This is a genomic window from Streptomyces sp. A1277 (assembly GCF_004795015.1).
Classification (GTDB): domain Bacteria; phylum Actinomycetota; class Actinomycetes; order Streptomycetales; family Streptomycetaceae; genus Streptomyces.
On record NZ_SSBI01000023.1, the window covers coordinates 55,588 to 110,752 of the forward strand.

A 55,165-nucleotide genomic window follows, 5' to 3' on the forward strand; every position below is an offset into this window, starting at 1 on the left:
CAGGCCGGCCGGCGCGGTCGGCGCCTGGGTGTCGTCGTTGCCGCCGTTGTTTCCGCCGTCGTCGCCGCCACCGTTGTTGCCGAGCGGCGGGTAGGCGTTGCGCACCAGCTCCTGGAACTGCGCGGAGAACCAGTGACCCGCGACCGGGGAGTTCGGCAGCGCGCCGGTCATGCTGTTGCCGTTGCGGCCGTTACCGGTGTACGTGGGGTCGCACATCCGGTCGAAGCCCTTGCCCTCGTCGTTGTCCTCGGCCTGGCTGCTGCCGTCCGACTCCCCCGGGGGCTTGGCCCACACGTAGGCGTCGATCCCGGCCTCGGGGGCGGTGGTGGGCCGCTCACCGATGCCGGCACCGCTCTGGTTGCACCAGTTGCCGGCGTGGATGCGCCGGTCGACCCGGCCGCCGTTCACATAGGCGTCCACGCTGGTCAGCGGGCCCGCGGAGGTCGGCCGTTCGGAGCCGCCCCAGCCGTTGCGGGCCGTGTCGATCAGCATGCCGATGTTGGAGTTGAAGCCCTCGCTCACCAGCATGGTGCGCAGCGCCTGGGCGAACGACAGCTCATCGGCGTAGTAGTTCCAGTCGACCCACTTGGACTGGCGCACTGTGGTGCCGTTCACCGAGTCGGTGATCTTGAAGTTCGGCTCCTTGAGGGCCGAGTAGTTGGCCGTGTTCACGATAAATCCGGTGACGTCGTTCACCGTGGCGCCCTCGGAGGTGGCCGCCTTCTTGAACTCGGTCGCGGCCGGGCCCATGTTGGTGTCCCAGCCCAGCCAGCCGTGGTGGGCGGCGTCGACGTAGTTGTAGACGTTGGGAATGGCACCGAGGGTGTGCAGGGCGTAGCCGACACCCTTCTCGTAGTTGCCGTTCGCCTTCATCGTCGCGCAGGCGTCGGTCGAACCGGCCGTGCCGCCCGCGTTGGTGACGATGTTGGGCAGCGAGTCGGGCTCGATGATGGTGACGATGCGCAGGCCGGCGTACGCCGGGTCGGCGAGGATCTCGGAGATCGGGTCGATGTACTCGTTCTTGTACCGGTCGAGCTCCGTGGGGCCGAGCTCACCGTTGGACGCCAGCGCGGCGCAGTCGCGCCCCGGCAGGTCGTAGATGACGACCTGGAAGAGGTTGGCGCCCTGGTCGAGGGCGGTGTCCAGGTGCTCGCGCAGGCTCATCGCCCCGGGCGTCCCGTCGATGGCCGCGATGCGGTCCATCCAGACGAAGGCCGGCGTGTCGGCGATGGCGGCGCCGCCCGGTTCGGCGGCCGCCTTGGCGGACCAGTCGGGGTTCACGTATGCCTTGGCGCCCACGTAGGGGTTGTCGACCCGGGCCGCCGCGTCGGCGGTGGTGGGAATGGCCACCGCCAGGGCCGCGCCCATGGCCAGGGCGGAGACTGCTGCCAGCCTCTTGCGTAGCCCGTGCATGATGGTGCCTCTGGTACTCATTGCGGCTCCGTGCTCCTCTCGTACGTCTGCGGAAACTCCCCGCAGACGGGTTCATGGGGGTGCTGCCCGATGGCGGGCACAGCGGGGTGAGTGATTGACCCGCCATCGGGAGTGGTGGGGTGGCCGGCGGTGGGTCAGCCGGTCAGGGCTCGACTCCCCAGGCCAGGGTTCCGGCGACGTAGGCGCCCACCTTGGTGGAGTCCGCGTACGCGGTGTTGCCGGCCCGGCTGTAGTCGTCGCTCTCGTCGAAGTTGGACCAGTCGCTCTTGTTCAGGCGCAGTTGGAGCTCGCCCGTGGACGCGCCGGCGGCCAGGGTGCCCGCCCCGCCGGTGAAGCCGACTTCCAGGTAGCGGTCGGCGCCGGTCTTCGGACTGGGGACGGCGACCACCGTGTGCGTGATGTTGGACGAGCCGAGCGCGGCGTAGTCGCAGTAAGTGCCGAACGTGCTCGGGCCGCCGTCGGCGGTGAACCAGTACCGCACCTTCACCGTCGTCAGGTCGATCGGCGCGCTGCCGGTGTTCACCACTTGCAGGCCCAGCCGGATCTGGTTGTCGCCGGTGGCGGAGTCGGCGTTCTTGTACTGGACCTTCACCGCGCCGGTCCCCGTCGAGCCGCCCGTCTTCGTGGTGGCGAGGACCGCGTCCGACAGCGCCGAGGTGTTGCCGCCGGCGTCCCGCGCCGCGACCGCGTAGGTGTACTCGGTGCCCGCGGCGAGCCCGGTGTCGGTGAACGTCCGCCCGGTCGCGTTGCCCGCCAGCACACCGTTGCGGTACACGTCGTACCCGGTCACCGCGACGTTGTCGGTGGAGGCCGACCAGGAGAGCGAGACGCTGTCCTTGGTGGTCGCGGTCACCGTGAGGCCCGCAGGGGAGGTCGGGGGCTCGGTGTCGCCGCCCGGCTCACCGCCGCCGCCCTCCACCAGCAGCTCCGCGTAGATCGCGAAGGCGAGCGCGAGCGCGGCCTGCGCCCAGAACCGGTGGTAGGTGAACGTGGGGGCGTCACCGCCGTCGAGGTACGCCTGCACCTTCGGCCAGTCCGGGTCGTCCTTGTACCAGCTGCGGATGCCGATGAAGGTCGAACCGGGCCGGATCGGGTCGCCGTTGGGCATGGTGCCCGACCAGCCGGACGGGATGTACACCTCGTCGTCGAACCGGTTGTAGTCCTTGCGGGTCTCGGGCACCGAGATGCCCTTGTCCGTGGTGTTCAGCGCCATCGCGTCCAGCAGCGCCTTCGCCAGCGCCGCCGCGTCCTCGTCACCCGACTTGGCGGCGTAGTAGGTGAGCGTCTTGACGTACGCGGCTCCCACACCGACGTCGTTGGCGTAGTCCACGACCGAGACGTGCAGACCGGCGTTGTCACCGGGCGAGGCCGCGTTCCAGGTGTCCGGCCGGCCCGTCCAGTTCAGGGTGGAGGGGAAGCGGAAGCTGCCGTCGGCGCCCACCGTCGTCTCGCTCGACGCCCAGGCGACCCACTTGGACAGCACCGCCTCGGCGGTCGCGTTGCCGGTGACGTAGTAGTACGCGGCGACCCGCTCCATGCCCCATGCCTGGAAGCCGAACCAGTTGTTGCTCGCCGGGTCGTGGTAGACCGGCTGCCAGTCGTACGCCATTCCGTAGAAGGTCGGCGTCCCGGCCGGCGGCTGACTGTAGCTGCCCTCCCAGCTGTTGGTGCAGCCGCCCGCGAGTGCGCCCTCGCTGGACTGGAGCCAGGTCAGGAACTCCAGCTGCCGGGTCAGGCTCTTGGACCAGTCCGACTTGGCGGTCGCGGACTTCGGGGTGAGCGAGGGCACGTTGGACAGCGCCCACGCGGCCAGTGGGTTCTGGTAGCCCTGGTGCGAGGCACCGTCACCGATGCGCCACGCCCAGCCGCCACCGCTGCCCGCCGCGGCCCCGCCCCAGGCGTAGTACCAGGACAGCAGGTAGTGCTGGGAGTCCCGGCCCGATGCGGCGGGGCAGGAGTTCGGGTCGGTGCAGCCGCCGATCCGCTTGAAGTACTTGTCGAACATGGCGTACCGCAGGTAGTCGCCCATCTTGGCGGCCTTCGCCACCGAGGCCGCGACCTGGCTCTCCTTGCCCTGCTCCGAGGCCCAGCGGTACGCCCAGTAGGCAGCCTGCACCGCGCGGGCGTCGGCGTCCGGCGCGTTGGTGTACTTCCACTGCTTGGCGTAGCTGGAGTCCCCGACGAACAGGTCGAGATACCCGTTGGGGCCGCCGTACTCGAAGAGGTCGGTGGTCGGCTGCGGGACGGTCTCCCACACCGACTCCTGCGCACCGCGCTGGTAGGTGTTGAGGAAGGAGGCGCCGGCGCCCGGCCCGGACTCGCCGCCGGTGCCCGGCTTGTTGCCGTAGCCGTAGACGTTGTCCAGGTCCATCAGCCAGTGCATGCCGTAGACGTCCATCGTCCCGTAGGACGAAGCGAGTTCGGACGAAAGGGGGTCGGTGCCCACCGGGACCGTGCCGTCCAGGGCGGAGGGGTAGCCATCGGGCAGCGGGTGCTCCGGCGCGTAGGTCGCGGGCGCCGAGGGGTTGTACGAATCGCTGGTGGACTGGTCGGCGTGCTGCGGGATGATGGTCTTCTCCGCCACCGCCCAGGCCGCGTTGAAGGGTGCCCAGTCACCCGTCACCCGGCCGTACGCCGCCTCCAGCCACATCCAGAAGCTGACGGCCTCGGACGTGGTCTGGTGGCCGTGGTCGGGTGCCTCGACCATCAGGGTCTCGACCGAGTGGTACGGGAGACCGTCGGGGCTGAAGTAGCCGTTGGCCGCCGCCTTGATCTTGCCGTACTGGGTGAGGAATGCCTGCGTGTACGGGTCGTCGGCCGCGGCGGTGGCCCGGGCGCCGTTGCCGGCCTTCGCCGAGGCGGGCTCGGCGACGGCGGTGCCCTGCGCCAGGCCCAGGGCCAGCACGCTGCCGCCCAGAGCGCTGCTGAACGTTCTCCGTGATATCGACACAAATCCTCCAGTGGCGGGTGTCGTCGGGGGGAGGGGAGAAGGTGATGCGGTGGGGACGGGGGCGCGGGGAGGGAAGACAGGGGGCCGGGGGCGCGGCCCCGGGTCAGGGCTCGATGCCCCAGATCAGGTCGCCGGCGGCGTACACGGTGATCTTCGAGGCGTCCGCGTACGAGGTGCCGGTGCCGTGGCTGTAGTCGTCCGACTCGTCGAAGTTCGACCAGTCCGTCTTGCTCAGGCGCAGCTGGATCTCGCCGGTCGACGCCCCCGGGGCCAGGGTGCCGCTCGCGAAGCCCACTTCGAGGTAGTGGTCGGCCCCGGCCTTGGGTGTGCTCGCCGTGACCACCCGGTGGGTGACCGTGGAGCAGCCGAGGGGCGACCAGTCGCACCAACTGCCGTATGCAGTGGCGCCGTTGTCGCCGGAGAACCAGTAGCGGACGGTCACCGAAGGCAGGCTCACCGCGCTGGTGCCGGTGTTCACGAGTTGGAGGCCGGGCTTGATCTGGTTGTCACCGGCCGAGGTGTCGTTGCTGCGGTACTGCACCTTCAGCGCGCCCGGGGTGGAGCCGTCGTCGCCCCCGTCCGCCTCGCCGCCCAGCGCGACGCGCACGGCGTCGTAGGCGGGCTTCGGGGTCAGGTTGTCGTCGTACAGGTTGGCGGCGCCCTCGCCCGGGAAGGTGCTCGACACCCAGGAGTACTTGTCGGTGTAGTCCCAGATGGTGATGCCGACGCAGCGCTCGACGGCGAGGCAGGCGTCGACCGCCTGTGCGTAGTACGAGGACTGGGTGGCGAGCTTGGCGGTATCGGCCGGAAGTTGCATGCGCACGTCAAGTTCAGTGACGGCCACATCGAGGCCGAGATCGGCGAACCGCTGCATGTTCGCCCGCATCTGGTACGGGAAGCCGTACTGGATCGCCAGGTGCGCCTGCATCCCGACCCCGTCGAGCGGTACGCCTTCGGCGAGCAGCTCGCTCACCAGGTTGTACATGGCGTCGCTCTTCGCGCCCTTGCCCTCGATGTTGTAGTCGTTGATGTAGAGCTTGGCGTCCGGGTCTGCGGCGTGGGCCGCGCGCAGGGCGGTGGCGATGTAGTCGCTGCCCATCGACGTGTAGAACGGGCTGGTGCGGAAGGTGCCGTCCTCGTTGAACGGCTCGTTCACCACGTCCCAGGCGGCGACCTCACCGCGGAAGTGGGTGGCCTCCGCAGTGATGTGGTCGGTCATGGCCGTCTCCACCTGCGCGGCCGGCAGCGAGTCGACCCAGCCGGGCAGCTGGCTGTGCCAGACCAGGGTGTGGCCGCGCACGGTCTGGCCGTGCTGCTGGGCGAAGTCGGTGATCACGTCGCCCTTGGCGAAGTTGAACCGGCCCCGTACGGGCTCGGTGGTGTCCCACTTCATGGAGTTGCCCGGGGTGATCTGCCCGAACTCGGAGCCGAGGATCGCCGCATAGGCGGCGTCGGACAGCTCGGGGTTGTCGGTGGCGGAACCGAAATACCTGCCCCGGGCGGCGGCGAGGTCGTGCAGTGTGCTCTGCGGGGCCGCTGACGCCGGCCCGCCCGCCAGGCCGCTGGCAAGGGCGAGGGCGCCGACCAGGAGGGCCGGGAGTCCCCCGGGGCGACGGGGCCTACAGCGCTTCACCAAGCTCATGACGAACGCCTTCCTCTGCCGGGCAGCGTGGCACGTCACGGGGAGCGCGGCTGCGCCCCGCAACGCCCTTGCCGCCGAACGGCGTTGGGGGAGAAGGGAGGGGGTGGAGTGTGCAAGTCTTGATTGTGGGAGCGCTCCCAAGGTGGCGTGGCGACAGGCACCTGTCAAGAGTCAAATCGCAACTGGCTTACGGGTGTGTGAACGCGGCCATGCGCCGAACGGGCCCGTCGCGCAGCATTGTTGACGCCCGGACGAGCAGCGGCCGGCTCCCGCCGAAGAGCGCGTCGCCGCCCCTTCGCGCCGGCGGTCGCGGACGCCTGCGGGAGGAGCACCCTGAGCCTGCCCGAAGCATTCGCGATCGCACGCGTGCGGGCCGTGCGTGGGTGCTCGGGTGGCCGCCGTCGTGGTGCGTCGGAGTACACGGGCGGTGACCGATGGTGAAATCGGCCCTTCGCTGTGAGGCCGCCGACGCAAGGCGGTCCGCTGTCCCGGGCCTGGAGTGAAGAGGCGGCGCAGCGACGTGATAAGCGTGGTCGAGCGCTGCACCCGGGGGCCGCGCGCACGTGGGAAGTGGGCGGTCGTCCGTGTGCGCATGCTGACGAAGAGTGACGGAAGGCGGCCGTGATATGCGAGGTGCGAGCGAGCCGTTCGCGGCGTCCGGAAGCCCTTGCCGCCGTGCGCGAAGGTGTACGCCCGGTGCTGCCGCGCAGGTCCTTGGAGGAGTCCGGCGAGGCGCTGCGCGAGCCTCGGCCGCCCGATCGCGAACGGGCGCTCCGGGGTTTGGGCGCGGAGCGGGGGCGGACGGATATGAGCCCGCCGGCCGGCCGCCGTATACGCCCGTTCACCCCGGCGTCACGTCGCACGGGGCGAGGCGAGGCCACCGCGGACGCCGTCGCGGGCAGTCGGCGCACCCGGCCACACCCGGCGGCCGGCGCGCCCGGCCACCGGCGCACCCGGCCACCGGCACACCCGCCCATCAACCTTGCCGGGGTGGTCGGCGCCCACACCGCCCGGACGCCATGCAGCGAAACGAGGTGTCGGAGCCGCTGCCCCGGCTCAGGTCTCCCGGGTCGCGGCCATCCCTATGGTGATCAGCCCCAGCAGCACCCAGCCGAACCAGAGCCAGCCGTTGCTCCCCAGGGCCACCGTGTAGGCGGTCACCGCCACCAGAGCGCCTGCGGTGAGCATTCCCATCGTCTTCGTGGATCCGGACATGCGCGCACCCTCCTCGTCGGCCGCGCGGCCGTAAAGGCCATCGTCACCCGGAAGGGGGGTCCGCCGCTACTGTCCGCGCGCCTGCAACGACGCGAGATACGCGTTGTACGCAAGCAGCTCCTGGTCCCCGTCCCGGTCCGCGGCCCGGTCCGAGCGCTTCGCCGTCCGCTGCTCCGAGCGGTACCACTGGAACACCAGGGCCACCAGTACCAGCACCGAGGGGATCTCGCTGAACGCCCAGGCGATGCCGCCCGCCGCGCTCTGGTCGGACAGGGCGTCGATGCCGAGCGAGACCGGAGGGTTCTCGTACACCTCCACCATCGGCTGGGACGCCATCATCAGCGCGATCCCGAAGAACGCGTGGAACGGCATCCCGGCGAACAGCTCCAGCATCCGCATCACATAACCGGGGCGGTGCGGCCCGGGGTCCACGCCCATGATCGGCCAGAAGAAGAACAGGCCGACCGCGAGGAAGTGGACCATCATCGCCAGGTGCCCGGTCGTCGAGCCCATCAGATAGTCGAAGAGCGGAGTGAAGTACAAGGCGTACAGGCTGGCGATGAACAGCGGGATCGTGAAGGCGGGATGCGTGACGACCTTCATGTACCGGCTGTGCAGCAGCATCAGGAGCAGCTCGCGCGGCCCCTTCGAACCACGCCGCGCGACCGGCAGCGCGCGCAGCGCGAGCGTCACGGGCGCCCCCAGCAGCAACAGGATCGGCGACAGCATGCTGATCACCATGTGCTGCACCATGTGCACGCTGAACATGACCATGCCGTAGTCGTTGAGCCGGGTGCACATCACCAGGGCGATGGTCAGCACACCGACGACGAACACGACCGTGCGGCCCACCGGCCACTCGTCCCCGCGCCTGCGCAGCCGCAGCACCCCGTACCCGTACAGCAGCACGGCGAGGACGCAGCCGGTCAGGAAGAACGGGTCCGCGGAGAACTGGAGCCCGCGTCCCAGCGTGAACGGCGGCAGGTCCATGTTCATGCCGTGCCCGCTGTGATCCATCTGTTCACTCCCGAGGGGAACGCCGGGACGTCCCTGTTTCGTGCTGGTTGTCCCGACCAGAGTAGAACCGCCCCCGGCCGCGGATGCGGCCGGGGGCAGTCTCGGGTCGTGGTGTCGCTCAGAGCACGCACTCCGCCTCGGAGTACCGCTCGGCCGGGACCGTCTTCAGCGTCTCCACGGCGTGCGCGAGCGGCACCATGGTGATGTCCGTGCCGCGCAGCGCCGTCATCATGCCGAACTCGCCGCGGTGCGCCGCCTCCACCGCGTGCCAGCCGAAGCGGGTCGCGAGGACCCTGTCGTACGCGGTCGGGGTGCCGCCGCGCTGCACATGGCCGAGGATCACCGGGCGGGCCTCCTTGCCGAGGCGCTGTTCCAGCTCGATGGAGAGCTGGGTCGCCACGCCCGTGAAGCGCTCGTGACCGTAGACGTCCTTGACGCCCGACTCGAAATCCATGGAGCCCTCGCGCGGCTTCGCGCCCTCGGCGACCACGACGATCGCGAACTTCTTGCCGGCCGAGAAGCGGCGGCCCACCAGCTCCGTCAGCTCGTCGATGTCGAAGGGGCGCTCGGGGACGACGATGGCGTGCGCACCGGCCGCCATGCCCGAGTGCAGGGCGATCCAGCCGGTGTGCCGGCCCATGACCTCGACGATCATGACGCGCTGGTGCGACTCGGCGGTGGTCTTCAGCCGGTCGAGCGCCTCGGTGGCGACGCCGACCGCGGTGTCGAAGCCGAAGGTGACGTCGGTGGAGGCGATGTCGTTGTCGATGGTCTTCGGCACGCCCACGATCGGCAGCCCCGCCTCGGACAGCAGGTTCGCCGCCTTGAGCGTGCCCTCGCCGCCGATCGGAATGATCGCGTCGAGACCCAGATCCCCGACATGGCCCCTGGCCTGCTCGATGCCGCCGCGCAGGTGTGCGGGCTGGACCCGGGAGGAACCGAGGATCGTGCCGCCGCGGGCGAGGATGCCGCCGACCGCGTCCAGGTCGAGCTTGCGGTAGTCGCACTCCAGGAGGCCCCGCCAGCCGTCGTGGAAGCCGATGACCTCGTCGCCGTGGTCGACCACAGCGCGGTGGACGACGGACCGGATGACCGCATTGAGGCCGGGGCAGTCGCCGCCGGAGGTGAGCACACCAATTCGCATTGCCCGGGAAACCTTTGCAACGTGGGCCGACGACCGGACCACGTCGTCCGGTTGGATCCCCGCCACCCTACCGGCGCAGGGTGGCGGGACCGAACCGGGCGTCCGCCTGCTGGACTCCGCTCAACTGAGCCGAATCGGCCTCATCGGACCGCGTCGAAACGGCCTGGTCAGGCGGGCTGTGTGGCGGCCGCGATGCGCTCCGCGCGCAGCGCCTCGTACCACCGGTCGTCGGTGGGCGGGAGCGCGTTCACATCGAGGGCCAGCTTCAGCAGCAGGTCCGCGATGAGGGGGTTCCGCGCCATCACGGGACCGTGCATGTACGTGCCGAAGACGGTGTCGTTGTACGCGCCCTCCGTGCCGTCGCCCGTGCCGTTGCCCCGGCCGAACCGCACCCGCGCGAACGGGCGCGCGGTGGGGCCGAGATGCGTGACGCCCTGGTGGTTCTCGAAGCCGGTCAGCGGCGGAAGACCGAGATGGGGGTCGATGTCCGCCAGCACGTCGCCGACGCACCGCGCGCCCTCGCCGCGGGTCGAGACCACGTCCAGGAGGCCGAGACCCTGCTCGCGCTCACCGAGGTCGTTGACGAACTCGTGGCCGAGGATCTGGTAGCCGGCGCAGACCGAGAAGATGATCGCGCCGTTGGACGCGGCCCGGCTCAGCCCGCCGTCACGGCGCAGCCGCTCCGCCGCGAGCCGCTGCGGCCGGTCCTCACCGCCGCCGATCAGATAGATGTCACCGGACGTGGGCACCGGCTGGTCGCTGCGTACGTCGACGCGCGCGACGTCGAGACCGCGCTGACGGGCCCGGCGCTCCACCACCAGGGCATTGCCCTGGTCGCCGTAGGTGCTCAGCAGGTCCGGGTAGACCCACACCAGCCGCAGGCTGTTGTTGCTCATGCTTCGTCCTCTCCGGAGGGGGCCGGGGCCGGGGTCAGTTGCCGACACGGCGGCGCAGATCCTGGAAGGCGGTGTAGTTGGCGATGACCTCGATGCGTCCCGGCGGTGCCTGCTGCACGGCCTCGTCGAGGTTCTCGCAGACCCGGAAGTCGAGTCCGGCCACTTCGAGCCGGACCGCGAGGTCCAGCTTGCGGTCGCCGAGCACGAAGATCGGGTGGCCCGCGAGCTGGGTGTAGTCCACGTCCCACAGCCACGAGGTGTCCGTGCCGTCCGCGCCGCGCGCGTTGACCGACAGGATCACCGGAGTGGGCGGCGGGTCGATCAGGGAGAACGTCTCCAGCCAGCCCGCCGGGTTCTTCGCCAGCAGGAGCCGCAGCTCACGGCCGAGGAAGCTCACCACGTCGTAGCGGCCGGCGACGGCCTGCACCTGGTACATGCGCTCCAGGGCCACCTGGGGCGGCACCCCGAAGACGGCGGCGACGGCCGCCGAACTCGTCGCGTTGGCCTTGTTGGCGCGGCCGGGGAGCTGGAGGTGGATCGGCCAGGCCGAGCCGTGCGGGTCGAGCACGTAGTCCCCGTGCAGGACCCAGCTCGGCGGCGGGCGCCGGAAACCGCACTCGCCGCAGAACCAGTCGTCGCCGGGGCGCTGCATGACACCGCCGCAGGACGGGCAGGACCAGGCGTCGTCCTTCCACGCCTGGCCGGCCGCGACCCACACCACGTTGGGCGAGGAGGAGGCCGCCCAGACGATCAGCGGGTCGTCGGCGTTGGCGACGATCACGGCCTTGGAGCCGGACAGCCCCTCCCGCCACTTCTCGGCCAGCATCCGCGTTTCCGCGGCCCGGTCCAGCTGGTCGCGCGAGAGGTTGAGCAGCGCGATCACCTTGGGCGTCGTGTCGCGGGCGACCCCCGCGAGGTACTTCTCGTCGACCTCGATCACGCCGTACTGCGCGTCGGAGCCGCCGGCCAGGGCCGAGGTGATGCCCGCGGGCATGTTGGCCCCGAGCGCGTTCGAGACGACCGGGCCCGCGGCCCGCAGCGCCTCGGCGATCAGCCGTGTGGTGGTCGTCTTGCCGTTCGTCGCCGACACGAGGATCACGTCCAGGTGCTGCGCCAGCCGCCCGAGCAGGTCGGGGTCGAGCTTGAGCGCCACCCGGCCGCCGATCACCGATCCGCTGCCACGCCCGGCCGCCCGCGACACCGCCGCAGCGGCCTTGCCCGCCGTCACGGCCAGCTTGGCCCGCGGCGACAACGGCTCCGTGTTGCCTGCCATCGTCCTAGATCCTCCTTGCATCGGTCCGCCGCCCAGCCTATCGATGTCCGGCGCGGTGACGGCACGGCGGCACCGTCCGGCACGTGGAGTTCCCGTGGAATGGAGGACGCGGGGGAGTGCCGCCGCGTTCCCGACGCCCTTGCCGGCGGGCGAATCCGGGTGCGCGGACGGCCCGGGGCGCGTTAACGTCGCCGTATGGACGTCAACGGCCTGACCATCACCGCGACCGCGCGAGCGACCAGCTCGCCGGTTGCCGCCGTCTGACCTTCCCTCCCCCCGGCGACCGGAAACGGTCCGTCGGTGGTGCCGCGGTGTTCCTGCCCCGGCCGGGTGACTGAACGGGTCCCGTTCTCCGGTGCCTCCCCCGCTGTGACGCGAAGGAGTCATCCCCATGGATACAGAACAGCTGACCCGCACATTCGTCGAGTACTTCGAGGAGCGCGGCCACCGCCGCGTCGTCGGCTCCACGCTGCTGCCGCCGCCCGGAGACCCGGTGCTCTTCACCACGTCCGGCATGCACCCGCTCATCCCGTACCTGGAGGGCCGCCCCCACCCGCTGGGCAGCCGGCTCGTCAACGTACAGCGCTGTCTGCGCACCACCGACCTGGACGAAGTCGGGGACGCCACCCACCTGACCGTCTTCGAGATGCTCGGCACCTGGTCGCTGGGCGACTACGGCGGCCCGCGCAGCCTCGACTGGGGATACGGGCTGCTCACCGAGGGGCTCGGCGTCGACCCCGGCCTGCTGTACGCCACCGTGTACGCCGGTGACGAGCGGACCGAGCAGGACACGGCCTCCCTGCGGCTGTGGCAGGAGCTCGGCGTCCCCGTCGAACTCACCGTGGAGGACAACTGGTGGTCCAACGGCCCGGTCGGACCGTGCGGCCCCGATTCGGAGATCTTCCTGTGGAGCGGTGAGGGCCCGCCCACCTCCACCCCCACCCGGGACGAGCGCTGGGTGGAGGTGTGGAACCACGTCACGATGAGCCACCGCCGGCTCGACGACGGCTCCCTCGTGCCGCTTCCCCGGCGCAATGTCGACACGGGGCTCGGTCTTGAACGGCTGGCCACGCTGCTCCAGGGCAGGCGGTCGGTCTTCGAATGCGACGTCTTCGACCCCTGGCGCCGCCTCGTACCGGGGCTGTGGCCGCTGGACGAGCCGTCGCTGCGGCTGGTCTGCGACCACCTGCGGTCCGCCGCCGTCGTCCTCGGGGACGGGGTGCGCCCGTCCGCCACCGGGCGGGGGTACGTGCTGCGGCGCCTGCTGCGACGGGTGCTGACCGTGCTCCGGCGCGAGGACCCGTCGCGCACCCTCGGCGACCTGCCGCCCGAACTGGTCCGGCACACCCTGGACCACTTCCGGCAGGACCTGGACCCCGGCGTGGTGCTGCGGGTGCTGGCCGAGGAGGAGACCCGGTTCACCGGGCTCCTGGAGCGGGGCCGCCAGGTGCTCGCCCGGCCCCGGTTCCGGGGGCCGCTGACCGACGAGGACTTCCACTACCTCCACGACACGCACGGCCTGCCGCGCGACCTGATCACGAGCCTGCGGGAGGAATGAGGCGAACGGTGCCGGGGGGCCGCCCCCCGGCACCGCGAAGATGCGTTACGGCGTCACCACGGTCCCGCCGAAGGACACCACGAGGCGGCCGTCCGAGGCGAACGACCACTGCAGGGCGCCTTCGTACGCGGAGCACCGGGAGCCGTTCGAGCCCGACCAGAACTGGTTGGAGCTGTCCGCGTCCCCGATGGCCTTGTCGTTGGAGCCGCTGCCGCTGCGGCAGGAGGTGTTGCCGCGGAACACCGAAGTCCCCTTGTCGAAGGAGAAGTTGCGCTCCTCGTTGTCGATGCCGATGTTGTCCGACACCGTCATGGAGCCGGGGTTGCTGTTGTACGTGAACCCGTGGTGCCCGTTGCCGTAGGCGATGTTGCGCCGCACGATGTGGCCGACCTCGATGCCGTCGCCGCCGAGCTTGAACCCGTTGCGGTCGCCGTCGTCGTTCACCGTCCCGTCCGAGAGGGTGCCGTTGTCGTACGAGAGGGAGTCCTCGATGGTCACCGGGCCGATGGGGCCGGTGACCTTCTTGGTGTAGAGGTCCCAGCCGTCGTCGATGTTGTTGTGGGAGACCGTGTAGCGGAAGACGTTGCCGGGGCCCGAGGTGAGCTTGGCGGCGAAGCCGTCGGCGTCCTCGCCGTCCGAGTCGGCGTTGTCGTGCGACTCCGAGCTCAGGACGAGGTTGTCGGCGGGCCACTCGTCGTGGGGGGTACTGGAGGAGATCCGTGAGATCTGCAGGCCCGAGTCGTGGTTGAAGCGCGTCACGACGTGCTCGATGACGTTGTTGCTGCCGCCGACGAAGATGCCGTTGTCACCGGCACGCTCGACCGTGATGCCGTCGATGTGCCAGTAGGCGCCGTTCACCGCGAGCCCGCGGTTGGCCGGGTCCTCGCTCATCTCCGAGAAGTTCAGCACCGGTTGCTCGCCCGGGTAGGCGGCCATCGTGGTGCGCGCGCCGGACGTGCCGTCGTTGCCCGGCGGGATGGTGACCGTCTGCCCGTAGTGGTACCTGCCGCCGCGCAGATAGATCGTCCCGCCGGAGCCGACCCGGCTGACCGCCGAGGACAGTGTGGTGGGGTCCGACTCCGTGCCCGCCGCGTCGGCGGTGCCGTCCGGCGCCACGTACAGCGCCGCGGCGGCCAGTCGCACGGAAGCGGTTTCGTGCGCGGGAGCGGCCTGAGCGGTGGCGCCCAGGGCGGCGAGCGAACCGGCCAGCAGGCCGGCACATGCGAGAACGGGTTTGATCTGCATCGTTCGACTCCAGGTGGGGGGAGGGTACGGAACGACGGAACGGACTTGCGTCCGGCCCGGAGCAAGCGCTTTCCATCGACCGTAGAGTGACGCCATGGGCACGTCAACGGTCATGCATGTGTGTGTTGGTCAGCCATGTGAACTAGGTGGGCCGGCAAACAGCCCGAACCGCTTCCTCCCGGCCCGGCCGGGTGACCGGAGCGCGGGAGTTGACGAGGCCGGATGCGGGGCGGTCGACGTGTCCGGGGCAGCCGTGCGGAACGTACGATGACCGCCATGCGAAACCGCCCGATCCCCGGCAGTTCCGGAATCGTCCGGACCATGAGCCTGCTCGGTGACCCGGTCCTGCACGCGGCGTGCGAGCCGGTCACGGACTTCGGTCCCGCGCTCGCCCGGCTCGTCGAGGACATGTACGCCACGATGTACGAGGCGCGCGGTGTCGGGCTCGCCGCCAACCAGATCGGCGTGCCGTCAAGGGTGTTCGTCTTCGACTGCCCCGACGACGAGGACGTGCGCCACCTGGGCCACGTGGTCAACCCCACGCTGGTCGAGGCGGACGGCGTCACCGTGCGCGGCCCTGAGGGCTGCCTCTCGCTGCCGGGTCTGGAGGCCGGTACGCCGCGCTTCGACCACGCCGTGGTGGAGGGGGTGACGGTGGAGGGCGAGCCGGTGCGGATCGCCGGGACCGGTTTCTTCGCGCGCTGCCTCCAGCACGAGTGCGACCACCTCGACGGCCGGGTCTACACCGACCGGCTGACCGGTCTGCGTCGGGCGCGGGTGTTGCGCGCGGCCCGCCGGGCCCCCTGGGGCCGCACCGGCTGACCGGCGGCCCGTCAGAAGCCGGGGCCGCCCGGGCGGTCACCGGCGGCGGCCAGCCTGCCCCACAGGAGGTCGGCCAGGCTCTGTACCAACTGCTCGCGGGAGCACGGGCGTTCGCCCAGCCACCAGTCGCCCGCCGCGTGCATCATGCCGACGATGCCGTGGCCCCAGATGCGGGCCATCGCCTGGCTGTCCGGGCCGAGGTCGACCCGCTCGGCGATGACGGTGGCGAGTTCCTCGCCCAGGCGGCGCAGCAGCGGGGCGGAGTGCCGGCCGACGTCGAAACCCTGCTCGGGGGAGGGGGTGGCGTCGTCGGACGGGTGCATCAGGAAGCGGTAGACCTGCGGGCGCGCCTCGATGGCCGCGAGGTAGGTGTCGAGCGTCGCCTCGACCCGCCGGCGGCGGTCGGCGGGTGCGTCGAGGGCGGCGCGCAGGGCGCTCAGCAGGGCGTCGGTGTGCCGCTTGGCGAGGGCGCGGTAGAGGCCGCCCTTGTCGCCGAAGTGCCGGTAGAGGATGGGCTTGGTGATTCCCGCTTCGGCCGCGATGGCGTTCATCGAGGCTCCGGGGCCGTCCCTGAGCACCACGCGGTCGGCGGCCTCGAGCAGCTCGCGACGACGGCGCTCGGCCGCGGTCCGCTGGCCCCCGGCCTGTCGTGTGGTCTCCATGTCGTTTCTCCCACCCCTGACGTGCCTGTCCGTCCTGCCTGCGCAACGTAACACCCTGTCGGGCGCGGTGCGGATGGCGTCTCACGCGGTTGACAGAGGCTACTTGCCGGTAACACACTGTTGTTACCGCAAGTAACGAGGCGTTTCGAGGCAGCACGTGGAGGGGAACATGGCCGAGTTCACGCTCGAGCTCAATGACGACCAGAAGCAGGTCCGTGACTGGCTTCACGGCTTCGCCGCGGACGTGATCCGTCCGGCCGCCTCGGAGTGGGACGAGCGTGAGGAAACGCCCTGGCCCGTCATCCAGGAGGCGGCGAAGGTCGGGATCTACTCCCTCGACTTCTACGCCCAGCAGTTCTTCGATCCTACGGGGCTCGGCATCCCGATGGCCATGGAGGAGCTGTTCTGGGGCGACGCCGGCATCGCCCTGTCGATCGTGGGTACGGGCCTGGCGGCAGTCGGCGTCCTCGCCAACGGCACCGAGGAGCAGATCGGCACCTGGATCCCGCAGATGTACGGGGACGCCGACGACGTGAAGGTCGCGGCCTTCTGCTCGTCCGAGCCCGACGCCGGTTCCGACGTCGCGTCGATGCGCACCCGCGCGGTCTACGACCAGGCCAAGGACGAGTGGGTGCTCAACGGCACCAAGACCTGGGCGACCAACGGCGGCATCGCCAACGTCCACGTGGTGGTCGCGGTCGTCGACCCCGAACTCGGCTCCAAGGGGCACGCCTCCTTCATCGTGCCGCCGAACACCCCCGGTCTGTCGCAGGGCCAGAAGTTCAAGAAGCACGGCATCCGCGCCTCGCACACCGCCGAGGTCGTCCTGGAGGACGTGCGCGTGCCGGGCCACTGCCTGCTCGGCGGCAAGGAGAAGCTCGACCAGCGCCTGGCCCGCGCCCGCGAGCGTGCCGCCTCCGGTGGCGAGCGTGTGAAGAACGCGGCGATGGCCACGTTCGAGGCGTCCCGCCCGGCCGTCGGCGCCATGGCCGTCGGCACCGCCCGTGCCGCGTACGAGGTGGCGCTCGACTACGCCAGGACCCGGACCCAGTTCGGCCGCCCGATCATCGACAACCAGGGCGTCGCCTTCCAGCTCGCCGACATGCGGACCCAGATCGACGCGGCCCGCCTGCTGGTCTGGCGCGCCTCCTGGATGGCCACCACCGGCAAGCCGTTCGAGTCCGCCGAGGGCTCCATGTCCAAGCTGTACGCGAGCGAGACCGCCAAGAAGGTCACCGCCCAGGCGATCCAGATCCTCGGCGGCAACGGCTTCACCCGCGAATACCCGGTGGAGCGCATGCACCGGGACGCCGCGATCTACACGATCTTCGAGGGGACGAGCGAGATCCAGCGCCTGGTCATCGCCCGCACGCTCTCCGGCATGCCGATCCGCTGACGGCCCTCCGCGGCCCGGAGCACGCCCCGGCCCCCGCTTCCTGTCACCACGTCAGGAGGCGGGGGCCGGATCGCGTGTACCGCTCACGATGGTGTGTGTCTGCCATGTACCTGTAGATTCCCCGTGCAGATCGTGACCGGGTGACGAAGGGGGCAGGGCATGGTGGGGTCCGGTGGGATACGGGTCGCGGCGGCCGCCGCCGCGGCGTTCGGGCTCGTCATCGCCGCACAGGCAACGGCGTCCGCCGAGCCCCGGACGGTCGACGCGACCTTCGGCGGGTACGGGGAGTGGAACGCCGACCCCTACGGCGGCGCCCCCGGCGATTCGATCCGCGCCTGCGACACCTCGTCGGACGGCTGGAGCATCGAGGTGAAGCTCGACATCGGCCGGGACGGCACCTGGGACCGCACCGCCACCACCCGCGGCCACACCTCCCCCTACTGCACCCCGTGGAAGACCGGCAACATCAAGGAGGGCACCCCGGTCCGCGTCCAGGTGGCGAACGTGGACGGCGGTGTCACCTACCCCAAGGGCTCCCTGCTGCTGAGCCACGCCTGACGGCCGAACCTAGGCGGCCGGGAGCTGGGCCTCGATGGCGGCCACGAGCTCCGGGGCCTCCGGCTCCGTGCGCGGACGGATACGGGCGACCGGCTCACCGGCCGGCGAGATCAGGAACTTCTCGAAGTTCCACTGGACGTCCCCGGCCTCGCCGTCCGCGTCCGCGAGCCGGGTCAGCTCCGCGTACAGAGGGTGCCGGCCGGCACCGTTGACGTCGGTCTTCTCCAGCAGCGGGAAGGTCACCCCGTACGTCGTCGAGCAGAATGCCTGGATCTCCTCCGCGCTCCCCGGCTCCTGGCCGGCGAACTGGTTGCACGGCACGCCGAGCACGGTGAGACCGCGGTCCCCGTACTCCTTCTGGAGCCGTTCCAGCCCGGCGTACTGCGGGGTCAGGCCGCACTGCGATGCGACGTTCACCAGTAGCACCGCCCGGCCGCGGTAGGCGCCCAGCGTGGTCGGCTCGCCGGTGAGGGTGCGCAGCGGGATGTCGTACAGCGTCATGAAGGTCTCCTCGTCGGTGTCTTCCCGCCCATTCTTACGCCCGGGGCTCCCGGGGTACGCACCCGGCCGCCTTGTAGTAGAAGGTCGTCGGCTTCAGGACCCCGGACGGGTCGCCGGCGTAGTCCGGGACCGACCCGCACTCCGTCCAGCCGGCCGACCGGTACAGCCGCTCCGCCGGGCTGCCGCTCTCCGTGTCCAGGATCAGCAGCGTGATGCCGTCCTCGCCCGCCGCGCGCTCGACCGCGTCCAGCAGCGCCCGGCCGAGACCGCGGCCGCGCGCGGACGGGCGGACCATCAGTTTGGCCACCTCCGCGCGGTGGCGGGCGTTGGGCAGGGGCGCCCGGGCCAGGCCGATCGTTCCCGCGATGCGTTCCCCGTCCCGGGCGAGCCACACCTGCTGGCGCCCGGCGTCCACGGTGGCGGCCCGCTCCCGCCACCACGCGGCGGCGGCGCCCCGGTCCAGGGGCGCGAGGAACCCCACCGACGATCCGCCGTCGACGGTCTCCACCAGCAGGGCGGCCAGCTCATCGGCGTACGTGACCAGTTCGGGTCCGGACACGGGGACGATCTCGGTCATGGGCAGGTCCTTTCACGGTGACGACGGGCCGCGGCCCCGACGACGCCCCGGCCGTCCCTCCGCGCGGACCGGCATGCGGCCGCGCGATCATAACCCCAGGTCGGCGGAGGTGCGAGTGGCACCGCACGGCAACTGCCCGCCGTTCTGCCGGACCCTCCCGCCCGTGCCACGCTGGAACCGGAATGCCCGGTGCGGCACACCGTTTCCGCCGGGCGACCGTGCCAGCAGAAGGAGGCCCGAGATGGCCGGCACCGGAAGCGCAGCACAGACGACACACGGCACCGACGGCTCACACCATCCCTTCAGAACGGGCTGGACCGCATTCGCCGCGGTCCTGATGGTCTTCGGCGGCGCCATGGCGATCCTCCAGGGGATCTCCGCCATCGCCAAGGACGACGTCTTCGTCGCCACCCGCAACTACGTCTTCGAGTTCAACCTGACGGGCTGGGGCTGGATCCACCTCATCCTCGGCATCGTCATCGTGCTCGCCGGCTTCGCTCTGTTCACCGGGGCCCTGTGGGCGCGGGCCGTGGGTGTGGTGCTCGCCGGGTTCGGCGCCCTGGCCAACTTCCTCTGGCTGCCGTACTACCCGCTGTGGTCCATCGTGCTCATCGCCATCGACGTCTTCATCATCTGGGCCCTGTGCTCGGGTACCGACGGCCGCGCACGGGTCTGACGCCACCTCACCGGCCCGTCAGCCGGGAGCGGCGCTCCGGATCGGCCCACAGGACGAAGGAGCGGGCGCCGCCCCCGCGCGCGCCGAAGCAGGCCGGTACGCCGCCCGGCGGCAGTTCGCGCTCCAGATGGGCGAGCACCCGCGACTCACCGGCGGGCCCGTCCCTGACGGTGACGACATGGCTGAACGACGCGGCGGGACCCGTGGCCGCCTCGCCCCTCCCGCGCCTTCTTCCCCGCGGGGACGGGCAGCACGTTCAGGACGCCGGCCGCGTGCGTGCTCCTCCGTTGTAGTGACCGGGACGTCGAACAGCAGCCCCGGCACCTGAGAGGATCACCGCGTGGAGTCACCCGAAGCCGCCCCCGGGACGGAGCCGCTGCCCGGCGCCGCCGCAGCCGCCGGCCCCCGTACCGTGCGCTGCCGCCTGTGCGGACGGCCGCTCACCGGCACCGCGTCCTGCCGCACCGGCCTCGGCCCCTCCTGCGACGCCAAACTGCACCCCGCGCCGCCGGCCGTCCGCCACCGGCGGCACGAGGTCGAGCAGGACGCGCTGCCCGGCATCTGAGCCGTTACGCCGACGGGCCGTCGCCCAGCCGCCGGAACAGCCCCTCCTGCACCACCGACACCAGCAGATTGCCCGCACGGTCGTAGATCCGGCCGCGCGCCAGCCCCCGCCCGCTCGTGGCGATCGGCGACTCCTGGTCGTACAGGAACCACTCGTCCGCCCGGAACGGCCGGTGGAACCACATGGCATGGTCCAGCGACGCCATGTCGAAGCCGCGCGGTCCCCACAGCGGCTCCACCGGGATGCGGACCGCGTCCAGCAGCGTCATGTCGCTCGCGTACGTCAGCGCGCACGTGTGCACCAGCGGGTCGTCGCCCAGCGGGCCCACCGCACGCATCCACACCGCGCTGCGCGGGTCGGCGCCCTCGACCTCCTCCCGCGTCCAGCGAAGCCGGTCGACGTAGCGGATGTCGAACGGCTGCCGCCGCGCCATCCGCTCCAGGGCCTCCGGCAGCCCGCCCAGATGCTCGCGCACCTCCTCGGCGACCGTCGGCAGCTCCTCGGGACCGGGCACGACGCGGGCGGGCGGCAGCTGGTGCTCGAAGCCCGCCTCCTCCGGGCGGTGGAACGACGCCGTCAGGTTGAAGATCGTCCGACCCTGCTGCACGGCCGTCACCCGGCGGGTGGTGAACGACCTGCCGTCCCTGACCCGCTCGACGTCGTAGACGATCGGCACGCCCGGCCGGCCCGGCCGCAGGAAGTAGGCGTGCAGCGAGTGCACCGGCCGGTCCCCGTCCGTGGTGCGGCCGGCGGCCACCAGCGCCTGCCCCGCCACCTGCCCGCCGAAGACCCGTTGCAGGGACTCGTCGGGGCTGCGGCCGCGGAAGATGTTGACCTCGATCCGCTCCAGGTCGAGCAGGTCGACCAGGCGCTCGGCGGGGTTCGTCATGCCGTTCCTCTCCACTCTCGCGGTGACAACGCGCGCCCGCTCACAGCTGGCCCACGGAGGTGACCCGCACGACCGCCCGGCCCTCCTCGTCCGACGCCGCGAGATCGACCTCGGCGCTGATGCCCCAGTCATGGTCGCCGTTCGGGTCGGCGAACGTCTGACGGACCCGCCACACACCGTGCGCGGCGTCCTCGTCGATCTTCAGCAGCTTCGGGCCGCGCGCGTCGGGACCGGTGCCCAGCTCCTCGTACTCGTCCCAGTACGCGTCCATCGCCTCGCCCCACGCGTCCTCGTCCCAGCCCGCGTCCGCGTCCAGGCCGCCGAGGTCGCGGACCCGGTCCAGCGCGGCCAGCTCCACCCGGCGGAACATCGCGTTGCGCACCAGCACCCGGAAGGCACGGGCGTTCGCCGTGACCGGCTTGACCTCGTCGGCCCGCTCCTGCGCCTGCTCGGCCGTCTCCACCTCCGGATTGGCCAGCTGCTCCCACTCGTCGAGAAGGCTGGAGTCGACCTGACGGACCATCTCCCCGAGCCAGGCGATCAGATCCTCCAGGTCCTCGGACTTGATGTCGTCCGGGATGGTGTGCTCCAGCGCCTTGTACGCGCTCGCCAGATAGCGCAGCACGATCCCCTCGGTACGCGCCAGCTCGTAGTTCGAGGTGAACTCCGTGAAGGTCATGGCCCGTTCGTACATGTCGCGGATCACCGACTTCGGCGACACCGGGTGGTCGCCCACCCACGGGTGGCTGCGCCGGTAGACGTCGTACGCGTGCCACAGCAGGTCGCTCAGAGGCTTCGGGTACGTCACCTCCTGGAGCAGCTCCATCCGCTCCTCGTACTCGATCCCGTCGGCCTTCATCTGCCCGACCGCCTCGCCGCGCGCCTTGTTCTGCTGCGCGGCCAGGATCTGGCGCGGGTCGTCCAGCGTCGACTCCACCACCGACACCATGTCCAGCGCGTACGACGGCGAGTCCGGGTCCAGCAGCTCGAACGCGGCGAGCGCGAACGTGGACAGCGGCTGGTTCAGCGCGAAGTCCTGCTGGAGGTCGACGGTCAGCCGCACGATACGGCCCTCCGCGTCCGGCTCGTCCAGCTGCTCCACCACGCCGCCGTCCAGCAGCGAACGGTAGATCGCGATGGCCCGGCGGATGTGCCGCAGCTGCGCCCGGCGCGGCTCGTGGTTGTCCTCCAGCAGATGCCGCATCGCCTCGAAGGCGTTGCCCGGGCGGGCGATCACGGACAGCAACATGGTGTGCGTGACCCGGAAACGGGAGGTCAGCGGCTCCGGATCGGACTGGATCAGCTTGTCGAACGTGGTCTCCGACCAGGCCACGAAGCCCTCGGGAGCCTTCTTGCGGACGACCTTGCGCTTCTTCTTCGGGTCGTCACCGGCCTTCTTGACCGCCTTCTCGTTCTCGATGACGTGCTCGGGCGCCTGGGCGACGACGAGGCCGGCCGTGTCGAAGCCCGCCCGCCCGGCCCGGCCGGCGATCTGGTGGAACTCGCGGGCCCGCAGCGTCCGCACCCGGGTGCCGTCGTACTTGGTGAGGGCGGTGAACAGCACCGTCCGGATCGGTACGTTGACGCCGACGCCGAGCGTGTCCGTACCGCAGATCACCTTCAGCAGACCGGCCTGCGCCAGCTTCTCCACCAGCCGGCGGTACTTCGGGAGCATGCCGGCGTGGTGCACGCCGATGCCGTGCCGCACATAACGCGAGAGGTTCTGGCCGAACTTGGTGGTGAAGCGGAAGTTGCCGATCAGATCGGCGATCTTCTCCTTCTCCTCCTTGGTGCACATGTTGATGCTCATCAGCGACTGCGCCCGCTCCACCGCCGCCGCCTGGGTGAAGTGCACGATGTACACCGGCGACTGCCGGGTCTCCAGGAGCTCGGTGATCGTCTCGGTGATCGGCGTCAGCCGGTACTCGTAGCTCAGCGGCACCGGCCGGGTCGCCGAGCGGACCACGGAGGTCGGGCGGCCGGTGCGCCGCGTCAGGTCCTCCTCGAACATCCGGACGTCACCGAGCGTCGCCGACATCAGGACGAACTGGGCCTGCGGAAGCTCCAGCAGCGGGATCTGCCAGGCCCAGCCCCGGTCCGGCTCCGCGTAGAAGTGGAACTCGTCCATGACGACCTGGCCGATGTCCGCGTACTTCCCGTCACGCAGAGCGATGGAGGCCAGCACCTCGGCGGTGCAGCAGATCACCGGGGCGTCGGCGTTGACCGAGGCGTCCCCGGTCAGCATGCCGACGTTCTCCGTGCCGAACAGCTTGCACAGGTCGAAGAACTTCTCCGAGACCAGCGCCTTGATCGGGGCGGTGTAGAAGGTGACCTTGTCCTGGGCCAGGGCGGTGAAGTGCGCACCCGCCGCGACCAGGCTCTTCCCGGACCCGGTGGGCGTGGAAAGGATCACGTTGGCCCCGGAGACCACCTCGATCAGCGCCTCCTCCTGAGCGGGATAGAGGGTGATCCCCTGCGTCTCGGTCCAGGACGAGAATGCCTCGAAGAGGGCGTCGGGGTCGTCGGTCGGGGGCAGCTGATCGATAAGGGTCACGCCCCCATCTTGCCTGCCTTCGGTCCCGATGAGGGAACCGGACGACGGCAGGAAGATCACGGACGATACGCTGCCCTCTCAACTCGGCCACGCCGCAACGGCGGTGGCCGGATCCCGCGCACAGGCACCGCCTGGCGCTCTCGGCGACATCCACGGGGGGCTCAGCAGTCATGATGGGACCGGCGCACTCACTGTCCGGGGCAGCGGCCTGGCTGGGGGTGGGTGCCGCCGCGGCTGCCGCCGGTCACACCATGCCGTGGCCCGTCCTCGTCGTCGGCGCGCTGATCAGCGCGGGAGCGGCGCTGGCCCCCGACCTCGACCACAAGTCGGCGACCATCTCGCGCGCCTTCGGACCGGTCTCACGCGGAGTGTGCGAGGTCGTCGACAAGCTCTCGCACGCCGTCTACAAGGCCACCCGGATGCGCGGCGACTCCACGCGCAACGGCGGCCACCGCACCCTGACCCACACCTGGGTCTGGGCGGTCCTGATCGGCGCGGGCGCCTCGGCCGCGGCGATCACCGGCGGCCGCTGGGCCGTGCTGGGCATCCTCTTCGTCCACCTGGTCCTCGCCGTCGAGGGCCTGCTGTGGCGGGCCGCCCGGGTCTCCAGCGACGTCCTGGTGTGGCTGCTGGGGGCGACCAGCGCGTGGATCCTCGCCGGCATCCTCGACCAGCCGGGCAACGGCTCCGACTGGCTCTTCACCGATCCCGGCCAGGAATACCTCTGGCTCGGGCTGCCCATCGTGCTCGGCGCCCTCGTCCACGACATCGGGGACGCGCTGACCGTGTCCGGCTGCCCGATCCTGTGGCCGATTCCGGTCGGCCGCAAACGCTGGTACCCCATCGGCCCGCCGAAGGCCATGCGCTTCAGAGCCGGCAGCTGGGTGGAGATCAAGGTGCTGATGCCGGTGTTCATGGTGCTCGGGGGAGTGGGCGCGGCAGCCGCGATGAACGTCATCTGACGCCGTGCCAGGACCGCCACAGCGCCGCGTACGCGCCGTCCGCCGCCACCAGCTCGTCATGGCTGCCGAGCTCACTGATCCTGCCCTGCTCCACCACCGCGATCAGATCCGCGTCGTGCGCGGTGTGCAGCCGATGGGCGATGGCCACGACCGTACGGCCGTCCAGCACCCGGGCCAGCGACCGCTCCAGGTGCCGGGCCGCGCGCGGGTCGAGCAGCGAGGTCGCCTCGTCCAGGACCAGTGTGTGCGGGTCGGCCAGGACCAGCCGGGCCAGCGCGATCTGCTGCGCCTGCGCCGGTGTGATCACCAGACCGCCCGAGCCGACCTCGGAGTCGAGACCCGCGTCGAGCGCCCTCGCCCAGCCGTCCGCGTCGACCGCCGCGAGCGACGCCCACAGCTCCGCGTCCTCGGCGTCCGTACGGGCCAGCAGCAGGTTGTCCCGCAGCGAACCGACGAACACATGGTGCTCCTGGTTGACCAGCGCCACATGGGAACGGACCCGCTCCGTAGGCATCCGCGACAGCTGTGCGCCCCCGAGCGTGACCTCACCGGTCCGCGGCGCGTAGATCCCCGCCAGCAGCCGGCCCAGCGTCGACTTGCCCGCGCCCGACGGGCCGACCAGCGCCAGCCGCGTACCCGGCGCGACGTCCAGCGACACCCGGTGCAGCACGTCGACCCCGTCCACGTACCCGAAGCGCACCTCGTCGGCGCACACGTTCCGGCCGTCCGGGACCACCGCGGCGTCGCCCGCCTCCGGCTCGATCTCCCGGACGCCCACCAGGCGCGCCAGCGACACCTGGGCGACCTGCAACTCGTCGTACCAGCGCAGGATCAGACCGATCGGGTCCACCATCATCTGGCCGAGCAGCGCGCAGGTCGTGACCTGGCCGACGGTGAGGTACCCCTCGATGACGAACCAGCCGCCCAGCAGCAGGACCGCGCCGACGATCGTCGCGTACGTCGCGTTGATGACGGGAAAGAGCACCGAGCGCAGGAACATCGTGTACCGCTCCCAAGCGGTCCACTCCTTGATGCGCCGGTCCGACAGGGCGACCCGGCGCGCACCCAGCCGGTGCGCCTCCACGGTCCGCCCGGCGTCCACCGTCTCCGCGAGCGCCGCCGCGACCGCCGCGTAACCGGCGGCCTCCGAGCGGTACGCCGAGGGCGCCCGGCGGAAGTACCAGCGGCAGCCGATCAACAGCACCGGCAGCGCCACGAGCACCGCCAGGCCCAGCGGGGGAGCGGTGATCGTGAGGGCGGCGACGAGCAGGCCCGCCCACACCACGCCGATGGTCAGCTGCGGCACCGCCTCGCGCATCGCGTTGGCGAGCCGGTCGACGTCCGTCGTGATCCGGGACAGCAGGTCACCCGTGCCGGCCCGCTCCAGCACGCCCGGGGGCAGCCGCACCGAGCGCACCAGGAAGTCCTCGCGCAGATCGGCGAGCATCTCCTCGCCCAGCATCGCGCTGCGCAGCCGCATCATCCGGGTGGCCACCGTCTGCACGACCAGCGCGACCGCGAACACGACGGCCGCGCGCTCCAGATGCAGGTCGGTGACGCCGTCGGACAGATCCTCGACGAGCCCGCCCAGCAGGTACGGGCCCACGATCGAGGCGGTCACCGCGAGCGTGTTGAGCACGGTCACCACGATGAACGGGCGCCGGTGGCGCCGGATCAGCCCCCGCACGTAGGCGCGTACGGTCGCGGGGCTGCCGACCGGCAGGGTCGTGGCCGACTCCGGGGCCGCCGGGTCGTAGGCCGGTGGGGCGATGCCGATCATGCCCTCTCCTCGATTTCCTCGTTCGTGCCGATCTCTTCGTTCCGCCCGGGTGCGGCCACCGTCTCGTCGCCCGTGTCGCGGGTGACGACGTCCCGGTACCGCTCCTCGGTGCGCAGCAGCTCGCGGTGCGTACCGGCCGCCACCACCGTGCCCCCGTGGACCAGCGCCACCCGGTCGGCCAGGTCCAGCAGCAGCGGCGACGAGGAGAAGGCGACGGTCGTACGGCTCGTGCGCAGCGCCTTCACGCCCGCGGCGACGCGGGCCTCGGTGTGCGAGTCGACGGCGGAAGTGGGCTCGTCCAGGACGAGCGTGTCCGGGTCGGTGATCAGCGACCGGGCCAGCGCGAGCCGCTGACGCTGGCCGCCGGAGAGCGACCGGCCGCGTTCGGTGATCCGGGTGTCCAGCGGTTCACCGCCCGGTCCGGGGGACGCCTGCGCCAGCGCGGCCAGGACGTCGTCGCACTGGGCGGCCGACAGGGCGGCACCGGCCGTCACCCGGCCGGACGACGGCACATCCAGCAGTTCACGCAGCGTGCCCGAGAGCAGGACCGGGTCCTTGTCCTGGACCAGGACGGCGGTCCGCGCCGCGTCCAGCTCCAACTCGTCCAGGGGGACGCCGCCCAGCAGGACCGACGGCTGCCCGGGGGCGTCCGGGGCGTCGGCCTCCTCTTCGCGCACCTCGGGCTGGGCGTGCCCGCCGAGCCGTTCCGCCAGCCGGCCCGCCTCGTCGGGGTCGCCGCAGACCACGGCGGTGAACAGGCCCTGGGGTGCGAGCAGCCCGGTGACCGGGTCGTACAGGTCGCCGGTGGGGACGGTGCCGGCCGTGGCCGCACGGGTGGTCCGGCTCAGCGACAGCACCCGCACGGCGCGCTGCGCGGAGGGCCGGGAGAAGGAGTACGCCATGGCGATCTCCTCGAAGTGGCGCAGAGGGAACAGTGTCAGGGTCGCCGCGCTGTACACCGTCACCAGCTGGCCGACCTCGATCTTCCCGTCCCGCGCCAGGGAGGCCCCGTAGACGACCAGGGCGAGCAGCAGTACGCCCGGCAGCAGGACCTGGACCGCGGAGATGAGCGACCACATGCGGGCGTTGTGCACGGCGGCCTTGCGGACCTCCTGGGAAGCGCGCCGGTAGCGGTCCAGGAACAGGTCCTCGCCGCCGATGCCCCGCAGTACGCGCAGCCCGGCCACGGTGTCCGAGGCCAGTTCGGTGGCCTTGCCCGCCTTCTCGCGCTGGGCGTCGGCACGCCGGGTGGCGCGCGGCAGCAACGGCAGTACGGACAGCGCCAGGAAGGGCATGGCGATCGCCACGAGGATGCCCAGGGAGGGGAGGTAGAGAAGGAGACCGACGCTGACGACGACCAGGACCGCCGCGGCGGCCAGGAAGCGGGAGAGCGACTCGACGAACCAGCCGATCTTCTCCACGTCACCGGTGGAGACCGCCACCACCTCGCCCGCGGCGACCCTGCGGGTCAGCGCCGAGCCCAACTCGGCGGTCTTGCGGGACAGCAGTTGCTGCACCCGGGCCGCGGCGGTGATCCAGTTGGTGATCGCGCTGCGGTGGAGCATGGTGTCGCTCACCGCGGTCAGCACACCGAGCAGCCCGGTCAGGCCGCCCGCCAGCGCGATCCGCCCACCGGAGCGGTCGATGATCGCCTGGACGGCCAGTCCGACGGTGAGCGGATAGCCCGCGATGGAGCACTGGTGCAGAAGGCCCCAGAACAGGGACTTGAGCTGCCCGCGGAGCTGATTGCGGCCCAGCCAGTACAGAAAGCGCGGGCCTGAGCGGACATCGGGATCGCCGGGATCCGGGTACGGAAGATCGCGAATGTGCATGACGTCCCAAAGGAATCGGAAGAGGCCGGGACCCGCGAGGGGCCCCGGGAACACGTCGGGAGAAACACCGGGCCGCCTGCGGGGGTTCGCAGGCGGGGAACCAAACCGTGCAAGCCTCGCGTATCACCGGGGACGCGGCAAACGCTTTTATCGGGGCCGGTGGTGGGCTGTACGGTCCGGCCGGGGTCGGCCGCGGACGGGCGGGGTCGGGCGGGGTCGGCCGGTGCGACCGGGCAGCCGGGGGCGGGTAAAGATTCGGCACGCTTTCGCCGGGCCCCCCTGGGGCGGGCGAAGGCGCACGTCACCAAGTGCGAGCATGGGCAGATGCATATAGCCGGTGCGGTACGAGTGGTGGTCTCGGCGGCCGCCTGTGGTGTCCTGCTCACGACCCTGACGTCCTGCGGCGACGGACAGGACACGAAGAAGAGCGGCGCCGAGCGGTCGGCCGCCGCCGAGAAGGGCGAGCAGAAGGAGCAGACCACCGGCCTAAAGCGCATCCCCGATGTGGGCGACCGGCTCCAGTCGCAGATCCCGGCCGAGTCCCGTCAGGTCGTCGCCGTCTACGGCGCGGGCAAGGACTCCGCGGACTCCACCGTCGTGCTCTACACCAAGTCCGGCTCCACCTGGGACGAGGTCGCCGACTGGAAGGCGCACAACGGCAAGAAGGGCTGGGCGGCCAACCACCACGAGGACGACAAGCGCAGCCCGGTCGGCGTCTTCACCCTCAGCGACGCGGGCGGCGTGCTGGCCGACCCCGGCGCGCTCCTCCCGTACACGCAGTCGGCGTCCATCCAGGCTCCGCACTACTGGGCCAAGTCCCACTGGCACGACTTCGACTACGTCATCGCCATCGACTACAACCGGGTCAAGGGCACCCCGCCGAACGACCCGACGCGCCCGCAGGGCCAGTCGAAGGGCGGCAGCATCTGGCTGCACATGGACCACGGCAGCGGCACTTCGGCCTGTGTGAGTGTGTCGAAGCCGGCCATGGAGAAGCTGCTGCGCACCCTGGACCCGAAGCAGCATCCGGTCGTGGTGATGGGCGACCGGGCGAGCCTGCGCGCCTGACCGGCCGTCGGCGCACGCCTCAGCCTCAGCCGGAGCCGGAGCCGGAGCGGGAGTCGGAGCCGGGGCGGGAGCCGGAGCCGGAGCGGGAGTCGGGGCCGGGGCGGGAGCCGGAGCCGGAGCGGGAGTCGGGGCCGGGGCGGGAGGCGGGGCCGGGGCGGGTCGCCCTCGGCCTGGAGCGCGAGCAGCGCCTCGCAGGCGTCGGCCAGCCGCGAGGGCGGGACGGCGAAGTCCTCCGTGGTCAGCGTCGTGCCCGAGGGGCGGGAGCCGCCGACCGCGGTGACGAACGCCTTGCGGGCCTTCCAGCGACCGGAGAGCGCAGGGCGGTCAGCTCCTCGCGCAGCGGTTCGGGGGTGCCCTGCGCCCGGCCGTCGGGCACGCGGTCGGGGGAGGGCGGGCGCGCCGCCGCGGGGCGCAACGTGTCGGGATTCGGCTCAAGCAGCGGCATGGTGAGGTCTCCTCGGCGGCTTGGCGATGCGGCGGCTCGGCGCTGCGACACTCCCCGGTCCGGTCAGCAGCGGCGCTCCGGCATTCCGTTGACGAGAGCGGTCAGCAGACCGCCGAGCACCTCGCGCTGATCGCCGGTCAATGGAGCCAGGATCTCCTCTGCGGCCGCCCGACGCGCGTCGCGCAGTGAGCGGAGCGTGTCGATGCCCTCGTCCGTGATCTCGATCCGGACCACTCTGCGGCTGTCAGGATCGGGGACACGCCGCACCCGGCCCCCGGCCTCCAGGCCGTCCACCAACGTGGTCACGGCACGGGGGACGACGTCGAGGCGCTGCGCGAGGTCCGCCATCCGGGGCGGCCCGTCGTAGTGCGCCACGGTGCGCAGCAGCCGGAACTGCGCGGGCGTGATGCCGATCGGCTCCAGCTGGCGGCTCTGAATGCGCTGGAGCCTGCGCGTCAGCCGCAGCAGCTGTTCGGCGAGCAGGCCGTCGGGGTCGGGGGAATCCATGGGAGGAACACTATCAGGATTTGGTTCATTGTGAGTAGGGGTAACAATGAGCTATGCTCTCTTTCGGCTCGGCCGTCAGAGTCGCGATTCCGCGCCCGGACGGCCCTGCCCCGCACACCGCGGGCGTGTGCGGCCGCCAGGGACGGCCGCACACGTCCCGCCCCGTAGCCGCACGCCCGACGAAGGAGCCCATGAAACCCGACGAACCCACGTGGACACCCCCGCCCAGGGATGCCGACCGGCCACCCGCCGAGCTGCGCCGCATCCTCCGCCTCTTCCGGCCGTACCGCGGCCGCCTCGCCGTCGTCGGAGTGCTCGTCGGCGCCTCGTCACTGGTCTCGGTCGCCTCGCCGTTCCTGCTGCGCGAGATCCTGGACACCGCCATCCCGCAGGGGCGGACCGGGCTGCTCTCGCTGCTCGCTCTCGGCATGATCCTGACCGCCGTGATGAACAGCGTCTTCGGCGTACTGCAGACCCTCATCTCGACCACTGTCGGCCAGCGCGTCATGCACGACCTGCGCACCGCCGTCTACACCCAGCTGCAGCGGATGCCGCTCGCCTTCTTCACCAGGACCCGCACGGGTGAGGTCCAGTCCCGGATCGCCAACGACATCGGCGGCATGCAGGCGACCGTCACCTCGACGGCCACCTCGCTCGTCTCCAACCTCACCGCCGTGATCGCCACCGTCGTCGCCATGCTCGCGCTCGACTGGCGGCTCACCGTCGTCTCGCTCCTCCTGCTGCCGGTCTTCGTCTGGATCAGCCGCCGGGTGGGCCGCGAGCGCAAGAAGATCACCACCCAGCGCCAGAAGCAGATGGCCGCCATGGCGGCCACCGTCACCGAGTCGCTCTCCGTCAGCGGCATCCTGCTCGGCCGCACGATGGGCCGTTCCGACTCGCTGACCCAGGGCTTCGCCGAGGAGTCCGAGCGGCTGGTCGACCTCGAAGTGCGCTCCAGCATGGCCGGGCGCTGGCGGATGTCGACGATCGGCATCGTCATGGCCGCCATGCCGGCCGTCATCTACTGGGCCGCGGGCATAGCCCTGCAGTCCGGCGGGCCCGCCGTCTCGATCGGCACGCTCGTCGCCTTCGTCTCGCTCCAGCAGGGACTGTTCCGCCCCGCCGTGAGCCTGCTCTCCACCGGGGTGCAGATGCAGACGTCGCTCGCGCTCTTCCAGCGGATCTTCGAATACCTCGACCTCACCGTGGACATCACCGAGCCGGAGAACCCGGTGCGCCTGGAGAAGATCCGCGGCGAGGTCCGCTTCGAGAACGTGGACTTCAGCTACGACGAGACGAGCGGCCCGACCCTCAGCGGCGTCGACATCACCGTGCCCGCAGGCGCCGGCCTGGCCGTCGTCGGCCCCACCGGTTCCGGCAAGTCCACCCTCAGCTACCTCGTGCCCCGGCTCTACGACGTGACCGGCGGCCGGGTGACGCTCGACGGGATCGATGTGCGCGAGCTGGACTTCGACACCCTTGCCCGGGCGGTCGGCGTGGTCTCGCAGGAGACGTACCTCTTCCATGCCTCGGTCGCCGAGAACCTGCGCTTCGCGAAGCCCGACGCGACCGACGAGGAGATAGAGGCGGCGGCCCGCGCGGCACAGATCCACGACCACATCGCCTCGCTCCCCGATGGATACGACACCCTCGTCGGTGAACGCGGCTACCGCTTCTCGGGAGGCGAGAAGCAGCGCCTGGCCATCGCGCGCACGATCCTGCGCGACCCCCCGGTGCTGATCCTCGACGAGGCGACGAGCGCGTTGGACACCCGTACCGAATTCGCCGTGCAGGAGGCGATCGATGCCCTCTCCGCCGGACGTACCACGATCACCATCGCGCACCGGCTCTCCACCGTCCGCGACGCCGACCAGATCGTCGTCCTCGACAGCGGCCGCACAGCGGAGCGCGGCACCCACGAGGAACTGCTTCAGCAGGGCGGGCGGTACGCCGCCCTGGTCCGCAGGGACACGGAGCTCGCCCCGGTGGCGGCAGGGTGACCGCCGCCCGCCTCGGCGGTCGACGGTGCCCTCCCACGCGACGGCGCCACCGCTTCCGTGGGGACGGGGACGACGGTGCCGGGTGGAGCGGGGACCTCCCGAAACGATCACGCGTTCCAGCGAACGTCCGCGCCCCTGTTCGCGTGTTCGTGCCACGCGGTGCCGGGGCGTGCCGGGGCGTGCCGTGGGGATCGGGGTCCCGGGTCCCGGGGCCGACGCGGGTTAGCGTGCCCGCATGGCGCACGAGACCCCGGATTCCCGGCCTCACCGCAGACTCCGTCCGACCCGGCGTGGCCGTCTGGTGCTGTTCATCGGCGCCGTGCTCGTTCTCGCCGTGGCCGCCGCCGTACTCGTTCCCCTGCTGACCAGGGAGTCCGGTACCGAGCAGCCTCGCACCACCCTGGTGATCCCTGAGGGGTGGCGGGCCACGCAGGTCTACGCGGCCGACGACAAGGCCCTCGACCAGCCCGCCGGCACCACCGCGAAGGCCGCCAAGGCGGCGGACCTCCCGCTCCCGGCCGAAGCGAAGGGGAACCCCGAGGGCTACCTCTTCCCGGCGACGTACCCCGTCACCTCCACGACGACCCCGAAGAGTCTGCTGCGCTACATGGTCGACACGGCGGTCGAACATTTCGGCGCGGACCACATCACGGCCGGTGCCCGACGCAACGATGTGACCGTCTACCAGACGGTGACCATCGCCGCCATCGTCCAGGCCGAGGCGGACACCGAGGCGGACATGGGCAAGGTGGCCCGGGTCATCCACAACCGCCTCGACCGCGAAATGCCGCTCCAGATGGACTCCACCCTCAACTACGCGATGAACCGCAGCACGCTGGACACCACCACGGGTGACACCAAGATCGACAGCCCGTACAACAGCTACGAACACAAGGGGCTCCCGCCCACCCCCATCGGCAACCCGGGGGAGCAGGCGATGACAGCGGCGATCAGCCCGACCCCGGGCCCCTGGCTGTACTTCGTGACGGTGGCCCCGGGCGACACCCGCTTCACCGACGACTACGCGGAGCAGCAGCGCAACGTGGCGGAGTTCAACCGCAACCGCAGGGGGTGACAGGGAGCGCTGACGGGGAGCAGCGCCAGGGGTGGCCGGACGCGACGTGAAAACGAGCCGCACCGACCAGGCAGTGCCGGGCGACCGAAGCGTCCCCGTGGGGGCCGACCGACCGATTCACGCGGCCGAGGCCGCCCCGACGGAGGTCCGCATCCCAGCCGCCGCCCCCTCGCCTTCCCGTTCCTCTTCCCGCCGCAGCAGTTCTCCGATGGCCCTGACGGCGGCCCGTCCGGCGCGGTTGGCCCCGATGGTGCTGGCGGACGGCCCGTACCCGACGAGATGGATGCGCTCGTCCCGCACGGCCTGGGTGCCCTCGACCCGGATGCCGCCGCCGCGCTCACGAAGCCGCAGCGGGGCGAGATGGTCGACGGCCGCACGGAAACCGGTCGCCCAGAGGATGACGTCGGCCTCGACGGTGCGGCCGTCGTCCCAGGCGACGCCGTCCGGCGTGATCCGGTCGAACATCGGGAGCCGGTCGAGCACCCCGGACTCGCGGGCGCGCCGGACGGCGTCGGTGACGGGCAGCCCGGTCACGCTCACCACGCTCTGCGGCGGCAGCCCGCGTCGTACCCGCTCCTCCACCATCGCCACGGCGGCCCGCCCCTGCTCCGCCCCGAACGGCCCGTCCCGGAAGACGGGCGGTCGCCGGGTCACCCAGTAGGTCCCGGCCGCCACCTCGGCGATCTCCATCAGGTGCTGCGTACCGGAGGCCCCGCCGCCGACGACGATCACCCGCTGCCCGGCGAATGCGGCGGGCCCGGGGTAGTCGGCCGTATGCAGTTGCCGGCCACGGAACGTCTCCTGCCCCGGGTAGCGCGGCCAGAACGGCCGGTCCCACGTCCCGGTCGCGTTGATCAGGGCGCGCGCCGCGTACGTACCCTCGGAGGTCTCCACGAGCAGCCGCCCACCGTCGCCCTCACGTACGGCGCTCACCTCGACGGGCCGGTGCACCCTCAGGCCGAAGGTGCTCTCGTACCGTTCGAAGTACTCGCCGATCACCTCGGACGAGGGCCGCTCGTCGTCCGCACCGGTCAGCTCCATCCCCGGGAGCGCGTGCATGCCGTGCACCTTGCCGTAGGTGAGCGACGGCCACCGGAACTGCCAGGCGCCGCCGGGAGCCGGGGCGTGGTCGAGGACCACGAAGTCACGGTCCGGCTCCAGGCCGCTGCGACGCAGGTGATAAGCGCCGGACAGGCCCGCCTGCCCGGCCCCGATCACCACGACGTCCACCGATCGCATCCCGATACCGTTCACGCTTCTACCAACTCCGGGGGACCGGTGGAACTTCCCGCGACGCTTCCGGTCGCGGCCGAGGTGCCGGACGCGGACGCGCCATCCTCGGGATCGGGTCCGGAGAGCGGCAGGATGGGAGCATGTCTTCTCCCTTCACCACCACTGTCCTGCACCTCACCACCGGCTCGACGGAGACCGTCACCGACCTGACATCGGACTGCGAGCAGTTCCTCAACGGCGCCGCCGCCGGCCGCGACGGCCTGCTCAACATCTTCGTCCCCCACGCCACCGCCGGAATCGCCGTCCTGGAGACCGGCGCGGGCAGCGACGACGACCTCCTGTCGGCCCTGCACGCCTTGCTCCCCGCCGATGACCGCTGGCAACACCGCCACGGCGCCCCCGGCCACGGCCGCGACCACGTGGTCCCGGCCCTGGTCCCGCCACACGCGACGCTGCCGGTGATCGCGGGGCGCCTGGAGCTGGGAACGTGGCAGTCGGTGTGCCTGGTGGACACCAACGTCTCGAATCACGACCGTCAGGTGCGGTTGAGCTTCTTCGGCTGATGCGTCGCCTGGACGGGACCGCGGAGGGAGATCCGGTCGCGCCCGACCGAGCGGTGCGCACGGGCCGGTAGCGTGATCGCCTGCCGCATGGAACGTCCATGTGTCCGGCCGGCCCGTGCGGGGGATTCCGGTGGCGAGCGAGGGGACCGTGATGAACGAACTGACGAAGCCCGCAATCGTGGTTCCGGAGGGAGTCGCGACCACTGAGTTGGCGACCCGGGACCTCGTGGTCGGGGATGGACCCGAGGCGCAGCCGGGCAGGGTGGTCCAGGTTCACTATGTGGGGGTCACGTTCGCGTCCGGGAGGGAGTTCGACTCCTCCTGGGAGGAGGACCGGCCGTTCAAGTTCGCCGTGGGCGGCGGCAGGGCCATCAAGGGCTTGGACCGGGGGGTAAGGGGAATGAAGGCCGGCGGCCGGCGCGAGATCATCGTCCCCCCGCGTCTCGGTTACGGCAGGCAGTCACCCTCTCCGTTGATCCCGGCGGACTCGACCCTGATTTTCGTCGTGGACCTGCTCACGGTGGTGGGCGGAGCGAGGCCCGGCTTGACCGGCTCGGCCTGAAAGCACGGCTGGGCCTGCCCGCTCAGCCGGTCACCGCCGCGCACCCCCGGCTCAGGCCGGACGGAACCCGGCTGTCAGGCAGGCCAGCAGCTGGCCCGGCGCGTCTTCCTGGAGGAGGTGGCCGGCGCCCTCGATCCAGTGCAGCTCCGCGTGCGGGACGCGTTCGTGCAGCCACTCGGCGTACTCGGGAGGGAGGATGCGGTCCTCGCGACCCCAGACGAGCCGTACCGGGATCGAGATGTCGCCCAGCAGGTGCTCGTACGCGGCGGTGTCCGCCTGCCTGATCTGGGTGTACTGACGGTAGAACGCCGCCTGCCCTGCCTCCCGCCGCCACGGTGTGAGGAAGGCGTCGAGGACCCCTGGCCGGAAGCCGGCGTGCGTGGCGTGCCGCAGGTGGCCGGCGACCAGCGCTTCGTGCGCGTAACCCGGCAGCTCGCGGAAGACCTCCTCGTGCTCCAGGAAAAGCCGGAAGAGCCCGCGCTCCCACTCGCCGCCGCTCACCGCGTCGAACAGAGTCAGGTCCCGGTAGCTCCTCTCCTCCAACAGCAAGGTCCGCAGCGCCACCGCCCCGCCGATGTCGTGAGCCACAACGCTGGGGCGCGAGAGCCCCCAGTGGTCGAGGAGGCGGGCGAAGTTCATTGAGTGAGCCGCCAGGCTCAGATCCTGGCCCTCTCGCTGCTCCGACTGGCCGAAGCCGAGATGGTCGAAGAAGAAGACCTTGCGGGTACGGGCGAGCGCGGGAGCGATGTCCCGCCAGAGGAATGAGGAATACGGCGTGCCGTGCACCAGTACGAGCGGGTCTCCGCTGCCCATCGTCCCCCACCGCACCACCCCTCCGGGCGTCTCGAATCCTTCGTCCAGTGTCCAGTCCACCACTTTTCTCCTCTTCTGCGTCGTGAGTACCACCTTCCACACGAAGCGTGCCTCGATGCCTCGCCAGCAGGAATCCGTCGCACCCGCGGGCCCCGGGGGCAGCAGGGGACAGTACGGAACAGTGCGTACGAGAAGCGGATGTGCCTTACGCATCTGACCGCTGCTCGTCCTCGACCGCCTCCTGCCGGGGCTGCGGGGGTGGGCCTCGAAGGCGGGGGTAGGGGGGAGGAGAGCCGAGTGAGGGAGGGCCGATGACGAAGGACACGTCGTTGCGCGCGATGGGATGGGCGCAGTCGTTTCCGGTGTCGCAGGGGGCCCGGGCCGGGCGTCGGTGGACGCGGGAGCACCTGGCCTCCCTGGAGTGGACCGAAGGCGCCTCCGAGACGGTGGACGCGATACTGCTCAGCGTCTCCGAGCTGATCACCAACGCGCACGTGCACGCGCACAGCGATGCGCAGCTGGTTCTCACCTGGGACAGCCACTGCCTGCACGTGAGCGTCCACGACTCCGACCCCCTGCCCCCGGCCAAGCAGTCCGAAGACCTGACGACGACCGGAGGGCGAGGACTGGCCATCGTCGACGCGCTCGCCGACGACTGGACCACGCATCTGCAGGACTCGGGCAAGACCGTCACTGCCTGCTTCGTGCCACCGGGCGTTCCGAAGCCCCGGCACGGCGGGGACGTCAGCTGAGCACCGGGCGCCGCCCGGAGAGACGCTGCGCGCGGAATCCCGGAAGACCTTCCGGTCCCGTTGCAATGCCCGGATGCGAGAGCATCCGGTTCTGCGGGGCGTTCACGTCCGTGAGACTTTCGTAGAGCCCCTTGGAGTGAGGTCGGAATTTTGGGGCACAGGAGGTCTTGGAGGTTGATAATCATGGTTCCTATCATTCTTGTTCTTCTGCTCGCACTTATTCTCTTCGGTGCAGGCTTTGCACTGAAGGCGCTTTGGTGGATCGCCATCATCGTGCTCATTGTGTGGCTGCTCGGATTTGTGATCCGGCCGACGTCAGGTGGCGGTAAGCGAGGTCGCTGGTACCGATGGTGACACCTGCCGGTTGACCGGAGCTTCCATGGCGTGCGGGTGGGCCACGACGAATCTTCGTCGTGGCCCACCCGCACGCCAGCAACGTGTCGACGGTCCATGAGCCGAGACGAGGACGGCATGAGCACTGCCACGCAGGGCACCCGGGAAAGTGACCGGGGATTCTGCCAAGAACCATGACCTCCCAAGGCAGGATCTCCGGTCATCATCTATGTCGATCAAGTAGCGGCTCGCGCGCTTGCCCAAGCGGTTCCCGCCACGGCATCGGCGAAGCGACCCGGGCGGATGTCGGCAACGTCCTTGACGCGATGAGGTGTTCTCCTGGCGCTCGCCGGCCCGTCTCGTGAGTGCCGTCCGTTTCTGTGTCGGATGATCTAAGATGCCGGGCATGGCTCGTCGGAATTTCGCACTCGAATCCGTAATCTGTGTCGTGGGGGCGGCCGCCAATAATCTCAGGAATGTCAGCCTGGAGTTTCCTAAAAAATCGCTGACGGTTGTCACAGGGATTTCCGGATCCGGTAAGTCGTCGCTCGTGCTCGACACCGTCGCCGCCGAGGCACAGCGCCTCGTGAACGACACGTACCCCTCTTTCGTGCGCAATCGGCTGCCCCACATGCCGGCGCCCGAGGTGCAGTCGATGAGCGGCCTCACCTTCACCGCCATCATCGATCAGCGTCGCTTCACCGGGAACGCCCGGTCGACCGTCGCCACCGCCTCCGACATCGCCCCGCTGCTCAGGCTCGTGTTCTCCCGGATCGGCGAGCCCTCCGCCGGATACTCGCCCGCGTACTCCTTCAACGACCCGGCGGGCATGTGTCCCGAGTGCGAAGGGCTCGGCTCCGTCGTCGACATCGACGTCGATGAGCTGATCGATCCGGAGAAGAGCATCGATGAAGGGCCCGTTCGGTTCAGTCAGTTCCGCCCGGGCACCTACCGGTGGAAGCGCTTCGCCTACTCCGGACTGTTCGACCGGGCGAAACCGCTGAAGAATTACACGAACGAGGAGATGGGGCTCTTCCTCTACGCCGAGCAGCACAAACCGCCGAAGCCAGATCCGCGCTTTCCGAAAACCGCTCGGTTCGACGGCGTCGTCACCCGGTTGCGCGACGTGTACGTAAAGAACCGTCCGGCCAAGATCTCCCAGCAGGTGCACCGGGAATTGGAGCGTGTCACCGCTCACGGGGTCTGCCCGGCGTGCGACGGGGCTCGGCTGAATGTCGCTGCACGCACCAGCCTCGTCGAAGGACGCTCGATCGTGGACTGGTCGGCGATGTCGGTGGCCGAACTCCGCGAACTCCTGGACACGGTGGACGATCCGCGCGTGGAACCCGCGCTCGCAGGCATCCGCCACACGCTGGACGCACTGCTCTCGGTCGGGCTCGGCTACCTCTCGCTCGACCGGGAGTCGTCGACCCTGTCGGGTGGCGAGGCCCAGCGAGTGAAGATCGTGCGGCACCTCGGCAGTGCCCTGACCGACATCACCTATGTATTCGACGAACCCTCGACCGGCCTCCACGCCGCTGATGTGCAGCGACTCAACCAACTCCTGCTGAAGCTGCGAGACGCGGGCAACACCGTTCTGGTCGTGGAGCACCACCCCCAGGTCATCCGCATCGCCGACCATGTGGTCGACATGGGCCCGGGCGCGGGATCGGACGGTGGCCTCGTCCAGTTCGAAGGGACACCGGAGAAACTGCTCAAGAGCGGCACCGTCACGGGCCGGCTGCTCTCCACACCGCTGGAGCTACGGCGCACGGCCCGCAAGCCGCGCGGCCACGTACGGGTCGTGCGCGCCTCGGCGCACAACCTCGGCGGCTTCGACGTCGACATCCCGCTCGGCGTACTCACCGCCGTCACAGGTGTCGCCGGCTCCGGAAAGACCTCCTTCGCCACTGACGAACTTGCCAGGCAGCAACGTGATTTCACGGTGGTCGGACAGGAACCGCTCGGCGGCGGCGTACGGTCGATGGCGCTGAGCGTCCTCGGCGTCGCCGATGGCGTGCGCGAGGCGTTCGGTGCCGTGTCCGGCCTCGCACCGGCTTGGTTCAGCTTCAACTCGAAAGGCGCCTGCCCTGCTTGCCGGGGCAAGGGTTACATCACCACCGAGCTCGCGTTCCTGGACGACGTTGCCACCCCCTGCGAGGCGTGCGGTGGTGCGCGCTTCAACCCCACAGCCCTGGGAACCACGCTCGACGGCCACACGATCGCGGACGTCCTTCGGATGACGGCCGGCCCGGTGGCCGAACTCTTCTCCGACCGAGCGGACATCGCGGAGCCGATGATGTGGCTGGAGCGCGTGGGGCTCGGCTACACCGCCGTCGGACAGTCGCTCGACACCCTCTCCGGCGGCGAGAAGCAACGCCTGCTCCTCGCCAGGCACCTCAGCGCGTCCTCCGGCTTCGCCGAGGAGCACATCGTCCTGGACGAGCCGACGACCGGTCTGCACCCCGGCGACGTGGACCGACTGGTCGTACTCTTCGCCGACCTGGTGGACCGGGGTGCGACCTTGGTCGTGGTCGAGCACGACCTCCGCGTCGTTGCCCAGGCAGACCACGTGATCGACATCGGACCGGGTGCCGGCACCGATGGCGGCCGCTTGGTCTTCACCGGGCCGCCGGCCGCACTGGTCTCCCGGGCGAACTCCCTGACAGGGAGGGCCCTGAAGGAGGCGGTGGCCGGGTAGGCGGTGAAGGAGCCGCGCATCGGGGCGAGTCGAGCTTCGGCACCCCGTAACGGACTTCGCCCCCGCGCCCTTCTCACCGGGCTCGCGCCACGCTCACTCGCCACACGTCGCCTGCCTGGTGAGCCTCCTGATCATCGACGTCGTGGTCACCGCCCCCGTACGGATCGAGGTCACTGATGACGAAGATGCGAGCACCGGACTCGGCCACGCGATAGCGATGGACGTCCCCCGAGACGTCGTCCGGCTCGACGGTACGCCCGAGAGACAGGATCGCGGCTCGCAATTCCGCAAACCGGACGCGGGGCGCGAACTCGCCGTACGGCTGTGTGAGAGAGGCCGGCACGGAGAGGCCGTGGATCAGTCGGTGGATCTGCACACTGAATCCGAAGCAGGACAGAGGCCCCTCGGCATCCGAGAAGAAGAGTTCGACCAGCCCGTAGTCCCGGCGCAGCAGCCCCTTGCCCGGATCGTCGAGGTAGTCCGGTCCTACTGCGGCCTCCCACGCGTCGGGACTGGATCCGAGACCGGTTCCGAGGACTTCGCAGCGTGTGGCGACGTGTGCGTAGAAGTCCAGATCGGACACTCGGTGATCTCCTCGGGTCGGGCAGGCGTACAGACCGAACCCTAACGGCAGGAATGCGAGCCGCCGCCTGCTCGACGGGACCCGTGCTCGCCCCGGGCGTGAAGCCTCCCGGCATGGATCCGTACGGTCCCCTTCGTGCCCGGTGCCCGGTGCCGGCGGTCACGGGTTCCGGCTGCGCTCCGGCTCCGCCGTTCCGTCGCTGCACGGCGCCTGGGTCAGCATGCCGTCGAGGGTCAGTGCCACGAGGCGGTCGGCCTGCTCGGGGGGCAGGTGCTCGCGGGTCCGGGCCGCGGCGTTCATCAGGGCGAAGACGTCGACGCCGGTCACGTCCCCGCGGAGGGTGCCGTCCGCTCGGGCGTTGACGATCAATGCGTCACTGATGTCGTTCATCCGGACGCAGGGGGAGTGGAGTTCCGAATCCGGGTCGTCCAGCCCGTCGGCGAACACGGCGGCCAGGCCCTGGTACGCGGCCCCGTGCTCGACCACCGCGTGCACCCACCGAGTCAGCGCCTGCCTGGGCGCGGAACTGGTGCGCAGTACCTGCCCGTACTCGAAGAGGGCCTCGTTGCGTTCACGCAGCAGTGAGCCGATGAGGGCACGGCGGTTCGGGAAATGGCCGTACAGCGTGCCGATCGCGACACCGGCCCGCCGGGCGACGCTCACCAGGGGAGCACCCGTGCCCTCCTGCCGGAAGACCGCGTCGGCTTCCGCCAGCAGGCGGTCCCTGTTGCGCCGCGCATCGGCCCGGAGGCGGCGCTGCCGGGGCAGGGCCATCTTCTCTCCGCGTCCGGCGCTGATTCGAGGCACCCTCACGTCAGTTTTCCCGAGGGCCCCTCAGGTTAGCCGTCACGGGCCCACCGCATCCGCGGAGGGGACACGCATGATCTTGGTGACGGGAGCCACCGGTTCCATCGGCAGGTCTCTGGTGCGCCGGCTGCGTCAGGACGGTGCGCCGTTCACGGCGCTGGTGCGCGACGAGAGCAAGGGGAGGGCGCTCGGCTGCGGTTTCGTCGTCGGCGACTTCGACGACCCGGGCTCGGTCGCCGGGGCGCTCAAGGGGGTGGACCGGCTGTTCTTCAACGGCTCCGGCGCCGAGCCGGTGGACGGGGAGCAGTCGATGATTCGCCGGCAGAAGACCGTGATCGACGCGGTGCGTGCGGCCGGCGTCGCCCACGTGGTGAAGGTGTCGGTCTGGCACGCCCGGCAGGGGCGAAGCTCTCCCAGGGAGCGCACTGGGAGATCGAGGAACACCTCAAGGTATCCGGCCTCGCCTGGTCGGTGCTCCAGCCGGCCGGTTTCATGCAGAATTTCCTCGCCCCCGGGGGCCTACACCCCGGACGGAGACCTGATCGCCTCCCACGGCAGCACTCCCGTCGCCCACATCGACTGCCACGACATCGACGCCTGCGCGGCCGTCCTGCTGACCGGGGCGCGCGGCGAGGGGGAGACCTCCGTCCTCAGGGCCCCGAGGCGCTCACCGGCGCGGACGTCGCCGACAAGATCGCGTCGGCGTTGGCCGGGTCGTGGGCCGCGCGGAACTTCCCGCCGAGACCCTTGCCGACGCCATGGCGGCCCAGGGGCTGCCGCGCCGGTTCGGCGAGGATCTCGCCGTGCTGGTGAAGGAGGTCGCCGCCGGATCCCAGGCCGTGACCACCACGGCGGTCCAGGACATCACGGGCCGGCCGCCGCGCGCGTTCGACGACTTCCTGGCCGCCAACCCGGAGGCCCTGCGGGCAGCGCTCTTGCAGGCACCGCGGTAGCCGGTTCGGCCGGGCGGCCTCCAGGAGCGCGGTCGGGGAGCGTGATCGGCGAGCCCGACGGCATGCGCTGCTCCCCCGCCGCGACGTGCAGCGCGGGATGCCGCTCCGCGGAGGCCGCCGGTGGCGCCGAGACGTGGGTGTCCCGCCTGTACCTCGTTCGCGTTGAAATTCCGACATCCGGAAGGTCGATCGGCTGAGCCGGGAACAGCCGGTCCTGCCGGAACGGTTGCATCGACCGAGGGGCCGGCGCCGCACGGCGGGGGAGACGGAGACCGCAAGGTCGTTCGCCCCGCCGGGGACCGGCCCCACGAGCGCGGTACGCCCGCCGCGTACTCGGACCAGGACGTACTCATGCAGGAGGACAGTGTCATGACTGACCGGCCGTTGACGCTCATGGCAGTGCACGCCCACCCCGACGACGAGGCCACCGGAACGGGAGGGGTCCTCGCGCGGTATGCGGCGGAAGGCATGCGCACGGTTCTTGTGACGTGTACCGACGGTGGCTGCGGTGACGGACCGGGAGGAGTCAAGCCCGGCGAACCCGGGCACGACCCGGCGGCCGTCGCCCTGATGCGACGCCGTGAACTGGAGGCGAGTTGTGAGGTCCTGAAGGTCAGTGACCTGGAGATGCTGGACTATGCCGACTCCGGGATGACGGGGTGGCCGAGCAATGACGCCCCCGGTTCCTTCTGGCGGACCCCCGTGGCGGAGGGCGCCGCACGACTTGCGCAGCTCATGCGGCACTACCGGCCCGATGTGGTCGTCACCTACGACGAGAACGGCTTCTACGGTCACCCCGACCACATTCAGGCCCACCGCATCACGATGGCGGCGTTGGAGATGACCGAGCTGACACCGAAGGTGTACTGGACGACGGCGCCGCGCTCGATGATGCAGCGCTTCGGGGAGACCATGCGCGAGTTCGGCGCGGACATGCCCGAGCCGGATCCGGCCGAGGCCGCCGCGATGGCCGAGATCGGGCTCCCCGACGACGAGATCACCACGTGGGTGGACACCACCGCGTTCAGCGGTCAGAAGTTCGATGCGTTGGCCGCGCACGCCAGTCAGGGCGAGAACATCTTCTTCCTCAAGATGGGCAAGGAGAGGTTCGGCGCGTTCATGGGCATGGAGACCTTCGTACGGGTCAAGGACACCACCGGCGCGGCCGTCCCCGAGAACGATCTCTTCGCCGGCCTGCGCTGAGCAGTCCGCGTTCGCAGTGGTGAGCCCCCGTCGGACCGCGCCGGCGGGGGCTCCCGAACCGGCGCTCCCTACTTCCGCATCACCAGGAAGACGATCAGCGCGGCGAGGATCAGGCCGCTCACCACCGCCGCGGCGATCTTGGCCTTGCTGTACGGGCGTTCGCCGATGACCTCGGCGGTGCGGGCGTTCACCATGACCTGCCAGCTGGTGCCCGCGTACAGGTAGGTCAGGAACCATACGGGCAGCAGCATCAGCTTGAACGTGAGCGCCGAGTACTGGGTGTCCAGGGTGGTGACCCGTTGCTCGTCACCGCCGATGTCGGACCGGCAGTCGGACGTGATGACGGTGGCCATCCGTTCCTTGGCCGTCACCAGACCGTCCTCGGGCTCCACGTCGTACCGTACGGTCCGGAAGCCGGCCAGGTACTCCGGCTGGAACGGCTTGGCCTCCTCCAGGGGCCACGGTGTGAGCTTGTCCAGCTGTTCGTGGCCGACGTGGCTGGTGCCGGCGACGAGGACGTCGTCGAATGCGCGGCTGACCGTTCCGGAGACGGGGGACCAGCGGGTGTGGCGGACCTGGCGGGTCTTGGTGACGCTCTCGCCGTTCTCCGTCGTGGTGTACGTCTCGGTGACGTAGTAGTGGACGCCGCGCTGACCCCGGTAGTGGGTGACCGTTTGCGCGTCGTAGGTCCAGTGCGGCAGGTAGCTGCCCTTGAACGTCTCCGCCTCGCCGACCGTCTTCAGACGGGACGGCGCGAACCAGCGGGACGATGTCCAGGCCCGCAGCGCGTCGCGGGCCGCATCCCGGTCCAGGCCGAAGGGGACCACGGCCTCCGGCCGCACCCGCTCGGTGGCTTCGGGGTCGGCGACCAGCGGGGTGGCGCAGAACTGGCAGCTGACGGAGAGGTCGTCACTCTCGGTCTGGGCGCCGCAGCCCGGGCAGACGTAGGTGCGCATGCCGCCGGGGACGGAGCTGCGCGGCTTTACGGGCAGCGGGGTCAGCTCGTCGAAGCTGTGCTCGCGGACCTCCCGCGATGCCGCGGTCACCGCCTGCTCGTGACCGCAGTACGGACAGCGCATGGCCTCGGAGCCCGGCGCGAACTCCACCGTCGCGCCGCACGCCTGGCAGGGGTACGACCGGGAACCCGTGCCGGGATCCCCGGCGTTTCTCTCTTCGGTGTGCAACGTCGTCCCTCTCAGTCCTGCGGCGGCAGCGGCGGAGGAACGGCCGCGAAGAGCCGGCCGATGTCGGGCACCTGGTCGGCGGGCAGCCAACCGGGCATGCCGTCCTTCCAGATGAGCGACGTGCGGGTCAAGGTGCCCGCGGTCACCAGACCGGTCAGCGCGGGCCGGTCGTACGGCCCCTGCTGGGTGCCGTTGACGCCGATGAACCACTGCTCCTGCACGGGCAGCGGCGGCGGACCGGCCGAAGGCGCGGGGGAGGCAGGTTGCGGTTGCGGCTGGGGCTGCGGGGTGAGGGCGGCAGCCATCCGCTGGCCCGCGGCCATGCCGAGCCCCAGCCCCATGCCTTCGCCGGCGCCGCTGCCGGGCGTGCCCGCGGCCGTGGCGAGCGCATCGGCCGCCTTCAACTGGGTGTACTGGTCGAGATTGCCCGCGATCCCCATCCGGGAACGGGTGTCGATGGCCTCCTCGACCTCCGGCGGCAGCGAGATGTTCTCGATGATGAACGTGGGGACGGCGATACCGACCGGCTTCAGCTCCTGGGAGAGCACCCCCGCGAGCCGGGTGCCGATGGCCTCCTGCCGGGTCGCCAGGTCCAGCATCGGTACCCCTGCGGTGGCGAGTGCGCCGCCCAGTTTGCCGACGATCAGCCGGCGCAGGTACTCCTGCACCTCCTCGGTGCGGAACTGCGGGTCGGTGCCCGCCAGTTCGCGCAGGAGTGCCGCCGGGTCGACCACCTGGGCCGCGTAGGCACCGAAGGCCCGCAACCGCACCATTCCGAACTCGGGGTCGCGGACGACGACGGGGTTCTGCGTGCCCCACTTCATGTCGGTGAACCGGCGGGTGGTGACGAAGTACACCTCGGCCTTGAACGGCGAGTCGAAGCCGTACTTCCAGCCCTTCAGCGTGGACAGCAGCGGCATGTTCTGGGTCTGCAGGGTGTAGGTGCCCGGCTGGAAGACGTCCGCTATCCGGCCCTCGTTGACGAAGACCGCCGTCTGCGACTCGCGTACGACGAGCTTGGCGCCCATCTTGATCTCGTTGTCGTGGCGCGGGAACCGCCACACGATGGTGTCCCGGCTGCTGTCGGTCCACTCGATGATGTCGATGAATTCCCCGCGGATGCTGTCGAACAGCCCCATGGAACCTCCCCCGTTCTGCTGCGCCCCGCTCCTGATGTGCCAGGGAACGATAGCAACCAGCAGCGAAGGGGGGCCCCGCAACTGCGCGTGCCCGGGTCCTGCCGTCAGAGACTCCCGGGCAGGAGGCAGAGTCCGGTCGACGGGTGTTCCAGTGCGGCGATCTCGCGAGGCTCCCACCCGGCGGCGGTCCAGTACAGGCGGTCGCCGTCCAGGTGGAGGTCGATCGGTGCGGGCAGGCCGCTCCGGAGCACCTCGATGTCGGAGCGGTTCTGGGCCGTCTCACCGGCGGGGATGTCCAGGCCCGCGCGGAGGCTGCGGCCCTTGCCGCCTTTGGCCGGGCCCGGGACGAGGGTCTGCACCCGGCCGTCCGCGATGCCGACCTTTGCGAAAACTTCGGTCGCGGCAGCGTGCACCTCTTCTGTCCTTTGCTCCAGCTCAGGGCGTGTGCGATGCCATGTGGCACCCCTTGGGGGTCGATGTGTGGTGGCGGTGCCGTCTGATGCCGCGTGTTCCGATGTCGAAACTCTCGGGGCGCTCTCTGCGGCGCGGCTACGTATTGACAGTGCACCGTCAAGCGCGGTGTCATGGCGATGGGAGCGCTCCCACTTCCGCACCGGCCTACGGTCCGCCACCCCGAGGAGGCACACATGTCGATCCCTCCCCCACGATTACTGCGCAGACCCTGGACGGCGGCCGGGGCCGCTGTCGCGCTGGCCCTGTCCCTCTTCGTCGCGGTGCCCGCCAGCGGCTCGGACCTGGCGGCCGGATGCCGGGTCGACTACACCGTCAACGAGTGGACCGGCGGCTACACCGCCGAGGTCCACGTCACCAACACCGGCCCCGCTCTCGATGGTTGGCGCCTGACCTGGACGTACGACGGCGACCGGCGGGTCACCTCCGCCTGGGGTGTGACCGTCACGCAGGACGGCAACGCGGTGACGGCCGTCAATGCCGCCTGGAACGGGGCCCTGGCGGGCGGCGCAACCGTCGACTTCGGTGTGCAGGGCACCTGGCGGGCCCCAGGCTCGGCGCCCGCCGACTTCGCGCTCAACGACGTGTCCTGCGGCGGTGACACCACCTCGCCGCCGACCACGCCGCCCCCGACGTCACCGCCGCCCACCGCACCGCCCTCCGCCGAGTGCGGTGACGCCGCGGTCTGCGAGGACTTCGAGGGGCAGGCCGGTCCGGTGCCCGCCGGTGACTGGCAGGTCACCGCGCCCGACTGCCAGGGCACGGGCACGGCCGCCGTCGATACGGAGGTCGCGCACAGCGGCACGCGCTCGCTGCGGCTGGACGGGCGGGCCGGCTACTGCAACCACGCCTTCGTCGCCTCCACCGCGGACCTGTCGTCGGTCGGCCCGGTGCTGCACGTCCGCATGTGGGTGCGGCACACCACCGTGCTCCCGGCCGCGCACGTCACCTTCGTATCGATGCCCGACAGCTCCCAGGACGGCCGGGCGCTGCGGATAGGCGGACAGAACGGCGCCCTGCAGTGGAACCGGGAGAGCGACGACGCCACGCTCCCGGCGCAGAGTCCGGTCGGGGTGGGGCTGAGCAGGCCCCTGCCGACGGACGGTTGGCAGTGCCTGCGGTTCTCGGTCGACACCTCGGCGCCGGGGCTCGACACCTGGCTGAACGACGAGCAGGTGCCGGGGCTGCACGCCGACGAAGTGCCGACGCAGGACATCGACGCGCAGTGGCTCTCCCGGACCACCGCGCCCAGGCCCACCGCTCTGCGGCTGGGCTGGGAGAGCTACGGGACCGGCGACGACACCCTGTGGTTCGACGACGTGGTCGTCGGCTCCTCGCCGGTGGGCTGCTGACGCCCGGCCGCCCGGCGGGGCGGGGGAGTGTCGGCCCCACGGAAACGTCCCCCCGTCGTGCGGCCCTTGACAGCCGCAAATATGATCACGTCGATCGGCCAGGGGGGTCGAGTCTTTAGGGGCCTCTGGGGGGCGACGCCGTGGGTGTCATTGTGGGTGCGATCGTTGCGGTTTGTGTCGTGGTGGGCGGGTGGTGGGTCGTCCGGACCTACAACCGGCTCATCCGGCTGCGGAACCAGGCGCAGGCATCGTGGGCGCAGATCGACGTGCAGCTGAAGCGGCGGCACGAGCTGATCCCGAACCTGGTCGAGACCGCGCGCGGCTACGCCGCTCACGAGCGCTCCACCTTCGAGGCGGTCACCGCCGCGCGTGGGGCTGCCGTGAACGACGGGCTCGGTGTCAAGGGCCAGGCGGCTGCCGAGACGACGCTCACCGCGACCCTGGGCAAGCTGTTCGCGCTCGGGGAGGACTACCCGGAACTCAAGGCGGACCAGCACTTTTGTGAGGTGCAGGCCGAGTTGACGACGGCCGAGGACAAGATCGCGTACGCGCGGCAGTTCTACAACAGCGCCGTGCAGAGCTACCACACGGCGCTGGAGAGCTTCCCGGGCAACATCGTGTCGGGTCTGGGCGGCGCTCACGCCCGGCGGGAGTACTTCGAAGCCCCCGAGGTGGCGCAGGACGCCGTCCAGGTGAGATTCGCGTGACACACATCGAACAGCTCTACTGGGGCGGCGCCGCCCTGATCGTGCTCTGGCTCGTCGTCTTCGGACTCGTGCTGGTCGCCACCCGAAACGGCGTGGTCACGCCGGGGCCCGCGACCCAGGAGTTCGGGGACGACCCCGAACCGCCGGCCGTGGTCAGCCTGCTCGGCAACCGGTGGCGGGGTGTCGAACACGCCGCCGCGGCCACCCTGCTGGATCTCGCCGCCCGCGGGCTGGTCGAGTTGCGGCAGCACGGCGACGATCCGCTCCGCAGCACCGTCCACGTCACCGGGGCCGGCCGGGACGCGCAGGGACTGATGCCGTACGAGCTGCGCGTACTGGAACGGGTGACGGCCGCGGCGACGAACGGCGGCGCACCCATCGGGGCGATCGCGTTCCGCGACGAGAAGCGCGCCGCCTCCTGGAACACGGCGCTGCGCCGGGAGATCATCGCCGAGGCACGGCTGCGCGGCCTGTCCCGGTTCCGGTTCGCGTCCCTGCTCGTCAGCGCCCTGCTCGTCACCGCGTTCCTGCCCGGTGTGCTGTTCGCCGTGGCCGTGATCATGGGCGGGCACAATGTGCGGGCGGCGCTCGGCCTCGGTGTGGCCCCGGGCACCGTGCTGTCCTTCCTGCTCAGCAAGTCGCTGGGGGAGCGCGCGACAGCGAAGGGCCTTGAGCGGGCCGGCCACTGGGCCGGGCTGCGCGCCTGGCTGTCGGCGCACGAGGACTTCGCCCGGCTGCCGCCCGCATCCGTCACGGTGTGGGACCGCTACCTCGCGTACGGGACCGCGCTCGGCGTCACCAGCCTGACCGGTCGGCTCCTCGGCTTCGACTCCGGAGACCGGCGACGCGTCTGGTCCTCGTACGGAGGGTCCTGGCGTGCCGTGCGCATCCGCTACCCCCGGCTGCGCCCGGGTTTCGGCTGTTCGCCCCGCCGCCTGCTGCAGTTGGCGGCCGCGGCGGGCGTGGTCGCGGTGTGCCTCTGCGCGTTCGCGGTGATGCGGGAGCCCGGCTGGGTGGTCGACGCGCACAGCGGCGGCTCGCTGCGCAGGCCGGGGCTCATCCTGAGCGCCGGGTGGGTGGGCAGCGCGCTGCTCGGCCTGGTGGTGGCGGGCAAGTTCAGTCGCTGGACCCTGCTCGTGGCGTTCCTGGCGATGATGCCCGGCAACTTCGCGAGCGCGACACACGGCTGGTTCAAGGACGCCTCGGCGCACGAAGGGCCGCTGCCGGGCGAGCTGGTGGCCGTCGCGGTCTTCGGCGCGCTGGCCGTGTACTTCGTGGTCCTCGCCTGCCTGGAGCGGCGGGAGCCGGACACGATCACCGGCGAGGTGCTGCGGATGGAGTCGCGCAAGGGCAAGGAGGCGGCCCGGTTCCTGGCCCTCGACGAGGGGGACACGGACCTGACCACCGCCTGGGCGCTGCCCGCGGCCTCGCGGGCCATCGCGACGGGCGCCCAGGTGCGGCTGCGCGTCTCGCGGGGCACCCGCGTCATCCGTTCGGCGGAGCTGGTGAGGGCCGCGAGGCCGGAGGGCGACCGAGCGGCGGTCGGCGTGCCGGACGCGTCCTGAGGCGCGGGCCGCGCGGGAGCGGTGGGTGAGGGAACGTTCCTTCGCGCCGAGGCGGCGGTGGGCGCCGGTGCTCCGGAGCGCCGCTCCTCGGCACCCCGGGCCGCGCTCCGGTGCTCGGCGCTCTGCCGGCCCGGTCCGAACGAAGGGCCCCGGGTCCGGCCGCTTCCCCCGGGACGAGGACCGGCGCGGGCGCTCCCGGTTGCGGCTCCGCGGGGTCGCGCGACCCTGGAGGGAGCCGTGTCCGCCGTGCGCCGATGAGCATGTACGCCGCACCGGCGGGCGGATACGAGCTGAAAGCGGGGAGGAAGGGCACCCGAACGCCGGACAGGAAGTGGGTGGGCAGCATGCAGGCTGTCGTCTTGCAGAGGCCGGGCGGTACCGCCCGGCGCGACCTGCCCGGTCCGGGCACCGGGGACGCGGGTGATGCGATCGCGCGGGCCGATGCCGTCACCCCGTTGGGCACGGGCCCGCACAATCCCGGCCCTCCGGTCGTCGCGTGAACGGGGGCCGTGACCGGTGCGGGCCGCCGCGCGCAGTCGTCCTCGACACCGACGGGGTGCTCCTCGACTCGGCCGTCGTCCACGCAGCCGCATGGAAGACCGCGTTCGACGCCTGCCTTGCCGAGCGGGCGGACGACGAGACGGGGGCCGGGGCCCCCTTTGACTCGGACGCCGAGTACCGCCGCTTCGTGGACGGCAAATCGCGCTACGACGGAGCCGAGGCGTTCCTGACCTCCCGGGGCATCCACCTTCCGGCCGGGCGCCCCGACGACCCGCCCGGCTGCGGCACTGTCCGGGCCGTCGCCGCCCGCAAGGAAGCGGCGTTCCGGGAGGCCCTGGCCGCCGGCGCCGTCGTCGCGTTCCCGGACGCCGAAGAGGCGCTGGAGGTCCTGCGTGCGCGCGACGTCCCGTGCGTCGCCGTCTCGGCGTCCCGGCACGCCCGGACGCTGCTCGCCAAGACCGGGCTCGACCGGTTCCTCGCGGCGGTCGTGGACGGTGAGGACACCGCCCGGCTCTCGCTCCCCGGAAAGCCGGACCCGGCGCTCTTCCTGCACGCGGCGGACCGCCTCGGCACCGCCCCAGGCGACACCGCCGTGGTGGAGGACGCGCTCGCCGGCGTACAGGCCGGGCGGCGCGGAGGCTTCGGATGCGTCGTCGGTGTGGACCGGAGCCCGGACGGGACCGGTTCGGCCGCGCTGCGGCAGGAGGGCGCCGACCTGGTGGTCCCCGATCTCATGACGCTGGTACGAGACGTAGGGGGCGAGGTGCGATGACCACCGGATGGACGTGGGGTTACGGGCGGTACGAGCCGGAGCGCGAGCGGCTCGTCGAATCGCTCTGCACGCTCGGCAACGGCAGGTTCGCCACCCGGGGCTCGGCCCCCGAGTGCCCCGCCGGTCCCGTCCACTACCCGGGCACCTACCTGGCCGGGTGCTACGACCGGCGCACCTCGTCCGTCGCCGGCCGGAGCGTCGAGAACGAGGACATGGTCAACCTGCCCAACTGGACGCTCCTGCGCTACCGCTGCCTGCCGGACGACGGGCCGCCCGGCGACTGGCTGACGCCCGGCTCCCCGGACCTGCGGCACTACGAGGTACGGCTCGACCTGCGCGCCGGGACGCTCACCCGGCACCTGTTCTTCCGGGACGCGCACGGACGCGGCCTGCGCGTCGGCCACACGCGGATCGTGCACATGAGCGACCCGCACCTCGCGGCCCAGCGCAGCACGTTCCGCGCCTACGGATGGAGCGGCGCCGTCGAGGTGGAGTCCGTCCTCGACGGCGAGGTCGGCAACGCCGGAGTGGAGCGGTACCGGGAGCTGGAGGGGCACCATCTCACGGACTTCACGAGCGGATACGAGCCCGGCGGCACCGCCTGGCTCTCCTGCCGCACTTATGACCCCGGCGTCCGTCTCGGCCTGGCCGTCCGTACCGTCACCACCCCCGAGGTGCCCGCCGGAGAGACCGCCACCCCGACCCGCACCGTCCAGACCTACCGCCTCCCCGTCGTCCCCCGCCGCTCGGTGAGCGTGGTGAAGACCCTGGCCCTGCACACCTCGATGGACCGGCCCGACGGCGACCCGCGCGCGGAGGCATGCGACGCGCTCACCCGGACACCGGACTTCCCCCGGCTGCTGGCCACGCACGAGGCGTCCTGGCGGCGTCTGTGGGAACAGGGCGAACTGGACGTCCCCGGCGAGGAGGGGCGCATCCTGCGCCTGCACCTGTTCCACCTCCTGCAGACGCTCTCGCCGCACACCGCGGAGCTGGACGTCGGCGTCCCGGCCCGGGGGCTGCACGGCGAGGCGTACCGGGGGCACATCTTCTGGGACGAGCTGTTCGTCCTGCCCCACTTGAACCTGCACTTCCCCGAAGTGGCGCGGGCCCTGCTCATGTACCGCCACCGCCGCCTCCCGGCCGCACGCGCGGCGGCCCGCGACGCCGGGCGCCAAGGGGCCATGTACCCGTGGCAGAGCGCGAGTTCGGGCCGGGAGGAGACACAGGAACTGCACCTCAACCCCCGCTCGGGGCGCTGGCTTCCGGACCATTCACGGCTCCAGCACCACGTCGGATCGGCCGTCGCCTTCAACGTGTGGCGGTACGCGCAGACCACCGGGGACCGCGGATTCCTGCACGCGGAGGGGGCCGAAATCCTTCTGGAGGTCGCCCGTTTCTGGGCCGGGGCCGCAGCTTTCGACCCGGGGCTGCGGCGCTACCGGATTCGCGGGGTCGTCGGCCCCGACGAGTACCACGACGGCTATCCCGGCGCCGCGGAGCCGGGCATCGACGACAACGCGTACACGAATGCGACCGCCGCCTGGGTCCTCGCCCGAGGTCTCGACCTCCTGGACGACCTGCCCACCGCACGCAGGGCGGAACTGCGCGAGGACCTGTCGCTCGACGACGACGAGATCGCCCGCTGGGACGATGTCTCCCGCCGCCTCCACATCCCGTACCACCAGGGCGTGATCAGCCAGTTCGACGGCTGGGGCGACCTGGCGGAACTCGACTGGGAGGGGTACCGGGCGCGCTACGGCGACATCCGCCGGCTCGACCGGATCCTGGAGGCGGAAGGCGACACCGTCAACCGCTACCAGGCATCCAAACAGGCCGACACGCTCATGCTCGGCTACCTCTTCCGGCCCAGGGAACTGCGCGCGCTGTTCGCCCGGCTCGGCTGCCCCCTGGACGACGAGACATGGCGCGCCACCGTCGCCTACCACCTGCGCCGCACCAGCCACGGATCGACGCTCAGCAGTCTCGTCCACGGCTGGGTGACCGCCCGGGGAAAGGGCGCCGACGCCTGGCGCTACTGCGAGGAGGCGCTGCTCGGCGACGTGTCCGACCTCCAGGGCGGAACGACCGGCGAGGGCATCCACCTCGGGGCGATGGCGGGCACGGTCGACCTGGTGGAGCGCGGGATCACCGGCCTGGAGGCCGTGCCGGAGGGCCTGCGCGTGGAGCCGGTGGCCCTGGCGCAGATCCCCCGGTTCTCCTTCACCGTCTGCTTCCGCGAACACCGGGGAGTCCGGGTCCGCATGCTCCCGGGGCGCCTGGCCATCCGCGTACCGGCCTCACACGGTGGCCCGCTCCCCGTCGTCCTGCCCGACGGGCGCCGGTTCGGTGTCCGGCCGGGGGAGGAGCGCTGGTTCCGGCTCTGAGCTGCGCCCCCGGGGCTGAACGGGGTGGTTCGGGACCGTGTCCGGGGCGGGCGGGCCGGCGGTGCAACGTTCAAGAGAATGCAATGGTCTAGGCCAACGCATTGACGTGAATGCGACACCCTTCGATTCTTGGCGGCACCTTCTCCCCGACAGGAGTCTCCATGAAGCGTTTTCGCGCTCTGCTCTGCGGTGCGGCCACCGCCGCCCTGGCCACCGCGGGACTCGCGGCGTTCGCCGCGCAGCAGGCTTCTGGCGCGCCCGCCGCAGCCACCGCGCTCAGCAACCGGTGGTACGCCGCAGCGCCCTATCTGATGCCGCACGACAACAACCCGCCGGACGCGGGCGCCATCATGGACGCCACCGGCCTGAAGGCGTTCCAGCTCGCCTTCATCCTCGCGCCCAACGGGGGAGGGTGCAGCCCGACCTGGGACGGTACGTCGCCGGTCTCGTCGGACACCGCGGTCGGCTCCGTCATCAGCGCGATCCGCGCCAAGGGCGGCGACGTGTCGGTCTCCATCGGCGGGTACGGGGGCACCAAGCTGGGCCAGACCTGCTCCGACGCCGCCTCCACCGCGGCCGCCTACCAGCAGGTCATCACCAAGTACCAGCTCAAGGCCATCGACTTCGACCTGGAGGAGCCGGAGTACGAGAACACCGCCGCCATCGCCCGCGAGATCGGCGCGGCCAAGATCCTCCAGCAGAACAACCCGGGCCTCTACGTCTCGGTCACCACGGCCGGAACCGCAGACGGCACCGGCTGGTTCGGCAAGCAGATGCTCAACGAGGCCAAGGCACAGGGCTTCACGCCGAACAACTTCTCCATCATGCCCTTCGACGGCGGGTTCAACGGGGCGGCCGCCCAGACGAGCGCCCTGACGAACTTCAACACCGTCCTGCAGTCCACCTTCGGCTGGGACGCGGCGACCGCGTACGCGCACGAAGGCTTCTCCGGCATGAACGGCCGCAGCGACACCGGCGAGTACTTCACCCAGGCCGACTTCCAGACCGTGCTGGACTTCGCCACCAGCCACCACATGGACCGCTTCACCTTCTGGTCGCTCAACCGCGACCGCCAGTGCACCCCGCCGGACAACAACGGCAAGACCTCCGGCACGTGCAGCAGCGTGGCCCAGTCGGACTGGGACTTCGCGAAGTACTCGGTGAGGTTCGCCGGCGTCACCCCGCCGACCACCACCCCGCCGACCACCCCGCCCCCCACCGGCGGCAGCTGCGCCACGGGGGCGTGGAACAGCGGCGCCGTCTACACCGGCGGCGACACCGTCTCGTACGGCGGCCACACCTGGAAGGCCAAGTGGTGGACTCAGAACGAGACGCCCGGCA

The 55,165-nt window shown here is 71.1% G+C and carries 48 protein-coding genes and 2 pseudogenes (1 of these 50 cut by a window edge); 24 read left to right on the plus strand and 26 right to left on the minus strand.

Annotated elements, in window-relative coordinates:
* From E6R18_RS17400 to E6R18_RS17430, 8 genes are all read right to left on the minus strand, one after another.
* Positions 1-1,368 carry the 5' portion of a glycoside hydrolase family 6 protein gene (locus tag E6R18_RS17400; RefSeq protein ID WP_136317850.1) on the minus strand. Its footprint begins 705 nt before the window's first position, so 1,368 of the gene's 2,073 nt are visible here — the first part of the coding sequence; it begins with the start codon at positions 1,366-1,368; its stop codon lies off the left edge, out of view.
* 208 nt (positions 1,369-1,576) lie between these two features.
* On the minus strand, positions 1,577-4,339 hold the full coding sequence (locus tag E6R18_RS17405; protein ID WP_136317851.1) for a glycoside hydrolase family 48 protein: 2,763 nt from the start codon (positions 4,337-4,339) through the stop codon (positions 1,577-1,579).
* A gap of 148 nt (positions 4,340-4,487) precedes the next feature.
* Positions 4,488-6,026, minus strand: coding sequence for an endo-1,4-beta-xylanase (locus E6R18_RS17410; RefSeq protein ID WP_240799767.1), 1,539 nt, complete (start codon positions 6,024-6,026; stop codon positions 4,488-4,490).
* Between the two features lie 1,056 nt (positions 6,027-7,082).
* Positions 7,083-7,241 carry a hypothetical protein gene (locus tag E6R18_RS34080; RefSeq protein WP_018522815.1) on the minus strand — a complete coding sequence of 53 codons (159 nt, stop codon included), beginning with the start codon at positions 7,239-7,241 and terminating at the stop codon, positions 7,083-7,085.
* 66 nt (positions 7,242-7,307) lie between these two features.
* On the minus strand, positions 7,308-8,258 hold the full coding sequence (locus tag E6R18_RS17415; RefSeq protein WP_136317807.1) for a cytochrome c oxidase assembly protein: 951 nt from the start codon (positions 8,256-8,258) through the stop codon (positions 7,308-7,310).
* A 118-nt stretch (positions 8,259-8,376) separates the two neighbouring features.
* Positions 8,377-9,402 carry a 6-phosphofructokinase gene (locus E6R18_RS17420; protein WP_136317808.1) on the minus strand — a complete coding sequence of 342 codons (1,026 nt, stop codon included), beginning with the start codon at positions 9,400-9,402 and terminating at the stop codon, positions 8,377-8,379.
* Between the two features lie 167 nt (positions 9,403-9,569).
* Positions 9,570-10,298: a glutamine amidotransferase gene (locus tag E6R18_RS17425; protein WP_136317809.1), complete on the minus strand. Its 729-nt coding sequence runs from the start codon at positions 10,296-10,298 to the stop codon at positions 9,570-9,572.
* 34 nt (positions 10,299-10,332) lie between these two features.
* Complete coding sequence (locus E6R18_RS17430) at positions 10,333-11,571, minus strand: MurT ligase domain-containing protein (RefSeq protein WP_136205529.1); 1,239 nt, start codon at positions 11,569-11,571, stop codon at positions 10,333-10,335.
* 391 nt (positions 11,572-11,962) lie between these two features.
* Here E6R18_RS17430 and E6R18_RS17435 point away from each other — a divergent pair, with 391 nt between their 5' ends.
* On the plus strand, positions 11,963-13,129 hold the full coding sequence (locus E6R18_RS17435; protein WP_136317810.1) for an alanine--tRNA ligase-related protein: 1,167 nt from the start codon (positions 11,963-11,965) through the stop codon (positions 13,127-13,129).
* A gap of 45 nt (positions 13,130-13,174) precedes the next feature.
* Here the strand turns inward: E6R18_RS17435 and E6R18_RS17440 are convergent, their stop codons facing one another.
* Positions 13,175-14,374 (minus strand): right-handed parallel beta-helix repeat-containing protein, encoded by a 1,200-nt coding sequence (locus tag E6R18_RS17440; protein WP_168712385.1) that lies wholly within the window; start codon positions 14,372-14,374, stop codon positions 13,175-13,177.
* A 267-nt stretch (positions 14,375-14,641) separates the two neighbouring features.
* Here E6R18_RS17440 and def point away from each other — a divergent pair, with 267 nt between their 5' ends.
* Complete coding sequence (gene def, locus E6R18_RS17445; protein ID WP_136317811.1) at positions 14,642-15,196, plus strand: peptide deformylase; 555 nt, start codon at positions 14,642-14,644, stop codon at positions 15,194-15,196.
* Positions 15,197-15,207: 11 nt separating this feature from the next.
* Here def and E6R18_RS17450 read toward each other — a convergent pair whose 3' ends face one another.
* Positions 15,208-15,858 carry a TetR family transcriptional regulator gene (locus E6R18_RS17450; RefSeq protein WP_136317812.1) on the minus strand — a complete coding sequence of 217 codons (651 nt, stop codon included), beginning with the start codon at positions 15,856-15,858 and terminating at the stop codon, positions 15,208-15,210.
* Between the two features lie 169 nt (positions 15,859-16,027).
* On the opposite strand from E6R18_RS17450, the gene E6R18_RS17455 reads away from it, so the two are divergent.
* Together E6R18_RS17455 and E6R18_RS17460 are read left to right on the plus strand one after the other, a co-directional pair.
* Positions 16,028-17,254 carry an acyl-CoA dehydrogenase family protein gene (locus E6R18_RS17455; protein ID WP_136317813.1) on the plus strand — a complete coding sequence of 409 codons (1,227 nt, stop codon included), beginning with the start codon at positions 16,028-16,030 and terminating at the stop codon, positions 17,252-17,254.
* Between the two features lie 159 nt (positions 17,255-17,413).
* A complete protein-coding gene (locus tag E6R18_RS17460; RefSeq protein WP_136317814.1) occupies positions 17,414-17,812 on the plus strand; it encodes a hypothetical protein in 399 nt (132 codons plus the stop codon).
* A 9-nt stretch (positions 17,813-17,821) separates the two neighbouring features.
* On the opposite strand, the gene E6R18_RS17465 is transcribed toward E6R18_RS17460, so the two are convergent.
* Together E6R18_RS17465 and E6R18_RS17470 are read right to left on the minus strand one after the other, a co-directional pair.
* Entirely contained in the window at positions 17,822-18,313 is a 492-nt protein-coding gene (locus tag E6R18_RS17465) for a glutathione peroxidase (RefSeq protein ID WP_136317815.1), read from the minus strand.
* A gap of 34 nt (positions 18,314-18,347) precedes the next feature.
* A complete protein-coding gene (locus E6R18_RS17470) occupies positions 18,348-18,890 on the minus strand; it encodes a GNAT family N-acetyltransferase (protein ID WP_136317816.1) in 543 nt (180 codons plus the stop codon).
* 241 nt (positions 18,891-19,131) lie between these two features.
* Between E6R18_RS17470 and E6R18_RS17475 the strand changes: the two genes are divergently transcribed.
* A complete protein-coding gene (locus E6R18_RS17475) occupies positions 19,132-19,566 on the plus strand; it encodes a hypothetical protein (RefSeq protein WP_136317817.1) in 435 nt (144 codons plus the stop codon).
* 7 nt (positions 19,567-19,573) lie between these two features.
* On the opposite strand, the gene E6R18_RS35270 is transcribed toward E6R18_RS17475, so the two are convergent.
* Positions 19,574-19,705, minus strand: coding sequence for a hypothetical protein (locus tag E6R18_RS35270; protein ID WP_276607264.1), 132 nt, complete (start codon positions 19,703-19,705; stop codon positions 19,574-19,576).
* 201 nt (positions 19,706-19,906) lie between these two features.
* Here E6R18_RS35270 and E6R18_RS17480 point away from each other — a divergent pair, with 201 nt between their 5' ends.
* Positions 19,907-20,131 carry a DUF6011 domain-containing protein gene (locus E6R18_RS17480; RefSeq protein WP_136317818.1) on the plus strand — a complete coding sequence of 75 codons (225 nt, stop codon included), beginning with the start codon at positions 19,907-19,909 and terminating at the stop codon, positions 20,129-20,131.
* A gap of 4 nt (positions 20,132-20,135) precedes the next feature.
* Here E6R18_RS17480 and E6R18_RS17485 read toward each other — a convergent pair whose 3' ends face one another.
* Both E6R18_RS17485 and E6R18_RS17490 read right to left on the minus strand, forming a co-directional pair.
* Positions 20,136-21,020 carry an acyl-CoA thioesterase II gene (locus E6R18_RS17485; RefSeq protein WP_136317819.1) on the minus strand — a complete coding sequence of 295 codons (885 nt, stop codon included), beginning with the start codon at positions 21,018-21,020 and terminating at the stop codon, positions 20,136-20,138.
* 40 nt (positions 21,021-21,060) lie between these two features.
* Positions 21,061-23,574 (minus strand): DEAD/DEAH box helicase, encoded by a 2,514-nt coding sequence (locus E6R18_RS17490; RefSeq protein WP_136317820.1) that lies wholly within the window; start codon positions 23,572-23,574, stop codon positions 21,061-21,063.
* 170 nt (positions 23,575-23,744) lie between these two features.
* Here E6R18_RS17490 and E6R18_RS17495 point away from each other — a divergent pair, with 170 nt between their 5' ends.
* Positions 23,745-24,536 (plus strand): metal-dependent hydrolase, encoded by a 792-nt coding sequence (locus E6R18_RS17495; RefSeq protein WP_136317821.1) that lies wholly within the window; start codon positions 23,745-23,747, stop codon positions 24,534-24,536.
* Here E6R18_RS17495 and E6R18_RS17500 read toward each other — a convergent pair.
* Positions 24,529-26,316 carry an ABC transporter ATP-binding protein gene (locus E6R18_RS17500; protein WP_136317822.1) on the minus strand — a complete coding sequence of 596 codons (1,788 nt, stop codon included), beginning with the start codon at positions 26,314-26,316 and terminating at the stop codon, positions 24,529-24,531. The genes E6R18_RS17495 and E6R18_RS17500 overlap by 8 nt on opposite strands.
* On the minus strand, positions 26,313-28,148 hold the full coding sequence (locus E6R18_RS17505) for an ABC transporter ATP-binding protein (protein WP_136317823.1): 1,836 nt from the start codon (positions 28,146-28,148) through the stop codon (positions 26,313-26,315). Before E6R18_RS17505 ends, E6R18_RS17500 begins: the two co-directional genes overlap by 4 nt.
* A gap of 324 nt (positions 28,149-28,472) precedes the next feature.
* On the opposite strand from E6R18_RS17505, the gene E6R18_RS17510 reads away from it, so the two are divergent.
* Positions 28,473-29,216 (plus strand): L,D-transpeptidase family protein, encoded by a 744-nt coding sequence (locus E6R18_RS17510; protein WP_240799768.1) that lies wholly within the window; start codon positions 28,473-28,475, stop codon positions 29,214-29,216.
* Between the two features lie 167 nt (positions 29,217-29,383).
* Here the strand turns inward: E6R18_RS17510 and E6R18_RS17515 are convergent.
* Together E6R18_RS17515 and E6R18_RS17520 are read right to left on the minus strand one after the other, a co-directional pair.
* A pseudogene (locus E6R18_RS17515) lies at positions 29,384-29,530 on the minus strand (FAD-linked oxidase C-terminal domain-containing protein); the annotation flags it as partial.
* A gap of 194 nt (positions 29,531-29,724) precedes the next feature.
* Entirely contained in the window at positions 29,725-30,168 is a 444-nt protein-coding gene (locus E6R18_RS17520; RefSeq protein ID WP_136317824.1) for a MarR family transcriptional regulator, read from the minus strand.
* Between the two features lie 191 nt (positions 30,169-30,359).
* Between E6R18_RS17520 and E6R18_RS17525 the strand changes: the two genes are divergently transcribed.
* Both E6R18_RS17525 and mltG read left to right on the plus strand, forming a co-directional pair.
* Positions 30,360-32,168, plus strand: coding sequence for an ABC transporter ATP-binding protein (locus E6R18_RS17525; protein WP_136317825.1), 1,809 nt, complete (start codon positions 30,360-30,362; stop codon positions 32,166-32,168).
* A gap of 235 nt (positions 32,169-32,403) precedes the next feature.
* The gene (gene mltG / locus E6R18_RS17530) at positions 32,404-33,243 is read left to right on the plus strand and encodes an endolytic transglycosylase MltG (protein WP_136317826.1); all 840 of its coding nucleotides are present in this window, start codon (positions 32,404-32,406) and stop codon (positions 33,241-33,243) included.
* Between the two features lie 117 nt (positions 33,244-33,360).
* On the opposite strand, the gene E6R18_RS17535 is transcribed toward mltG, so the two are convergent.
* Positions 33,361-34,482 (minus strand): NAD(P)-binding domain-containing protein, encoded by a 1,122-nt coding sequence (locus tag E6R18_RS17535; protein ID WP_136317827.1) that lies wholly within the window; start codon positions 34,480-34,482, stop codon positions 33,361-33,363.
* A 134-nt stretch (positions 34,483-34,616) separates the two neighbouring features.
* Here E6R18_RS17535 and E6R18_RS17540 point away from each other — a divergent pair, with 134 nt between their 5' ends.
* The gene (locus E6R18_RS17540) at positions 34,617-35,039 is read left to right on the plus strand and encodes a secondary thiamine-phosphate synthase enzyme YjbQ (protein ID WP_136317828.1); all 423 of its coding nucleotides are present in this window, start codon (positions 34,617-34,619) and stop codon (positions 35,037-35,039) included.
* Positions 35,040-35,190: 151 nt separating this feature from the next.
* Complete coding sequence (locus E6R18_RS17545) at positions 35,191-35,601, plus strand: FKBP-type peptidyl-prolyl cis-trans isomerase (RefSeq protein ID WP_136317829.1); 411 nt, start codon at positions 35,191-35,193, stop codon at positions 35,599-35,601.
* 51 nt (positions 35,602-35,652) lie between these two features.
* Here the strand turns inward: E6R18_RS17545 and E6R18_RS17550 are convergent, their stop codons facing one another.
* Positions 35,653-36,474, minus strand: coding sequence for an alpha/beta hydrolase (locus tag E6R18_RS17550; RefSeq protein ID WP_136317830.1), 822 nt, complete (start codon positions 36,472-36,474; stop codon positions 35,653-35,655).
* A gap of 251 nt (positions 36,475-36,725) precedes the next feature.
* Here E6R18_RS17550 and E6R18_RS17555 point away from each other — a divergent pair, with 251 nt between their 5' ends.
* The 3 genes from E6R18_RS17555 to E6R18_RS17565 all read left to right on the plus strand — a co-directional run bounded on the left by E6R18_RS17555 (position 36,726) and on the right by E6R18_RS17565 (position 40,200).
* A complete protein-coding gene (locus E6R18_RS17555) occupies positions 36,726-37,166 on the plus strand; it encodes an ATP-binding protein (protein WP_206308309.1) in 441 nt (146 codons plus the stop codon).
* Between the two features lie 183 nt (positions 37,167-37,349).
* Positions 37,350-37,520, plus strand: a complete 171-nt coding sequence (locus tag E6R18_RS17560; RefSeq protein WP_136317831.1) for a hydrophobic protein — start codon at positions 37,350-37,352, stop codon at positions 37,518-37,520.
* A 385-nt stretch (positions 37,521-37,905) separates the two neighbouring features.
* Complete coding sequence (locus E6R18_RS17565) at positions 37,906-40,200, plus strand: excinuclease ABC subunit UvrA (protein WP_136317832.1); 2,295 nt, start codon at positions 37,906-37,908, stop codon at positions 40,198-40,200.
* A gap of 73 nt (positions 40,201-40,273) precedes the next feature.
* On the opposite strand, the gene E6R18_RS17570 is transcribed toward E6R18_RS17565, so the two are convergent.
* Both E6R18_RS17570 and E6R18_RS17575 read right to left on the minus strand, forming a co-directional pair.
* Positions 40,274-40,783 carry a hypothetical protein gene (locus tag E6R18_RS17570; protein ID WP_136317833.1) on the minus strand — a complete coding sequence of 170 codons (510 nt, stop codon included), beginning with the start codon at positions 40,781-40,783 and terminating at the stop codon, positions 40,274-40,276.
* A 159-nt stretch (positions 40,784-40,942) separates the two neighbouring features.
* Positions 40,943-41,557, minus strand: coding sequence for a TetR/AcrR family transcriptional regulator (locus E6R18_RS17575; RefSeq protein WP_136317834.1), 615 nt, complete (start codon positions 41,555-41,557; stop codon positions 40,943-40,945).
* Between the two features lie 106 nt (positions 41,558-41,663).
* Between E6R18_RS17575 and E6R18_RS34910 the strand changes: the two are divergent.
* The 3 genes and pseudogenes from E6R18_RS34910 to E6R18_RS17585 form a co-directional block, all read left to right on the plus strand.
* Positions 41,664-41,942: pseudogene (locus tag E6R18_RS34910) on the plus strand (NAD(P)H-binding protein); the annotation flags it as partial.
* Positions 41,943-42,306: 364 nt separating this feature from the next.
* Positions 42,307-42,543 carry a hypothetical protein gene (locus E6R18_RS34915; RefSeq protein ID WP_240799770.1) on the plus strand — a complete coding sequence of 79 codons (237 nt, stop codon included), beginning with the start codon at positions 42,307-42,309 and terminating at the stop codon, positions 42,541-42,543.
* Positions 42,544-42,912: 369 nt separating this feature from the next.
* Positions 42,913-43,746, plus strand: coding sequence for a PIG-L family deacetylase (locus E6R18_RS17585; RefSeq protein ID WP_136317835.1), 834 nt, complete (start codon positions 42,913-42,915; stop codon positions 43,744-43,746).
* 68 nt (positions 43,747-43,814) lie between these two features.
* Here E6R18_RS17585 and E6R18_RS17590 read toward each other — a convergent pair whose 3' ends face one another.
* The 3 genes from E6R18_RS17590 to E6R18_RS17600 form a co-directional block, all read right to left on the minus strand.
* Positions 43,815-44,792, minus strand: a complete 978-nt coding sequence (locus E6R18_RS17590) for a hypothetical protein (protein WP_240799769.1) — start codon at positions 44,790-44,792, stop codon at positions 43,815-43,817.
* A 149-nt stretch (positions 44,793-44,941) separates the two neighbouring features.
* Complete coding sequence (locus E6R18_RS17595) at positions 44,942-46,069, minus strand: SPFH domain-containing protein (protein ID WP_136317837.1); 1,128 nt, start codon at positions 46,067-46,069, stop codon at positions 44,942-44,944.
* A 104-nt stretch (positions 46,070-46,173) separates the two neighbouring features.
* Positions 46,174-46,482: a hypothetical protein gene (locus E6R18_RS17600; RefSeq protein WP_136317838.1), complete on the minus strand. Its 309-nt coding sequence runs from the start codon at positions 46,480-46,482 to the stop codon at positions 46,174-46,176.
* A gap of 234 nt (positions 46,483-46,716) precedes the next feature.
* Between E6R18_RS17600 and E6R18_RS17605 the strand changes: the two genes are divergently transcribed.
* From E6R18_RS17605 to E6R18_RS17630, 6 genes are all read left to right on the plus strand, one after another.
* Entirely contained in the window at positions 46,717-47,892 is a 1,176-nt protein-coding gene (locus E6R18_RS17605) for a cellulose-binding domain-containing protein (protein ID WP_136317839.1), read from the plus strand.
* A 140-nt stretch (positions 47,893-48,032) separates the two neighbouring features.
* Positions 48,033-48,599 carry a LemA family protein gene (locus E6R18_RS17610; RefSeq protein WP_136317840.1) on the plus strand — a complete coding sequence of 189 codons (567 nt, stop codon included), beginning with the start codon at positions 48,033-48,035 and terminating at the stop codon, positions 48,597-48,599.
* The gene (locus E6R18_RS17615; RefSeq protein ID WP_136317841.1) at positions 48,596-50,164 is read left to right on the plus strand and encodes a DUF2207 domain-containing protein; all 1,569 of its coding nucleotides are present in this window, start codon (positions 48,596-48,598) and stop codon (positions 50,162-50,164) included. Before E6R18_RS17610 ends, E6R18_RS17615 begins: the two co-directional genes overlap by 4 nt.
* 496 nt (positions 50,165-50,660) lie before the next feature.
* Positions 50,661-51,437, plus strand: a complete 777-nt coding sequence (locus E6R18_RS17620; RefSeq protein ID WP_136317842.1) for an HAD-IA family hydrolase — start codon at positions 50,661-50,663, stop codon at positions 51,435-51,437.
* Positions 51,434-53,824, plus strand: a complete 2,391-nt coding sequence (locus tag E6R18_RS17625) for a glycoside hydrolase family 65 protein (protein ID WP_136317843.1) — start codon at positions 51,434-51,436, stop codon at positions 53,822-53,824. Before E6R18_RS17620 ends, E6R18_RS17625 begins: the two co-directional genes overlap by 4 nt.
* A 161-nt stretch (positions 53,825-53,985) precedes the next feature.
* Positions 53,986-55,165: chitinase (locus E6R18_RS17630; RefSeq protein WP_136317844.1), on the plus strand; the 1,180-nt coding region annotated here is incomplete at its 3' end.

What these genes read in the sequence shown, in the direction of transcription:
- E6R18_RS17470 (WP_136317816.1), bottom strand. Translation starts at nt 18,890, where the DNA reads ATGACCGAGATCGTCCCCGTGTCCGGACCCGAACTGGTCACGTACGCC.
- E6R18_RS17545 (WP_136317829.1), top strand. Translation starts at nt 35,191, where the DNA reads ATGAACGAACTGACGAAGCCCGCAATCGTGGTTCCGGAGGGAGTCGCG.
- E6R18_RS17420 (WP_136317808.1), bottom strand. Translation starts at nt 9,402, where the DNA reads ATGCGAATTGGTGTGCTCACCTCCGGCGGCGACTGCCCCGGCCTCAAT.
- E6R18_RS17495 (WP_136317821.1), top strand. Translation starts at nt 23,745, where the DNA reads ATGATGGGACCGGCGCACTCACTGTCCGGGGCAGCGGCCTGGCTGGGG.
- E6R18_RS17455 (WP_136317813.1), top strand. Translation starts at nt 16,028, where the DNA reads ATGGCCGAGTTCACGCTCGAGCTCAATGACGACCAGAAGCAGGTCCGT.
- E6R18_RS17465 (WP_136317815.1), bottom strand. Translation starts at nt 18,313, where the DNA reads ATGACGCTGTACGACATCCCGCTGCGCACCCTCACCGGCGAGCCGACC.
- E6R18_RS17565 (WP_136317832.1), top strand. Translation starts at nt 37,906, where the DNA reads ATGGCTCGTCGGAATTTCGCACTCGAATCCGTAATCTGTGTCGTGGGG.
- E6R18_RS17440 (WP_168712385.1), bottom strand. Translation starts at nt 14,374, where the DNA reads ATGCAGATCAAACCCGTTCTCGCATGTGCCGGCCTGCTGGCCGGTTCG.
- E6R18_RS17505 (WP_136317823.1), bottom strand. Translation starts at nt 28,148, where the DNA reads ATGCACATTCGCGATCTTCCGTACCCGGATCCCGGCGATCCCGATGTC.
- E6R18_RS17460 (WP_136317814.1), top strand. Translation starts at nt 17,414, where the DNA reads ATGGTGGGGTCCGGTGGGATACGGGTCGCGGCGGCCGCCGCCGCGGCG.
- E6R18_RS17485 (WP_136317819.1), bottom strand. Translation starts at nt 21,020, where the DNA reads ATGACGAACCCCGCCGAGCGCCTGGTCGACCTGCTCGACCTGGAGCGG.
- mltG (WP_136317826.1), top strand. Translation starts at nt 32,404, where the DNA reads ATGGCGCACGAGACCCCGGATTCCCGGCCTCACCGCAGACTCCGTCCG.
- E6R18_RS17430 (WP_136205529.1), bottom strand. Translation starts at nt 11,571, where the DNA reads ATGGCAGGCAACACGGAGCCGTTGTCGCCGCGGGCCAAGCTGGCCGTG.
- E6R18_RS17520 (WP_136317824.1), bottom strand. Translation starts at nt 30,168, where the DNA reads ATGGATTCCCCCGACCCCGACGGCCTGCTCGCCGAACAGCTGCTGCGG.
- E6R18_RS17510 (WP_240799768.1), top strand. Translation starts at nt 28,473, where the DNA reads ATGCATATAGCCGGTGCGGTACGAGTGGTGGTCTCGGCGGCCGCCTGT.
- E6R18_RS17475 (WP_136317817.1), top strand. Translation starts at nt 19,132, where the DNA reads ATGGCCGGCACCGGAAGCGCAGCACAGACGACACACGGCACCGACGGC.
- E6R18_RS17415 (WP_136317807.1), bottom strand. Translation starts at nt 8,258, where the DNA reads ATGGATCACAGCGGGCACGGCATGAACATGGACCTGCCGCCGTTCACG.
- E6R18_RS17625 (WP_136317843.1), top strand. Translation starts at nt 51,434, where the DNA reads ATGACCACCGGATGGACGTGGGGTTACGGGCGGTACGAGCCGGAGCGC.
- E6R18_RS17425 (WP_136317809.1), bottom strand. Translation starts at nt 10,298, where the DNA reads ATGAGCAACAACAGCCTGCGGCTGGTGTGGGTCTACCCGGACCTGCTG.
- E6R18_RS17555 (WP_206308309.1), top strand. Translation starts at nt 36,726, where the DNA reads ATGACGAAGGACACGTCGTTGCGCGCGATGGGATGGGCGCAGTCGTTT.
- E6R18_RS17525 (WP_136317825.1), top strand. Translation starts at nt 30,360, where the DNA reads ATGAAACCCGACGAACCCACGTGGACACCCCCGCCCAGGGATGCCGAC.
- E6R18_RS17435 (WP_136317810.1), top strand. Translation starts at nt 11,963, where the DNA reads ATGGATACAGAACAGCTGACCCGCACATTCGTCGAGTACTTCGAGGAG.
- E6R18_RS17410 (WP_240799767.1), bottom strand. Translation starts at nt 6,026, where the DNA reads ATGAGCTTGGTGAAGCGCTGTAGGCCCCGTCGCCCCGGGGGACTCCCG.
- E6R18_RS17605 (WP_136317839.1), top strand. Translation starts at nt 46,717, where the DNA reads ATGTCGATCCCTCCCCCACGATTACTGCGCAGACCCTGGACGGCGGCC.
- E6R18_RS17535 (WP_136317827.1), bottom strand. Translation starts at nt 34,482, where the DNA reads ATGCGATCGGTGGACGTCGTGGTGATCGGGGCCGGGCAGGCGGGCCTG.
- E6R18_RS17575 (WP_136317834.1), bottom strand. Translation starts at nt 41,557, where the DNA reads ATGGCCCTGCCCCGGCAGCGCCGCCTCCGGGCCGATGCGCGGCGCAAC.
- E6R18_RS17560 (WP_136317831.1), top strand. Translation starts at nt 37,350, where the DNA reads ATGGTTCCTATCATTCTTGTTCTTCTGCTCGCACTTATTCTCTTCGGT.
- def (WP_136317811.1), top strand. Translation starts at nt 14,642, where the DNA reads ATGACCGCCATGCGAAACCGCCCGATCCCCGGCAGTTCCGGAATCGTC.
- E6R18_RS17540 (WP_136317828.1), top strand. Translation starts at nt 34,617, where the DNA reads ATGTCTTCTCCCTTCACCACCACTGTCCTGCACCTCACCACCGGCTCG.
- E6R18_RS17500 (WP_136317822.1), bottom strand. Translation starts at nt 26,316, where the DNA reads ATGATCGGCATCGCCCCACCGGCCTACGACCCGGCGGCCCCGGAGTCG.
- E6R18_RS34080 (WP_018522815.1), bottom strand. Translation starts at nt 7,241, where the DNA reads ATGTCCGGATCCACGAAGACGATGGGAATGCTCACCGCAGGCGCTCTG.
- E6R18_RS17585 (WP_136317835.1), top strand. Translation starts at nt 42,913, where the DNA reads ATGACTGACCGGCCGTTGACGCTCATGGCAGTGCACGCCCACCCCGAC.
- E6R18_RS17450 (WP_136317812.1), bottom strand. Translation starts at nt 15,858, where the DNA reads ATGGAGACCACACGACAGGCCGGGGGCCAGCGGACCGCGGCCGAGCGC.
- E6R18_RS17595 (WP_136317837.1), bottom strand. Translation starts at nt 46,069, where the DNA reads ATGGGGCTGTTCGACAGCATCCGCGGGGAATTCATCGACATCATCGAG.